This is a genomic window from Roseomonas sp. KE2513, assembly GCF_016107305.1.
Lineage (GTDB): Bacteria > Pseudomonadota > Alphaproteobacteria > Acetobacterales > Acetobacteraceae > Roseomonas.
Window position 1 is genome coordinate 1 of sequence record NZ_RCVR01000015.1, and the last position, 56,006, is coordinate 56,006.

General features: G+C 71.9%; 53 protein-coding genes and 2 riboswitches (1 of these 55 running past the window's edge). Of the genes, 25 read left to right on the top strand and 28 right to left on the bottom strand.

Annotation, left to right across the window (positions count from 1 at the left end):
- On the top strand, positions 1–184 hold a 184-nt coding region (locus D9599_RS31390), incomplete at its 5' end, for a hypothetical protein (protein ID WP_232480573.1).
- Between the two features lie 245 nt (positions 185–429).
- Here D9599_RS31390 and D9599_RS16045 read toward each other — a convergent pair.
- Complete coding sequence (locus D9599_RS16045) at positions 430–4,713, bottom strand: carbohydrate-binding domain-containing protein (protein WP_198382292.1); 4,284 nt, start codon at positions 4,711–4,713, stop codon at positions 430–432.
- 555 nt (positions 4,714–5,268) lie between these two features.
- Here D9599_RS16045 and D9599_RS16050 point away from each other — a divergent pair.
- On the top strand, positions 5,269–6,213 hold the full coding sequence (locus tag D9599_RS16050; protein WP_198382293.1) for a L,D-transpeptidase family protein: 945 nt from the start codon (positions 5,269–5,271) through the stop codon (positions 6,211–6,213).
- A 76-nt stretch (positions 6,214–6,289) separates the two neighbouring features.
- Here the strand turns inward: D9599_RS16050 and D9599_RS16055 are convergent, their stop codons facing one another.
- The 4 genes from D9599_RS16055 to D9599_RS16070 form a co-directional block, all read right to left on the bottom strand.
- Positions 6,290–6,586, bottom strand: a complete 297-nt coding sequence (locus tag D9599_RS16055) for a hypothetical protein (RefSeq protein WP_198382294.1) — start codon at positions 6,584–6,586, stop codon at positions 6,290–6,292.
- A gap of 417 nt (positions 6,587–7,003) precedes the next feature.
- Positions 7,004–7,561, bottom strand: a complete 558-nt coding sequence (gene rsmD / locus D9599_RS16060) for a 16S rRNA (guanine(966)-N(2))-methyltransferase RsmD (RefSeq protein WP_198382295.1) — start codon at positions 7,559–7,561, stop codon at positions 7,004–7,006.
- Between the two features lie 42 nt (positions 7,562–7,603).
- Complete coding sequence (locus tag D9599_RS16065) at positions 7,604–8,494, bottom strand: pseudouridine synthase (RefSeq protein WP_198382296.1); 891 nt, start codon at positions 8,492–8,494, stop codon at positions 7,604–7,606.
- The gene (locus tag D9599_RS16070; RefSeq protein ID WP_198382297.1) at positions 8,491–9,231 is read right to left on the bottom strand and encodes a gamma-glutamyl-gamma-aminobutyrate hydrolase family protein; all 741 of its coding nucleotides are present in this window, start codon (positions 9,229–9,231) and stop codon (positions 8,491–8,493) included. Before D9599_RS16070 ends, D9599_RS16065 begins: the two co-directional genes overlap by 4 nt.
- 65 nt (positions 9,232–9,296) lie before the next feature.
- On the opposite strand from D9599_RS16070, the gene D9599_RS16075 reads away from it, so the two are divergent.
- The 8 genes from D9599_RS16075 to D9599_RS16110 all read left to right on the top strand — a co-directional run bounded on the left by D9599_RS16075 (position 9,297) and on the right by D9599_RS16110 (position 15,947).
- Positions 9,297–9,749, top strand: a complete 453-nt coding sequence (locus D9599_RS16075; protein WP_232480574.1) for a nucleoside deaminase — start codon at positions 9,297–9,299, stop codon at positions 9,747–9,749.
- Positions 9,750–9,857: 108 nt separating this feature from the next.
- The gene (locus D9599_RS16080) at positions 9,858–10,862 is read left to right on the top strand and encodes a sulfate ABC transporter substrate-binding protein (RefSeq protein WP_198382298.1); all 1,005 of its coding nucleotides are present in this window, start codon (positions 9,858–9,860) and stop codon (positions 10,860–10,862) included.
- Positions 10,859–11,707, top strand: coding sequence for a sulfate ABC transporter permease subunit CysT (cysT, locus tag D9599_RS16085; RefSeq protein ID WP_309228645.1), 849 nt, complete (start codon positions 10,859–10,861; stop codon positions 11,705–11,707). The genes D9599_RS16080 and cysT overlap by 4 nt, the downstream gene beginning before the upstream one ends.
- Complete coding sequence (gene cysW / locus D9599_RS16090; RefSeq protein ID WP_198382300.1) at positions 11,704–12,561, top strand: sulfate ABC transporter permease subunit CysW; 858 nt, start codon at positions 11,704–11,706, stop codon at positions 12,559–12,561. Before cysT ends, cysW begins: the two co-directional genes overlap by 4 nt.
- Positions 12,558–13,601: a sulfate/molybdate ABC transporter ATP-binding protein gene (locus D9599_RS16095; RefSeq protein WP_198382301.1), complete on the top strand. Its 1,044-nt coding sequence runs from the start codon at positions 12,558–12,560 to the stop codon at positions 13,599–13,601. Before cysW ends, D9599_RS16095 begins: the two co-directional genes overlap by 4 nt.
- 57 nt (positions 13,602–13,658) lie before the next feature.
- Positions 13,659–13,823 carry a hypothetical protein gene (locus D9599_RS16100; protein ID WP_198382302.1) on the top strand — a complete coding sequence of 55 codons (165 nt, stop codon included), beginning with the start codon at positions 13,659–13,661 and terminating at the stop codon, positions 13,821–13,823.
- Positions 13,824–13,890: 67 nt separating this feature from the next.
- Positions 13,891–14,877, top strand: coding sequence for a tripartite tricarboxylate transporter substrate binding protein (locus tag D9599_RS16105; protein ID WP_232480575.1), 987 nt, complete (start codon positions 13,891–13,893; stop codon positions 14,875–14,877).
- 62 nt (positions 14,878–14,939) lie between these two features.
- Complete coding sequence (locus D9599_RS16110) at positions 14,940–15,947, top strand: alpha/beta fold hydrolase (protein ID WP_198382304.1); 1,008 nt, start codon at positions 14,940–14,942, stop codon at positions 15,945–15,947.
- Position 15,948: 1 nt separating this feature from the next.
- On the opposite strand, the gene D9599_RS16115 is transcribed toward D9599_RS16110, so the two are convergent.
- From D9599_RS16115 to D9599_RS16130, 4 genes are read right to left on the bottom strand one after another with little or no spacing between them, the layout of a single operon-like run.
- Positions 15,949–16,650, bottom strand: coding sequence for an ABC transporter ATP-binding protein (locus D9599_RS16115; RefSeq protein WP_198382305.1), 702 nt, complete (start codon positions 16,648–16,650; stop codon positions 15,949–15,951).
- The gene (locus D9599_RS16120) at positions 16,650–17,402 is read right to left on the bottom strand and encodes an ABC transporter ATP-binding protein (protein WP_198382306.1); all 753 of its coding nucleotides are present in this window, start codon (positions 17,400–17,402) and stop codon (positions 16,650–16,652) included. The genes D9599_RS16115 and D9599_RS16120 overlap by 1 nt, the downstream gene beginning before the upstream one ends.
- A complete protein-coding gene (locus D9599_RS16125; RefSeq protein WP_198382307.1) occupies positions 17,399–19,240 on the bottom strand; it encodes an ABC transporter permease in 1,842 nt (613 codons plus the stop codon). The genes D9599_RS16120 and D9599_RS16125 overlap by 4 nt, the downstream gene beginning before the upstream one ends.
- A 16-nt stretch (positions 19,241–19,256) precedes the next feature.
- The gene (locus D9599_RS16130; RefSeq protein WP_198382308.1) at positions 19,257–20,468 is read right to left on the bottom strand and encodes an ABC transporter substrate-binding protein; all 1,212 of its coding nucleotides are present in this window, start codon (positions 20,466–20,468) and stop codon (positions 19,257–19,259) included.
- A gap of 233 nt (positions 20,469–20,701) precedes the next feature.
- Between D9599_RS16130 and D9599_RS16135 the strand changes: the two genes are divergently transcribed.
- Positions 20,702–21,325, top strand: coding sequence for a flavin reductase family protein (locus tag D9599_RS16135; protein WP_198382309.1), 624 nt, complete (start codon positions 20,702–20,704; stop codon positions 21,323–21,325).
- Here the strand turns inward: D9599_RS16135 and D9599_RS16140 are convergent.
- Both D9599_RS16140 and upp read right to left on the bottom strand, forming a co-directional pair.
- Positions 21,322–22,329, bottom strand: a complete 1,008-nt coding sequence (locus D9599_RS16140; RefSeq protein WP_198382310.1) for a YeiH family protein — start codon at positions 22,327–22,329, stop codon at positions 21,322–21,324. The genes D9599_RS16135 and D9599_RS16140 overlap by 4 nt on opposite strands.
- Positions 22,330–22,338: 9 nt before the next feature.
- On the bottom strand, positions 22,339–22,989 hold the full coding sequence (gene upp / locus D9599_RS16145; protein WP_156963783.1) for a uracil phosphoribosyltransferase: 651 nt from the start codon (positions 22,987–22,989) through the stop codon (positions 22,339–22,341).
- A gap of 263 nt (positions 22,990–23,252) precedes the next feature.
- On the opposite strand from upp, the gene D9599_RS16150 reads away from it, so the two are divergent.
- Entirely contained in the window at positions 23,253–24,239 is a 987-nt protein-coding gene (locus D9599_RS16150) for an SIS domain-containing protein (RefSeq protein WP_198382311.1), read from the top strand.
- 278 nt (positions 24,240–24,517) lie between these two features.
- Here D9599_RS16150 and D9599_RS16155 read toward each other — a convergent pair whose 3' ends face one another.
- Genes D9599_RS16155 through D9599_RS16165 form a run of 3 tightly spaced genes read right to left on the bottom strand, consistent with a single transcriptional unit; the run spans position 24,518 to position 29,863 of the window.
- A complete protein-coding gene (locus tag D9599_RS16155) occupies positions 24,518–28,657 on the bottom strand; it encodes a chromosome segregation SMC family protein (protein WP_198382312.1) in 4,140 nt (1,379 codons plus the stop codon).
- A complete protein-coding gene (locus tag D9599_RS16160) occupies positions 28,657–29,268 on the bottom strand; it encodes a thioredoxin domain-containing protein (protein ID WP_198382403.1) in 612 nt (203 codons plus the stop codon). The genes D9599_RS16155 and D9599_RS16160 overlap by 1 nt, the downstream gene beginning before the upstream one ends.
- 58 nt (positions 29,269–29,326) lie before the next feature.
- Positions 29,327–29,863 (bottom strand): DUF721 domain-containing protein, encoded by a 537-nt coding sequence (locus tag D9599_RS16165; protein ID WP_198382313.1) that lies wholly within the window; start codon positions 29,861–29,863, stop codon positions 29,327–29,329.
- Between D9599_RS16165 and D9599_RS16170 the strand changes: the two genes are divergently transcribed.
- The gene (locus D9599_RS16170; protein WP_232480576.1) at positions 29,850–31,010 is read left to right on the top strand and encodes an A/G-specific adenine glycosylase; all 1,161 of its coding nucleotides are present in this window, start codon (positions 29,850–29,852) and stop codon (positions 31,008–31,010) included. The genes D9599_RS16165 and D9599_RS16170 overlap by 14 nt on opposite strands.
- Positions 31,007–31,528, top strand: a complete 522-nt coding sequence (locus D9599_RS16175) for a biotin transporter BioY (protein WP_198382314.1) — start codon at positions 31,007–31,009, stop codon at positions 31,526–31,528. The genes D9599_RS16170 and D9599_RS16175 overlap by 4 nt, the downstream gene beginning before the upstream one ends.
- A 346-nt stretch (positions 31,529–31,874) precedes the next feature.
- Here D9599_RS16175 and D9599_RS16180 read toward each other — a convergent pair whose 3' ends face one another.
- From D9599_RS16180 to D9599_RS16230, 11 genes are all read right to left on the bottom strand, one after another.
- A complete protein-coding gene (locus D9599_RS16180) occupies positions 31,875–32,849 on the bottom strand; it encodes a tripartite tricarboxylate transporter substrate binding protein (protein WP_198382315.1) in 975 nt (324 codons plus the stop codon).
- A 116-nt stretch (positions 32,850–32,965) separates the two neighbouring features.
- A complete protein-coding gene (locus D9599_RS16185) occupies positions 32,966–34,051 on the bottom strand; it encodes a site-specific DNA-methyltransferase (RefSeq protein WP_043836692.1) in 1,086 nt (361 codons plus the stop codon).
- A 116-nt stretch (positions 34,052–34,167) separates the two neighbouring features.
- On the bottom strand, positions 34,168–34,812 hold the full coding sequence (locus D9599_RS16190) for a ribonuclease HII (RefSeq protein WP_198382316.1): 645 nt from the start codon (positions 34,810–34,812) through the stop codon (positions 34,168–34,170).
- The gene (locus D9599_RS16195) at positions 34,813–35,571 is read right to left on the bottom strand and encodes an SDR family NAD(P)-dependent oxidoreductase (RefSeq protein ID WP_198382317.1); all 759 of its coding nucleotides are present in this window, start codon (positions 35,569–35,571) and stop codon (positions 34,813–34,815) included.
- Between the two features lie 106 nt (positions 35,572–35,677).
- Positions 35,678–36,646: an acetylhydrolase gene (locus tag D9599_RS16200; RefSeq protein ID WP_198382318.1), complete on the bottom strand. Its 969-nt coding sequence runs from the start codon at positions 36,644–36,646 to the stop codon at positions 35,678–35,680.
- On the bottom strand, positions 36,619–37,083 hold the full coding sequence (locus D9599_RS16205; RefSeq protein WP_198382319.1) for a GNAT family N-acetyltransferase: 465 nt from the start codon (positions 37,081–37,083) through the stop codon (positions 36,619–36,621). The genes D9599_RS16200 and D9599_RS16205 overlap by 28 nt, the downstream gene beginning before the upstream one ends.
- Positions 37,080–37,661: an NUDIX hydrolase gene (locus D9599_RS16210; protein WP_198382320.1), complete on the bottom strand. Its 582-nt coding sequence runs from the start codon at positions 37,659–37,661 to the stop codon at positions 37,080–37,082. Before D9599_RS16210 ends, D9599_RS16205 begins: the two co-directional genes overlap by 4 nt.
- A complete protein-coding gene (gene gcvP / locus D9599_RS16215) occupies positions 37,658–40,561 on the bottom strand; it encodes an aminomethyl-transferring glycine dehydrogenase (protein ID WP_198382321.1) in 2,904 nt (967 codons plus the stop codon). Before gcvP ends, D9599_RS16210 begins: the two co-directional genes overlap by 4 nt.
- Positions 40,558–40,935: a glycine cleavage system protein GcvH gene (gene gcvH / locus D9599_RS16220; RefSeq protein WP_198382322.1), complete on the bottom strand. Its 378-nt coding sequence runs from the start codon at positions 40,933–40,935 to the stop codon at positions 40,558–40,560. Before gcvH ends, gcvP begins: the two co-directional genes overlap by 4 nt.
- Complete coding sequence (gcvT, locus tag D9599_RS16225) at positions 40,932–42,041, bottom strand: glycine cleavage system aminomethyltransferase GcvT (RefSeq protein ID WP_232480578.1); 1,110 nt, start codon at positions 42,039–42,041, stop codon at positions 40,932–40,934. Before gcvT ends, gcvH begins: the two co-directional genes overlap by 4 nt.
- A gap of 63 nt (positions 42,042–42,104) precedes the next feature.
- Positions 42,105–42,197, bottom strand: a riboswitch (glycine riboswitch).
- A gap of 3 nt (positions 42,198–42,200) precedes the next feature.
- Positions 42,201–42,299: riboswitch (glycine riboswitch) on the bottom strand.
- Between the two features lie 60 nt (positions 42,300–42,359).
- Positions 42,360–42,911 (bottom strand): hypothetical protein, encoded by a 552-nt coding sequence (locus D9599_RS16230; protein WP_198382324.1) that lies wholly within the window; start codon positions 42,909–42,911, stop codon positions 42,360–42,362.
- Between the two features lie 184 nt (positions 42,912–43,095).
- Here D9599_RS16230 and ispH point away from each other — a divergent pair, with 184 nt between their 5' ends.
- The 4 genes from ispH to D9599_RS16250 all read left to right on the top strand — a co-directional run bounded on the left by ispH (position 43,096) and on the right by D9599_RS16250 (position 47,604).
- Positions 43,096–44,103, top strand: a complete 1,008-nt coding sequence (gene ispH, locus D9599_RS16235; RefSeq protein WP_198382325.1) for a 4-hydroxy-3-methylbut-2-enyl diphosphate reductase — start codon at positions 43,096–43,098, stop codon at positions 44,101–44,103.
- Between the two features lie 71 nt (positions 44,104–44,174).
- The gene (locus D9599_RS16240; protein ID WP_198382326.1) at positions 44,175–45,149 is read left to right on the top strand and encodes a homoserine kinase; all 975 of its coding nucleotides are present in this window, start codon (positions 44,175–44,177) and stop codon (positions 45,147–45,149) included.
- A complete protein-coding gene (rnhA, locus tag D9599_RS16245; RefSeq protein WP_043836625.1) occupies positions 45,139–45,603 on the top strand; it encodes a ribonuclease HI in 465 nt (154 codons plus the stop codon). Before D9599_RS16240 ends, rnhA begins: the two co-directional genes overlap by 11 nt.
- Before the next feature lie 78 nt (positions 45,604–45,681).
- Positions 45,682–47,604, top strand: a complete 1,923-nt coding sequence (locus D9599_RS16250; protein ID WP_198382327.1) for a potassium transporter Kup — start codon at positions 45,682–45,684, stop codon at positions 47,602–47,604.
- 285 nt (positions 47,605–47,889) lie between these two features.
- On the opposite strand, the gene D9599_RS16255 is transcribed toward D9599_RS16250, so the two are convergent.
- Positions 47,890–49,254 (bottom strand): PAS domain-containing protein, encoded by a 1,365-nt coding sequence (locus tag D9599_RS16255; protein WP_255531592.1) that lies wholly within the window; start codon positions 49,252–49,254, stop codon positions 47,890–47,892.
- Positions 49,254–50,369, bottom strand: coding sequence for a hypothetical protein (locus D9599_RS31395; protein WP_232480579.1), 1,116 nt, complete (start codon positions 50,367–50,369; stop codon positions 49,254–49,256). Before D9599_RS31395 ends, D9599_RS16255 begins: the two co-directional genes overlap by 1 nt.
- A 118-nt stretch (positions 50,370–50,487) precedes the next feature.
- Between D9599_RS31395 and D9599_RS16260 the strand changes: the two genes are divergently transcribed.
- The 6 genes from D9599_RS16260 to D9599_RS16285 all read left to right on the top strand — a co-directional run bounded on the left by D9599_RS16260 (position 50,488) and on the right by D9599_RS16285 (position 54,600).
- On the top strand, positions 50,488–51,012 hold the full coding sequence (locus D9599_RS16260; RefSeq protein ID WP_198382329.1) for a hypothetical protein: 525 nt from the start codon (positions 50,488–50,490) through the stop codon (positions 51,010–51,012).
- 69 nt (positions 51,013–51,081) lie between these two features.
- Positions 51,082–52,245: an aminotransferase gene (locus tag D9599_RS16265; protein WP_198382330.1), complete on the top strand. Its 1,164-nt coding sequence runs from the start codon at positions 51,082–51,084 to the stop codon at positions 52,243–52,245.
- Between the two features lie 716 nt (positions 52,246–52,961).
- On the top strand, positions 52,962–53,207 hold the full coding sequence (locus D9599_RS32455; RefSeq protein WP_375373055.1) for a hypothetical protein: 246 nt from the start codon (positions 52,962–52,964) through the stop codon (positions 53,205–53,207).
- Between the two features lie 104 nt (positions 53,208–53,311).
- The gene (locus D9599_RS32460; protein ID WP_198382332.1) at positions 53,312–53,632 is read left to right on the top strand and encodes an SH3-like domain-containing protein; all 321 of its coding nucleotides are present in this window, start codon (positions 53,312–53,314) and stop codon (positions 53,630–53,632) included.
- On the top strand, positions 53,629–53,997 hold the full coding sequence (locus tag D9599_RS32465; RefSeq protein WP_375373056.1) for an SH3-like domain-containing protein: 369 nt from the start codon (positions 53,629–53,631) through the stop codon (positions 53,995–53,997). The genes D9599_RS32460 and D9599_RS32465 overlap by 4 nt, the downstream gene beginning before the upstream one ends.
- A complete protein-coding gene (locus tag D9599_RS16285; RefSeq protein WP_198382333.1) occupies positions 53,998–54,600 on the top strand; it encodes a nitrile hydratase subunit alpha in 603 nt (200 codons plus the stop codon). It begins immediately after the preceding gene.
- Between the two features lie 147 nt (positions 54,601–54,747).
- Here the strand turns inward: D9599_RS16285 and D9599_RS16290 are convergent, their stop codons facing one another.
- On the bottom strand, positions 54,748–55,650 hold the full coding sequence (locus tag D9599_RS16290) for a LysR family transcriptional regulator (RefSeq protein ID WP_198382334.1): 903 nt from the start codon (positions 55,648–55,650) through the stop codon (positions 54,748–54,750).
- 104 nt (positions 55,651–55,754) lie between these two features.
- Here D9599_RS16290 and D9599_RS16295 point away from each other — a divergent pair, with 104 nt between their 5' ends.
- Positions 55,755–56,006 carry the start of an SDR family oxidoreductase gene (locus D9599_RS16295; protein WP_198382335.1) on the top strand. Its footprint extends 498 nt past the window's final position, so the window shows 252 of its 750 coding nt (coding positions 1–252); its start codon is at positions 55,755–55,757; its stop codon lies beyond the right edge, outside the window.

The window sequence follows — 56,006 nt, forward strand, 5'->3', positions numbered from 1 at the left end:
GGCGCGACGGAAGCGTGCCAAACCCCTTCATGACCAGGGCTTGCCTATGCAGGCGCCTGACCCACGCCATCGCGCGGCCAGCCGGCTGACCGCCTGGGGCAGCACCGTGACCAGGAGAGGCCATGTTCCCGGCCAGGCGACCTCGTCCGAGGGCGCCGCGAGCGAGGTGCCGGGCAAAGCGTGAGGCACGGCGCCCAGGCCTGCGAAGCAGGCCTGTGCCACCACTTTTCCCGCCGCTGCGCCTCGCAGCGCGCCCATGCCTGTCTCCTGCACCGCCCTGCCCCAGGGCTCGCTGGGGCTTTACGGGGCCGCTGAGCAAGCGGCGGGCCGCGCAAAGGAATAATTTTCAGATCAAAGGGTTAAGAAGAAGGGAGGATGGCAACTTCCATCCCCCTGTAAGGTTTCGAAGACCCGGTGAAATCCTTTCTCTTACCCGATGAGGTGGATGTCGCTCGCGTGCAGCACCGTGCCGGCGGTGAAGCTCGCGATCGTCACGGGGGCGGTGCCGCCCGCGCCATCCACGTCCCAGAGCAGCTTGGCCACGTCGGTCTCGTAGATGAACTGGCCGGTGCCGGGCGGCGCGGTCGAGACCCCCGTCGTGTTGCTGACGAAGCGGCTCGCCACCGAGGTGGACAGGGCCAGGCCGCCCTTGAACCCCGCCACCGAGATCTCGATCACGTCCGTCCCGGGCAGGAAGTCGGTGATCGTGTCGCCACCCTCCGCCGCGGAGCCGTAGCGGAAGGTATCGGCACCCGCGCCACCCTCCAGCGTGTCCGCGCCGAGGCCGCCGATTAGCGTGTCGTTACCGCCGCCGCCATAGAGCTTGTCGTTGCCGGCCAGGCCGCTGAGGGTGTTGTTCAGCGCGTTCCCGTAGATCGCGTTGTCGAGGGCGTTGCCGCTGCCCGTCAGCGCGCTGCCGCCGAGATCCAGCCGCTCGACATTGGCGGCGAGCATGTAGCCGGACACGCTGGCGACCACACGGTCATAGCCGCCAGCCGCCGCCTCGGACACCACGTCGCCGAGATTATCGACGAGGAAGGTGTCGTCCCCGGCGCCGCCGATCATGATGTCCGCGCCGTCGCCGCCGTCGAGCCAGTCGTCCCCGTCGCCGCCGTAGAGCGTATCCGTGCCCGTGCCGCCCTCCAGCGTGTCCTTGCCGGCATTGCCGTAGATCTGGTCATCGCCGCCCATGCCGCGGAGAAGGTTGTCCAGGCTATTGCCGACAAGGATGTTGTCGAGGGCGTTGCCGCTGCCCGTCAGCGCGCTGCCGCCGAGGTCCAGCCGCTCGACATTGGCGGCGAGCACGTAACCGGACACGCTGGCCACCACGCGGTCGGACCCGCCGCCGGCCGCCTCGATCACCACGTCGCCGAGGCTGTCCACCTTGTATACGTCGTCGCCAACACCGCCAGTCATCGTGTCGGCGCCAGCGCCGCCGTCGAGCACGTCGTTGCCGTCGCCGCCATTGAGCACGTCGTTTCCGTCACCGCCGTTGAGCGTGTCGTTGCCACCCATGCCGTTGAGGACGTTGTCCAGCGCGTTACCGACGAGGAGGTTGTCGCCGCTGTTGCCGCTGCCTGTCAGCGCGCTGCCCTTCAAGTCCAGCCGCTCGACATTGGCGGCGAGCACGTAGCCGGAGATGCTCGCCAGGACGCGGTCGGACCCGGCGCCGACCGCCTCGATCACCACGTCGCCGAGATTGTCCACGGTGTAGAGGTCGTCGCCGGTGCCGCCAGCCATCGTGTCCGCGCCGGCGCCGCCGTCGAGCACGTCGTTGCCGTCACCGCCGTTGAGCACGTCGTTGCCGTCACCCCCGTAAAGGCTGTCGTTGCCGTCGCCGCCGTAAAGCGAGTCGTTGCCGGCCAGTCCCTTCATCACGTCCGCGCCGGTTGTCCCGACGAGATAGTTGCTGCCGGCATCGCCGATCAGCCCGGTCGCCGGCGTGGTGAAGGTCACGGGGCCCGGGCGCTCAAGGGAAGCCGTGCCGGAGGCGAGCGCCTGTCCGCCATAGGTGATGCCATCGACATAGAGGTTGCGGTCGAGGTCGGCGCTGCCGCCCCAGGCGTCGTTGAGGAAGTTCACCTCGACATTGTGGGGGCCAGCACCCCAGTTGCCCTTCAGCGTCACCGTGTCCGACTGGCCGAGGGCGTGGCTGGCCGAGGCCGTCAGCGTGCCGCCGACCTGCACGCCGTTGACCTTGACCGTGTACTGGGCGTCGCCCTGGTAGGCGTCCTGGCTAATCTTCAGCACCAGCGTGTCCGTGCCGGTGCCGATCGTCGTGTTCACCGCGGTGGCGGCGGCCGGCGTGGTGAAGGTCACGGGGCCGTTGCGCTCAAGGGAAGCCGTACCGGAGGCGAGGGCCTTGCCGGCATAGGTGACGCCGTCGACGTAGAGGTTGCGGTCAAGGTCCGAGCTGCCGCCCCAGGCGTCGTTGAGGAAGTTCACCTCGACATTGTGGGGACCAGCACCCCAGTTGCCCTTCAGCGTCACCGTGTCCGACTGGCCGAGGGCGTGGCTAGCCGAGGCCGTCAGCGTGCCGCCGACCTGCACGCCGTCCACCTTGACCGTGTACAGCGCGTTGCCGTTGTAAGCGTCCTGGCTGATCTTCAGCACCAGCGTGTCCGTGCCGGTGCCGATCGTCGTGCTCGTCGGCACCGGGGCCTCGACCGGCAGGGTTCCGGCACTCGGCGACGCCGTCGGGGTCGGGGTTGGGGCGGCGCCGGGCGCGGCGAGGTTGAAGGTCGGGTCGCCGGCGAAGGTGCGGGAGTCGACGAAGGGCGCGCCGGCTGCGACGAGGGCGTAATAGGCGTTCAGCGCCTCCTGGCTGCCCGTCAGGTCATAGATAGCCGAGAGGCTGGCAAGGGCGGTCTGCGCGTAGTTGCCGTCCACCTTGGACCAGCCGTCCCCGTTGGACCAGCCGCGCGCGACGGTCGCGGCCCCGATCTCCGCCCAGGTCTTGTAGATCGCGCCCGTGTTCGGATCGCTGATCGCGATGAGATAGGCGGCGCCGTCGTGCATGTTGAAGCCGCTGCCGTCATGCGTGAAGCGGCCAACGAGGAAGTTCATCTCCCACTTGAGGAAGGTGAGCGCGTCGGCATTCCCGGCGCGGGCGGCGGCTGCGGCGCTGGAGGCGAAGTAGTCCTGCTGCCACCCCGGCAGGGCGCCGGGGACGCCGTAGCCGCCGGGCACCCAGCCATGGGCCTCGCCCTGCTGAGCGGTCCACTCCGGGATCTTGGAAACGAGCCACTTCCAGTTGCCGTCGGAGGCCGCCTGGAAGAAGGCCTTCTCCGCGCTGCCGTCCGGCGCGGCCCAGGCGGCCTCGTCGATCTGGCGCAGGTTCCAGGCGGCGGAGCGCACCTGGGCCCCGTTGGCCACGATGTCGGCGGCAAACATCCGCTGGTCCGCCCACTCGCCCATGATCGCGGCGGAGGCCTGGGCGTGGATGTTGTCGAGGATCCAGCGCTCGCCCGTCATCAGGTAGGGCACGTAGGAGAGGTCCGGCTGGTGCGCGGTGTCGTAGGCCCAGCCGGTGTCGTCGACGATCTGCTGCGTCAGGCCGGTCGAGTTCGAGGCACCCGGGGTGCCCGTGCCGCCGCGGTAGTCGGTCCAGACCTTCGCGTAGTTGTCGGTGTTCAGCCAGGTGTTGTGCGCCGCGTCCCAGAAGTGAATGGGAACCGCGTTCGCGGCATCGGCCTGGCCGAGCGCATAGGCCGCCGCGCGGGCGTCCTGCGTCATGAGCCAGGTGGTGTTGACCTGCGTGGTCGGCCCGATGTCGCTGCGCGCGCCGGTGGCCGGCATGTACTGCGTGACCCCGTTGGCCGAGAGGGGATCCCCCCAGCTGGAGGAGGTCATCCAGGAGGCCATGTCGTTCAGCATGGAGTCGTTGACGCCGGTGCTGAGATTATAGTGCGCGACGGCGCCCGCCGCCTGGAGATAGGCGGTGTCGTGCTGGATGTTGAGCCAGCCGGCGGATGGGCTGCCGAGGCCCTGCCCGCCGCTGGTGCCGGTCGTGAAGCTCTCGTGCCAGTTCTGGTACTGGCCCTGGCTGATGGTCTCGTTCGCGACGACCTGGCCGTCGAGCTGGGCCTTGAGGGTGTAGTTCACCCGCCCGCCCGTCGCCTGCATGGCGTCGTCGTTGTTGAACTGCGCATCCACCGACAGGCCGCCGCCCTTGTAGGCCGTGACGTCGAAGACCATCCGCTGCGAGCCCGGCAGGTCGATGGTGACCCGCGCCTCGGCGGCCAGGTCGCCCTTCTGCCAGAAGGAGGCGGTGCCGTTGGCAAGCGCCGTCTTGAGCGCGGCGAGGACGTCGATGGTCGTGGTCGCGCCGCCGTCGGGCGTCATGTCCACCTTGAAGGAATGGGCGCTGATCGCCTGGGCGAGGTCGATGGCCGGCGCGGCCGGGACGGCGCCGTGGGTGAGCACCACGTCGAGGGAGGTGCCGGCGGCGATGTCGGGCCGCTCGAGGGAGAGCACGACCATCTTGGCCGAGCCGTCGGCATAGGTGCTCTTGACGTCCATCTGGACGGCGACGGTCTTGCCGCCGATCTCCGCGACAAGGCCCGTTCCCTTGGGCACGTCACCTTGCTCGAAAACCTGTCCGAAGGTGGTCACCCCACCCTTCAGGGTGGCGACGCCCGCGTTCTGCAGCTTGAGGGCGACGACATCATCCGCGCCGAGCGTCGCGAAGGTGGGAAGAACAACCTGGGACATGCTTCTGCCTTCTCTCGACCGTTGGGAGGCCAGTTGCCGCCTCTTGGGCCGGCGGGCTCACATAATCGTGTGAACACCGAAACGTGAAGGCATTTATCAACCGCTTCGTCACGCAATCGTGATTGAACGGCGAAGTGTGTCTTTCGTGCCGATATCAGGACAGTTGCGGTACTGCAAAAACTTGTAGGCTGTATGAGGTGCCTTCCGCGGCATCTCAGCCCGGCCGAACCGCACTTTCTGTAGAATAATCCTCAAGTAGTATATTTTTTTGCGTCGAGTTGATGTGCACTGACATCCATTGAGATCTCCGCCTCTTGCTTATTTCGAAACGGTCAAGTGCTTAGCAGCGAGGCTTAACCTCCAGTCAGACTTGAGTTGTGGGTTCGCCAGCCCAGAAAGGGCTAGCGGTCATCAGCCCGTGGCTAAGAACCCATTCTTATATTTTGAGCGATTTTCGCAACGAAAGTGCTGCAGCAGGAACCCTCTCCAGCCCACCATCTCTGCGCTGGACGCGCCAATTTCTGCTACCGTCATGCCGCACAAGCCCGGCCCTCCATGCATCAGACCCGTCGCTCCCTAGCGTCCCGCCTTCTCGGCACCCTCGCGGCCTTGCCCGCCCTTGTCTCCGTGCGGGGCGCGGCAGGCCAGGTCGTTCCGCCATTGGCGCCAGGGCTGGCGAGCGATGTGCGCGCCCTGCTTCAGCGCGCGCGCGGAACCATGCCGACAGGCAATGCCCGCGGCCGCGCGGCGCTGGACCGCACGCTGGGGCGGCTGGACGATCTTGGCCTCGGCGATCTCGAACTCGGCGCGGGCGCGGGGGCGGGGCGTCTTGTGCTCGTCAACATCGCGGCGGCGGAACTCGTGGCCTATGACGCCGGGCGGGAGGCCCTGCGCTCGCGAATCGTCGTCGGCGCAGCGCGCACGCGGACACCGCAGCTGGCCACCTTCGTCACCACTGTCCGCAGCAACCCGCCCTGGTACGTGCCCGCCAGCATTGAGCCGGAGATCCGCGCGGCAGGGGCGGTGGGGTTCCGCGTCGTCAACGGGCGCCTGATCCAGCCGCCAGGGCCCGCCAATCCACTCGGCCCGCTCCGAATCGGCCTTCTCGATTCGGATGGCATCTTCCTGCACGGGACGAGCAGCCCCGGCCTTTTTGGCCGGCAGGATCGCGCCCTGTCCCATGGCTGCGTGCGCGTGGAGCGCATCCGGGATCTTGCCGCCTGGATGCTGGGCACAACCCCGGCCACCATCGCCGCAACCCTGGCCAGCGGACGAACAATCGATCTCGTCCCGCCAACGGAGGTCGCGGTGGCCATCGCCTATCTCACCGCCTGGCCGGATGCGGCGGGGCGGGTGGTGATCCATGGCGATCCCTACGGGCTGGACGCGCCGGGAAGCCGCCGCGCCACCTACCGCCGCGTTCCCAGGCCCCTCGCCCAGACGCCTGCCGAAGCGGATGCCCCGGCACGTGCCGCGGCCCCCGAGGACAACCCGCTTTGAGGGTTCCTTCCAGATGTCGGCCGGGACTGGCACATCGGGCGGCAGGGCTCCACCGCCCCGCGTCCCATCCGGCTTCTCAGTGCCTGCCGAGCGGTCGTCCCGTCCGCCGCGAGATCGCGATTCGGTCGAGCATCGCGGTGGCACAACGCTCGGCGGCATCGAGATAGGGCGTCTCGGCGGCGGGTCCTTCGACCGCCCTCGCGGCGTCGGAACTCTTCGCCACGAAGACGAGCATGGACACCACCTCCTCAAAATCGGGTTGGGGCAACCGGGCCGCCACGGCGGCGATCGTCATCTCCAACACGAGTAGGCGCGTGTTCATATCCGCCGGAAGGGACGTGCCAAGAGGAATCTCGGTCTCGTCGGATCTCATGCGTTCATCCTGGAACCCCGATGGCACCTGTCCAAGCCTTCTGCCTGCAGCAATACAACCTAACGGTTCAGAACGATCCGCGTACATAACGTCATAGAGAGCAGCCGCTGGGAGATCATTTACTTCACGGTCCCCAAGGGCGGGGTTCCAGCGCCGGAACCCCTGGCTACGCCCATCGAGGCTGCGGGCAGCGGCAGGCTGATGCAGGCATGCCACCGGCGCCACATGATCCCACAGGGAAGATTTGCTGCGACGCACAAAAACCGCTTGCGCCCTTGGCGGGATGGACGCATGATCCTCCCGCAGCAACCCGGCACGGCCGGGCTGCTGTTTTCTTGGACGTTTCCTCCCTAAACTCGGCGGTACCTTCGGGTACCGCCTCTTTTTTTGCCGGGTACGCGGACCGGCAGGATGGGGTCAGGATGCGCGCAAGGCAAGCATCTTGGCGGCACCATGCTCCCGCTCAGCCAGGATCTCCCAGTCCTCGCCCAAGGCCAGCGCCTCGTTGCGTCCCACCTCCAGACAGATAAGAGCCGCCGGGGCGATCCAGCCGCTGCTCCGCAACGCCGCCAGCGCCTGCGGCCCCATCTCCTTGCCATAGGGCGGGTCCAGGAACACGAGGCCGCAGGGGAATTCGGGGCGGGGCGGGCGCAGCACGTCACAGGCAATCACGCGCGCGGTCCCGGTCGCCCCCAACACATCGATATTGGTGCGCAGCGCCGCCAGGGCGGCGCGATCCCGTTCCATGAAGACCGCGCGCGCCGCCCCGCGGGAGAGCGCCTCGAGGCCCAGGGCCCCGGTGCCGGCGAAGGCGTCCAGCACCTGGGCGCCCTCCACCGCCGCCCGTCCGGCCCAGGGCGCGTGCCACAATGAATCGAACAGCGCCTGGCGCACGCGGTCCGCGGTCGGGCGCGTGCCCTCCCCGGCCGGGGCCTGGAGGGCGCGGCCTCGCCAGCGGCCGGCGACGATCCTCAATTCCCGCGCCTCATGCCGCCGACACCACGCGGCGCCCGCCCATCAACCCTCCGTATGGGGCTTGCCGCCCCAGGGCGTGCGGTGGGGATCGCCGGCCCGGCGGGCGCGGGGCGGGCGGGTCCGGCGCGGGGCAGCATCGTCCGGAGGCAATTCGGTGCGCTCCACGCCGCGCTGGATGCGGGGCGGCGCGCCGACGCCGAGCTGCTCGCGCATGGTGCGGGCGTTGACCTCCTCCACGGCGCCGACCGGCAGGGTGCCGAGCTGGAAAGGGCCGTAGGCAACGCGGATCAGCCGGGTCACATGCAGCTCGAGGTGCTGCATCACGCGACGGATCTCGCGGTTCTTGCCCTCCTGCAAGGAGACGGTCAGCCAAGCATTCGTGCCCTGGCGGCTGTCGAGCCCCGCCTGGATGGGGCCGTACTTCACCCCCTCGACCGTCACCCCGCGGGCAAGCCAGGCGAGCGCGGCCTCGTTCACGCGGCCATGGACCCGCACGCGGTAGCGGCGCAGCCAGCCATTGGAGGGCAGTTCCAGCCGCCGCGCGAGGGCGCCGTCATTCGTCAGCAGCAGCAGCCCCTCGCTCGTCAGGTCGAGGCGGCCGATGGAGACGAGGCGCGGCAGGCCCGCGGGCAGCTTCTCGAAGACGGTCGGGCGACCCTGGGGGTCCTTGTGCGTCGTCACCAGCCCGTCCGGCTTATGGTAGCGGAACAGGCGCGTGGGCTCGAGCGCGCCCACGGGGCGGCCGTTCACCGTCACGGCGTCGCCGGGTGCGACGAAGGTGGCGGGGGTCTCCACCACGGCACCGTTGAGGGTGACGGCGCCCTGCCCGATCAGCACCTCCGCGTCCCGCCGGCTGGCGATGCCGGCGCGGGCGAGGAACTTGGCGATTCGCTCGCCCCGGCCGGCACCCTCGTCAGAGTTCGCCGCGCTCATGCCGCGGCCCGATGCGAGCCCGTTCCGCGGGCGGCTTCGACGAAGGCGTCGAGGATTGCCTGGTCGCGCGCGTCCACAGCGTATTCGGGATGCCACTGCACGCCGAGGCAGAAGCGGTAGCCCGGGTGCTCAAGCCCCTCGACCACACCATCCGGCGCGCGGGCATTGACGATCGCCCCCTCCCCCGGCCGGTCCACCGCCTGGTGGTGGGCGGAGTTCACGGCCATCGATGGCGCGCCGACGATGCGGGACAGCAGCGTGCCAGGGGTGAGCGCCACCTCGTGCCCGGGCTCCGTGCGTGGGTTGGGCTGCTCATGCGCCAGGGCGTCCGGCACCGCATCCGGGATGTGCTGGATGAGGGTGCCGCCGAGCGCCACCGCCAGCAACTGCTCCCCGCCGCAGATCCCGAGCACGGGGATGTTCCGCCGTAGAGCGCCGCGCAGCACCGCGATCTCGAAGTTCGTGCGGCCCTCCTTCAGCACGACCGTGTCGTGGCGCGGCCCGCCGCCATACATGGCGGGGTCCACGTCGAAGGCGCCGCCGGTGACGAGCAACCCGTCCAGGCGGTCCAGGTAGTCGTCGGCCAGGGCGGGGTGGTGCGGCAGGGCGATGGGCAGCCCGCCGGCCTCGGCCACGGCGCCGAAGTAGTTCCGCCGCAGGGCGTACCAGGGCAGCTTGGAATAGCCGCCCGGCTCTTCCGCATCGAGGGTAAGGCCGATCAGGGGTCGTGCGGTCATGAGGGGGTTGGTAGAGCCTCGACGGGCGCCTCCACAAGCGTCCGTAACGCGGTGCGGAGGTCTGGATGGCGGATGGCACGCCAATGGCGCTGGCGCTGGAGGAGGCGCGGGCCGCCGCCGCGCGCGGCGAGGTGCCGGTGGGCGCCGTGGTGACGGATTCCGCAGGCACGCCCCTCTCCCGCGCGGGGAACGAGGTGGAGGCCCGGCGCGACCCCTCCGCCCATGCGGAAATCCTGGTCATGCGCGCGGCCACGGCGCTGCGCGGGGCGAAATGGCTCTCCGACTGCACTCTCTGGGTGACGCTCGAGCCCTGCCCCATGTGCGCCCAGGCGGCCTCCTTCTTCCGGATGCGGCGGGTGGTCTTCGGGGCCTATGATCCCAAGGGCGGCGGGGTGGATCACGGGGCGCGGGTGTTTGCCGCGCCATCCTGCCACCATGTACCGGAGGTTGTGGGAGGGGTGCGGGAGACGGAGGCCGGGGCGCTGCTGCGAGGCTTCTTCGCCGAGCGGCGAAATTAGCTCCGCTTTAGCGTGAATCTTTCTTTCCTCGCGTATCGTTCGGTGAATTACCCTGCGCGCTGGACGGGATCCGCCCGTCCGCCAATGCTTGGCAAGGAGGACAGGACGATGCTCACCCGACGAAGCCTTCTGACTGCGGCGACCCTGCCCCTGGCGGCACCCGCCCTTGCCCAGGCGACGCCTACCCTCCTCAATGTCTCATACGACCCGACGCGGGAGTTCTACCGCGACTACAATGCCCAGTTCGCCGCCCAGTGGCGGGCGCGCAGCGGCCAAGCGGTGCGGGTGAACACCTCCCACGGCGGATCCGGCCGCCAGGCGCGCTCCGTCATCGACGGGCTGCAGGCGGACGTGCTGACCCTCGCCCTCTCCTACGACATCGACGAGGTGGCGGAGCGCGGGCTGCTCTCAAAGGACTGGATGGGCCGACTGCCCCACAACAGCGCGCCCTATACGAGCACGATCGTCTTCCTCGTCCGGAAGGGGAATCCGAAGGGGCTGAAGGACTGGGGGGACCTGCTGCGGCCCGGCGTCGCGGTCATCACGCCCAACCCCAAGACCTCCGGCGGGGCGCGCTGGAACTACCTTGCGGCCTGGGCCTGGGCGCTGCGCCAGCCCGGCGGGAACGACGGCTCGGCCGAGGAGGCCATGGCGCGGCTCTTCCGCAACGTGCCCGTGCTGGACACCGGCGCCCGGGGAGCCACCACCACCTTCGCCCAGCGCGGCCTCGGAGACGTGCTGCTGGCCTGGGAGAACGAGGCCTACCTGGCCACCCAGGAATTCGGCGCGGACAAGTTCGACACGGTCTTCCCCTCCGTTACCATCCTCGCGGAGCCCTCCGTCGCGGTGGTGGACCGCATCGTGGATCGGCGGGGCACGCGCGAGGTTGCGGAGGCTTACCTCCAGGGCCTCTACACGCCCGAGGGGCAGGCGCTGGCCGCGAAGCACTTCTACCGCCCTCGCGACCCGGCGGTGCTGGCCACCAATGCCGCGCGCTTCCCGGCGATGGAGTTGGTAACGGTGGACGACCGCTTCGGTGGATGGGCGAAGGCGCAGGCGGCCCATTTCGCCGATGGCGGCAGCTTCGACCGCGTGATGCGGACGGCGCGGTGAGCGCATCGCTTCTCGCGGGCCGCGGCGCGCGGGCCCGGGCCATCCCGGGCTTCCGCACGACCCTCGCGGTCACGCTTCTCTGGCTCGGCGTCATCGTGCTCATTCCCCTGGCGGCACTGGCGCTGCGGCCGCTGGAGCTCGGGCCGGCCGGGCTGATCGCCTCGCTGAGCGAGGAACGGGTGGTCGCGGCGCTGGGGCTCTCCTTCGGTGCGGCGCTGCTGGCGGCGCTGCTGAACCTTCCGCTGGGGCTGCTGCTCGCCTGGGCGGTGGTGCGGCTGCGCTTTCCGGGGCGGGGAATCCTGGACGCGGCGCTCGACCTGCCCTTCGCTCTGCCCACCGCCGTCGCCGGCATCGCGCTCACGGCGATCGCGGCGCCGAACGGCTGGGTCGGCGCGCCGCTAGCGGACCTCTTCGGCTGGAAGATCGCCTTCACCCGCGCGGGCGTCGTGCTCGCGCTGATGTTCGTCAGCCTGCCCTTCATTGTCCGCACCGTGGAGCCTGTGCTGCGCGACATGGCGGCCGAGGCGGAGGAGGCGGCGGCAACGCTGGGGGCCACGCGGGCGCAGACCGTTCTGCGCGTGGTGCTGCCGGGGCTGCTGCCCGCGCTGCTCACGGGCTTCTCCCTCGCCTTCGCGCGCTCGGTCGGGGAATATGGCAGCGTCATCTTCATCGCGGGCAACCTGCCGATGCTGACGGAGATCGCCCCGCTGCTGATCGTCATCCGGCTGGAACAGTACGACTACGCGGGCGCCGCGGCGGTGGGGCTCGCGATGCTCGTGCTCTCCTTCCTTCTGCTGCTCGCGATCGAGCTGGTGCAGCGCCGGCTTCGGCGGGGCCGCCGATGAGGGAGACCTTCCGCCCGGCAACGCAGGATTCGCCCCTCGCACGCCGGCTCGTCGCAGGGGCCGCAATCCTCGTCGCGCTACTCCTCCTCGCCCTGCCGCTCGCCGCCGTCTTCGTCGAGGCGCTGCGACGCGGCCTGCCGGTGGCGCTGGAGGCGCTGTCCGAGCCCGACACGCTGGCGGCCATCCGGCTGACGCTGATCGTGGCCGCCATCACCGTGCCGGTGAACCTCGTCGGCGGGCTCGCCGCGGCCTGGTGCGTCGCCAAGTTCGACTTCCCGGGCAAGCGGCTGCTGACAGCGCTGATCGACCTGCCCTTCTCCGTCTCCCCGGTGATCGCCGGGCTGTCCTTCGTGCTGATGTTCGGCGCGCGCGGCTGGTTCGGCCCCTGGCTCGATGCACGGGACATCCAGATCATCTTCGCCCTGCCTGGCCTCGTGCTGGCGACGCTCTTCGTCACCTTTCCCTTCGTCGCCCGCACGGTGATGCCGCTGATGGCCGAGCAGGGACGCGACGAGGAGGAGGCGGCCGCGACGCTCGGCGCGGGCGGGCTTCAGACCTTCCTTATGGTGACGCTGCCCGGGGTGCGCTGGGCGCTGCTGGCGGGCGTGCTGCTGTGCAACGCCCGCGCGATGGGGGAGTTCGGCGCAGTGTCGGTCGTGTCCGGCCATATCCGGGGGGAGACCAACACGGTGCCGCTGCATGTCGAGATCCTCTACAACGAGTACCAATTCGCCGGCGCCTTCGCCGTCGCCGCCCTGCTGGCGCTGCTCGGGCTGGTGACGCTGGCGGCGAAGGCGCTCCTCGAGCGCGCGGCAGGGCGCCGGGCCGGGCTGCACGCGGGGGATGCCGCTTGACCGTCGAGGTACGTGGCGTGACGCGCCGCTTCGGGAACCTCGCCGCGCTCGACGACGTCTCGCTCTCGGTCGCGGAAGGGGAGTTCGTCGCGCTGCTCGGCCCTTCCGGCTCGGGCAAGACGACGCTGCTGCGCGTGCTGGCGGGGCTGGAGGGCACCGATGCCGGCACGCTCCGCATCGCGGGCCGCGACATGGCGGGCGTGCCGGCGCGCGAGCGGGGGGTCGGCGTCGTCTTCCAGCACTACGCTCTGTTTCGGCATATGACCGTCTTCGACAACGTTGCCTTCGGGCTGCGCGTGCGGCGTCAGCGGCCGCCCGCCGCCGAGATTGCGCAGCGCGTGCGGCGGCTGCTGGAGCTGGTGCAGGTGCCGGAGCTGGAGCGGCGCTACCCCGATCAGATCTCGGGCGGGCAGCGGCAGCGCGTGGCCCTGGCCCGGGCGCTCGCGATCGAGCCGCGCCTGCTGCTGCTGGACGAGCCCTTCGGCGCGCTCGACGCCCTCGTGCGCAAGGAGGTGCGGCGCTGGCTGCGCGGGCTGCATGACGGACTCGGCATCACCAGCGTGCTCGTCACCCACGACCAGGAGGAGGCGATGGAGATGGCCGACCGCGTGGCCGTGATGGAGCGCGGGCGCGTGGTGCAGGTCGATACCGCGGCGGCGCTGCTCCGCGAGCCGGCCACGGCCTTCGTCGCGGGCTTCGTTGGCGACGCCGCGCGCCTGCCCTGCGCGGTGAGGGACGGCGTGGTGCGCTTCGACCCCCTGCCCATCGCGCCCATCGCTGCCGCGCTGCCGGACGGCCTGGCCACCGCCTTCGCGCGGCCGGGCGAGATGGTGGCCCGCCGAGGCGCCGGCGAGGCGCAGGTGCGCCTGGTGCGGGATGAGGTGGAAGGCCCCGCGCGGCTGGTGGTGGGAGCCGGCGCCGCCGTGCTGGACGCCGTCGCCGCGCCGGGCGAGCACTTCGCCCGCGGGGATTCCTGCCTTCTCTCGCTCAGCGGCGCGCATGTCTTCTCGGTGGACGGCACCCGGGCGCGGGCGGGCTGAAACGGCGGCAACGGCCCCTGCCGGGCGGCGTTCAGCCCGCAGTTCCAGGAGGATCCCATGTCCGACCAGCCCCCCCGCCCCGGCGACGAGACGGGTGACGACGCCTCCCAGACCGCCCCGAACACCTGCCCGGCTTGCGGCGGCACCGGCAGCATCGACGGGAAGCCCTGCGCCACTTGCGAAGGCACGGGCGAGGTGACGGTGACCGTCGGCGACGCGTGACGGCGCCGGCCGCGCCGGGCAGAGTGGCGCCCGACCGGCCCTGAGAGGCCGGAGCGGAGAAATGCCCATGATCACCCGACGCCACTTCGGCGCGCAGGCCGCCACGTTTGCGGCCCTTCTGTCCGCCCACCCTGCCCTGGCCGCCTTCCCGGACCGCCCTATCACCATCGTCGTTCCCTTCGCCCCCGGCGGCGCGAACGACCTCGCGGGGCGGCTGCTGGCGGACCGGCTGGGGCCGCTGCTCTCCCCGGAGGGCCGGGCGCTGGTGGAGAACCGTCCCGGTGCCGGCAGCGCGCTGGGCGCCGAATACGTGCGCCGCGCACGGCCGGACGGATACACGCTGCTGGTGGGGTCGGCCTCCACCCTCGCCGTCGCGCCCGCCTCCGGCGCGGCTTCGGCCCGCTATCACCCGACGGGTGACTTCACCCCCATCACCATCGTCGGCACCAGCCCGCTCGGCGTCGTCGTGCCGACGCATTCGGGCATCACGACGATCAACCAGCTCGTGGACCGGCTGCGCGCGGAACCGGGGCGAATCGGCTACGCGAGCTCGGGCGTCGGCGGGGTGTCGCATCTCGGCGCGGACTACCTGGCCAATCTCGCGGGGACGAGCGCCCAGCACGTGCCCTATCGCGGCGGCTCCCAGACCGCCGAATCGCTCATCAAGGGCGAGACGCTCTACGCAGTGGATCAGCTCGGCTCCGTCGTCGGGCAGGTGCGGGACGGGGCGCTGCGGCTGCTCGCCGTCACCACGCGCACGCGCGACGCGAACTTCCCCTCGGTGCCGACGGTGGCCGAGGCCGTGCTGCCGGATTACGAGCTGACGACCTGGACGGTGATGGTCGGCCCGAAGGACCTGCCCGACGAGGTCGCGCAGTCCCTGAGCAAGGCCGCCAACACCGCCCTGGCCGAGCCGCGCGTGCGCGAGCGGCTGGAGAGCACGGGCACGACCCCCGTACTGGACAGCAGCCCGGCGTCCACCCGCGCCTTCCTCGACCGGGAATTCGGCCTCTACACCAAGATCGTGCAACGGATTGGGTTGAAGCTGGACTAACCCGGCGGCTTGCGGCGCTGCGCGGCTTCGGTTGAACCTCGCCGCGCAGCCGGAGACGATGCATGACCGAATGGCCGAAGAGCAGCGGGCGCCACGCCCTCGGTGACCTGCCTGTGCTGAAGGGCGGCACCATCGCGGGCGCGACGCTGGCCTGGCGCACGCACGGCACGCTCTCCCCCGCGAGGGACAATGCCGTGCTCTACCCCACGAGCTACGGCGCGACGACGGCGGAGCTGGATTGGCTGATCGGACCCTCCGGCGTGCTGGACCCGTCGCGCTGGTTCGTCGTGCAGGTGGATATGTTCGGCAACGGCGTGTCCTCCTCCCCCGCGGAGACGCCGGACTATCCCGCGCTCGTCACCGCCTATGACAACGTCCATGCCCAGCGCCGCCTGCTGCGCGAGGTCTTCGGCATCGAGCGGCTGCGGGCGGTCTATGGTTGGTCCATGGGCGCGCAGCAGGCCTACCACTGGGCTTCGCTGTTCCCTGAGGCGGTGGAGGCTGCCTTCATCGTCTGCGGCAGCGCGCGCACGGCGGTGCACAACCAGGTCTTCCTGCGCGCGCAGATGGCGATCCTGGAAGCAGCACCGGAATACCGGGGCGACGGCAGCTTCCTCGCCCAACCGGTGGCGGCGCTGCGCGCCTTCGGTCGCAACTACGCGGCTTGGGCGATGAGCCAGGACTTCTACCGCGCCGGACTGCACCTGAGCGCGGCCACCCCGGACCTCGAATCCTACCTTCAGACCTGGGAACAGCGCTACGACGCGAAGCGGGCGGCCAACCTGCTCGCGCAGATGCGCTGCTGGAACGCGGGCGACATCAGCGACAACCCGGTTTTTGGCGGCGACTTGGCAGCGGCGCTCGGCGCCATCACCGCACGCGTCATGCTCATCCCCGGCGCGACGGATCTCTATTTCCGCGTGGCCGACAACGAGGCGGAACTGCCGCATCTCCGCAGCGCCGCGCTGCGCCCCATCCCCAGCATCTGGGGTCACCGCGCCGGCAACCCCGCCGATAACCCAGAGGATACCGCCTTCCTCCGCCGCTGCGTGGAGGAATGGCTGGGCTAGGTCAAAGCGCCAGGTACTGCGCGCGCACGGCATCATTCGCCCGCAGCGCCGCCATAGTGCCGGACCAGACGGCGCGGCCCTTCTCCACCACCGTCGCGCGGTCGGCGATGCCCTCGGCGAAGTGGGAGTTCTGCTCGGCCAGCAGGATGGTCAGCCCCTCCGCCTTGAGGGCGAGGATCGCCTCGGCCATCGCCTGCACGATCACCGGGGCCAGCCCCTCGCTCGGCTCGTCCAGCAGCACGAGGCGCGGGTTGCCCATCAGGGTGCGGGCGATGGTCAGCATCTGCTGCTCGCCGCCGCTCATCCGCCCGCCCGGACGGTCCCGCATCCGCCCAAGATTTGGAAAGAGCTCGAAGAGGCGGGCCGGCGTCCAGGGGTGCAGGCCTTCGCGCGCCGGCTGGCGGCCGACTTCGAGGTTCTCCATCACCGTCAGGTCCGCGAAGACGCGCCGGTCCTCCGGCACGTAGCCAAGCCCCGAGCGCGCGATGCGATGCGGCGCCTCCCCCGCGATGTCGCGCCCGCCGAAGAGGATGCGCCCGCTGGTTGGGCGGACAAGGCCGATGATCGACTTCATCGCCGTGCTCTTGCCCGCGCCGTTGCGGCCGAGCAGGACCATCGCCTCGCCCGCGCTAACCTCGAACGCCATGTCCTGCAGGATGTGCGCGCGGCCGTAATGCGTGTTCAGCCCCCCGACCGCGAGCATCAGTGGCTCCCCGCGTCGGTGCCGAGATAGACCGCGCGCACGGCGGGGTTGGCGCGGATGGCGGGCCCGTCGCCCTCGGCGATCAGAGCGCCACGGTCGAGCACGAGGATGCGGTCAGCCACGTCGAAGACCACGTCCATGTCGTGCTCGGTGAAGAGCACGGCGATGCCGCGCTCCGTCGCCAGGCGGCGGGTGAGCTGCATGAGGGCGACGCGCTCGGCGGGCGCCATGCCGGCGGTGGGCTCGTCCATCAGCAGCAGGCGCGGCGCATTGCCGAGCGCCACCGCCAGTTCTAGCCGCTTGAGGTCGCCATAGGCGAGAACGCCCGTCGCCCGCTCCGCCTGCGCCTCCAGCCCCACCTGGGCGAGCAGCGCGTCGGCCTCCGCCCCGAAGCGCTCTGCGACGGAGCGCCAGAAGCACCAGATCTCCCGGCGGTGCGAGAGAAGCGCCATCTGCACGTTCTCGCGCACAGTCATCGAGCCGAAGGTGGCGGTGATCTGGAAGGTGCGCCCCACCCCCTGCCGCGCGACGGCACGCGGGCCGAGCCCGCTGATCGTGGCGCCCCCAAGCGTGACAGAACCCGCATCGGGCTGAAGTTGCCCCCCCACCATGTTGAAAAGGGTGGACTTGCCCGCGCCGTTCGGCCCGATCAGCGCCAGCATCTCGCCGGGCGCGACGGAGAAGGACACGCCCGACACCGCCTGTACGCCACCGAAGGACTTGCCTAATCCCTGGACGGAGAGAACGCTCACGCCTCGCGGCCCCGCAGCCAGAGCCGGCGCACGGCGCCCGCGATGCCCTCGGGGAAGGCAACCACCAGCACCACGATCACCGCGCCGAGCACCAGCCGCCAGAGATCCGTGGAGCGCACGAGGATATCAGCGAGCCCCGTATAGACCAGCGCGCCCACGATTGGCCCAGCGACCGTCTGCAAACCGCCGAGCAGCACCATCAGCAGCGCCTCCACCGAGTGCGGGATGGAGATGTAGGTCGGGAAGACGCCGCCCTTGCCATAGGCGAAGATCGCGCCGCCCAGCCCGCATGCGGCGCCCGCGATGACCAGCGCCACCATCCGCAACCCTTCGACGTCCAGACCGATGGCGCGGGCGCGCGGCGTCGAATCCCGCGCCGCCCGCAGCGCGTAGCCGTAGGGCGCGTAGAGCGCGCGGCGTAGCAGCAACGCGACGCCGACCGAGAGCGCGAGCGCCATCCAGTAGTAGAGGCGCGGGTCGCGTGCCCAGTCCGGCGGCCAGACGCCGAGCAGCCCGTTGTCGCCCCCCGTCACCTCCACCCATTGGAAAGAGACGGCCCAGGCGATCTGCGCGAAGGCGAGCGTCAGCATCGCGAGATAGACGCCCGAGAGCCGCACGACGAACAGGCCGAACAGCCCCGACACGAGTCCCGCCGCGACCGGCGCGGCCAACAGGCCGAGCGGCATCGGAGCCCCCGCCCAGTGCAGCAGCAGCCCCGCGGCATAGGCGCCGATGCCGAACCAGGCGGCGTGGCCGAAGCTCGCCATGCCGCCCGGTCCCATCATGAAGTGCAGGCTGGTCGCGAAGAGGATGGCGACGCAGGCATCCGTCAGCACGGTTAGATAGTAGCCGCCGACGATGAAGGGCGCCGCCACCGCGAGCGCGAGAGTCACCGCGCCGAGCAGCCGCAGCGCGGGCGGCGCCGGCCGCACGACAGGGGCGGCCACGGTCGCCTCCCGCGCCTCGGTCTGCGGACGACCGAGCAAGCCGTTGGGGCGGAACACCAGCACGACAGCCATGACGAGGAAGACGAGCACGAGCGTGATCTTCGGCACGAGCACGATGCCGAAGGCCTGGAGAACGCCGATCAGCACGCTCGCCAGGAAAGCGCCGGGCAGGCTGCCGAGGCCGCCCACCACCACCACCACGAAGGCGTCCGCGATGACGGACAGATCGATGCCGAGATTGGCCGAGGCATTCGGCAGCGACAGCGCGCCCCCGAGCCCCGCCAGACCCGCGCCGAGCGCGAAGACAGAGGTGAAAAGCCGCCGCTGGTCCACCCCGAGCGCCGCCACCATCTCGCGGTCGAGCGTCGCCGCGCGCACCAGCGTGCCCCAGCGCGTGCGGTTGAGCGCGAGCCAGAGCAGCCCGAGCACGAGAGGACCGATGGCAATGAGCACGAGGTCGTAAAGCGGGAAGCGGCTCCCCGCCACCTCCACGAAGCCGCGCAGCCAGCGAGGGCGCGGCAGCGGCAGCTCCGTGGGGCCCCAGAGCAGGAGCGTCACGTCCTGGATGATCAGCACCACGCCGAAAGTGGCCAGCAGCTGGAACAGCTCGGGCGAGCGATAGACGCGGCGCAGCACCGCCATCTCCAGCACCACGCCGATGATGGCGGTGGCGAGCGCCGTCGCGAGCACGCCGAGCGCGAACCATTCGGGCTCGCGCGGCAGCCGCGTCAGGATGCTCCAGCCGATATAGGCGCCGAGCATCATCAGGCTGCCGTGGGAGAAGTTCACGATCCGGCTGACGCCGAAGATGATGGTCAGACCGGCGGAGATGAGAAAGAGCGACGAGGCGGTGGCGAGCCCGGTCAGCAGTTGCGGCAGGATGCTGCTCACGGGCCCGCCTTGCCCCCTAGTTCGCGCCTGCCGGGCGCAGGCCGCGCACCACCTCGTCCGAGGGAAGGAGGTCCTTGCCGTCGATGTAGCGCCAGTCGGTCATCACCCCGGCGTTCCCCCGCAGCGCCGTCTTGCCGACATAGACGCCGAGCGTGCCCTGCTGGTCGATGGCGCGGTACTCGGCCGAACCTGCGGGCGTGTCGAAGCGCGCGCCGCGGAAGCCCTCCACCATTTTCTCGACCTCGACCGAGCCGGCCTTCGCAATGCCGGCGGCGATGGAGTTGATGAGGGAGTAACCCACCAGCGAGCCGCACATCGGCTTCGCATTGAACTTCGCGCGGTAGGCGCCCGCGAAGGCCTTGTGCGCGGGGGTGTCGATCGCCTCGCCGGGATAGCCGGTAACGATCCAGCCCTCCGGCGCCTCGTCGCCGAGGGGGTCCAGGTATTCGGGTTCGCCGGTCAGCAGCGAGACCACGGTGCGGCGCTCGAACAGCCCGCGCGTGTTGCCCTGGCGCACGAAATTCGTCAGGTCCGTGCCGAAGAGCACGTTCAGGATGCCGTCCGGCCGCATCCCCTCCAGCGCCTGCACGGTGGCCCCGGCATCGACGCGGCCCAGCGCCGGCCACTGCTCGCCCACGAACTGCACGTCCGGGCGCCGGGCGCTCAGCAATTGCCGGAACCACTTCACCGCGGACTGGCCGAACTCGTAATTGGGGGAGACGGTCACCCAGCGCTTCGCGGGCAGCTTCGACGCCTCCTCCGCGAGGATGGAGGCCTGCATGTAGGTGCTGGGACGCAGGCGGAAGGTGTAGCGGTTGCCCCGTTCCCAGACCATCGCGTCCGTCAGCGGCTCCCCCGCAATGTAGAGGCGCTTGTTCTGCGTCGCGTACTCGCCGAGGGCGAGGCCGACATTCGAGAGATAGGCGCCGGCCAGCACGTCCACCTTCAGGTCGTTCACCAGCTCCCCCGCCAGGCGCACGGCGTCCTGCGGGCGGCCGGCGTCGTCGCGGGTGATCAGCTCCAGCGCGCGCCCCAGCACGCCGCCTCGCGCGTTGGTCTCCTCCACCGCCAGCTGCATGGCATTGCGATAGGGAAGGGTGAAGGCCGGCTGGGCGGTGTAGCTGTTGATCTCCCCGATCCGGATCGGGGCGGTTCCCTGGGCACGGAGCAGCCCGGGCATCGCGAGCGCGCCGGACGCGCCGAGGACAAGCCGCCGTGTCACTTCCATGGTGCTACTCCCGTCTCCTGGTCACGCCCTAAGTGGTGTCGCCCAGCCCTCGGCGCGAGCACCGGCGGCAGGAGCGCCGTTCCGCCCCGCGGTCGGGCGGCCCCAGCCTTTCCCGCCGGAACCAAGGGGCGTTAGGGTTACGGGAAGGACGGATGGGGAGCAATCTCCGTGCCCGCCTCCGACGGCCCCGCGCGGAGAGCCGCGCCCCGCACCATGCAGCACCCGAGAGGCCGATGAGCACCCATTTCTACGAGACACGCCTTGGCCACGGCCTGCCGCACGATCCCTTCAAGGCGATCGTCGCCCCGCGCCCTATAGGCTGGATCAGCACCGTGGACGCCGAGGGCCGCGTCAACCTCGCGCCCTACAGCTTCTACAACGCCTTCAACTCGAACCCGCCCATCGTCGGCTTCGCGAGCGAGGGCCGCAAGGACAGCCTGCAAAACATCGAGGCCACCGGCGAGTTCGTCTGCAATCTCGCCACCCGACCCCTGGCGGAGGTAATGAACCGCTGCAGCGCGCCGCTGCCGCACGGCGTGTCCGAGATGGAGCACGCGGGCATCGAAGCCGCCCCGTCCAGCCTCGTGCGGCCACCGCGGGTGGCGAACACGCCGGCCGCGCTCGAATGCCGCCTCCTGCAGATCGTGCCGCTCCGCGACCTCGAGGGGCAGGAGGTGGACACGCATCTCGTGCTCGGCCAGGTCGTCGGCGTGCATATCGACCGCGCCTATCTCGTGGACGGCATCTTCGACCTTCGCGCCGCCCGCCCGATCGGCCGCTGCGGCTATCGCGGCGACTACGCGGAGATGGGCGAGATGTTCGAGATGTTCCGCCCCCGGGGCCCGAGGCCGCGCTAGGACACGCCCAGCAGCCGGATCAGCCCGAGGCTGATCGCCCCCAGCACGAGCAGCGAGGCGACCGCCGCCCCCACCACCCGCCCGCCGGACCGCGCGACACTGCGAAGATCGACGCCAAGGCCGAGCGCCGCCATGGAGATCGTCGTCAGCACCGTCGCCGCGAGGGCAGCCGGTGCCAGCAGCGCCTCGGGCAGCATGCCGAGCGAGCGCAGCCCCGCGAGGCCGAGGAAGCCGAGGATGAACCAGGGCACCAGCCGGTGCAGCGGCGGGCGCCTGCCGCCCGTCGCGTCACCGCGCAGCCGCGGCGCGAGGAACGAGAGCACCACCACCACCGGTCCGAGCATCAGCACGCGCACGAGCTTCACCAGCGTACCGACCTGCACGCTCAAGGCCCCCATCGGCGCCGTCGCCGCCAGCACCTGGGGCACCGCATAGACCGTCAGCCCCGCCAGCACCCCGTACTGCCCGAGGCTCAGCCCCAGTGCCGGCACCAGCAGGGGCAGCAGCAGCACGACGATCACGCCCAGCACGGCGGTGAAGGCGATGGAGGCCGCCACCTCCTTCCCGTCCGCGCCGACCACGGGGGCCACCGCCGCGATGGCCGAGTTGCCGCAGATCGAGTTCCCGCAGGCCACCAGCACCGCCATCCGCATGGGCAGGCCGAAGAGGCGGCAGAGGCCGTAACTCACCGCGATCGCCACCGCGACGACCACCGCGATGCCGAGCAGCAGCGCCGGCCCCACCGCGAGCACCGTCGCCGCGCTCAGCGAGGCGCCGAGCAGCACCACCGCCACCTCCAGCAGGATCTTTGCGGAAAAGTCGATGCCTGGTTTCCATCGCGGCCCCGGCGACCAGGACGTGCGAATGGCGGCACCGAGCAGAATGGCCAGCACCAGCGCCTCCAGCCAGGCATGGCCAAAGAGGGCGGCCTCGATCCGGGCGAGGACCACCGCCGCGAGCGTCACCCCGACGCAGAGAAGGACGCCGGGCGCGAGACGGGTCATGCGAGGCGCCTATTTCGTGCCGAACAGGCGGTCGCCGGCATCGCCGAGGCCGGGGCGGATATAGGCGTGCTCGTCCAGCGCGCGGTCCACCGCGCAGGTGAAGACCTCCACGTCCGGATGCGCTTCCCCCAGCACTTTCAGCCCCTCGGGCGCGGCCAGCAGGCAGGCGAAGCGCATGTTCGTGCAGCCGGCGCGCCGCAGCCTGTCGAGGGCGGCCGCGGCCGAGTGGCCGGTGGCCAGCATCGGGTCCACCACGATGACCAGCCGCTCCGCCACGTCCTCGGGCAGCTTGAGGTAGTATTCCACCGGCCGGTGGGTCACGGGGTCGCGGTAGAGGCCGACATGGCCGACCCGCGCCGAGGGCACGAGGTCGAGCATCCCCGCCGCGATCCCGTCCCCGGCGCGCAGGATGGAGACGATGCAGAGCTTCTTGCCGGCGATGGCAGGCGCCATCATCGGCTCCAGCGGTGTGTCGATGGGCACGTTCTGGATCGGCAGGTCGCGCGTCAGCTCATAGGCCATCAGCAGGCTGACCTCGCGCGCCAGTGCCCGGAACTCCCCGGTGGAGGTCTCCCGCCGGCGCATGATCGTCAGCTTGTGCTGCACCAGGGGATGGGTGAGGACCGTCAGCCGGGGGTGCATCGCCCCATCCCTGTCCATGGCCATGTCGCGCCGCCTCGCCTCCGCCAGCGGGCCCATCATGAGGGCGGGCCCGGGGCTTGATAGCGCGGGATCGGGCCGCGGCGAAGGGCACCCCCGCTCGCGACGCGCCACGGGCCATAACGGGCGCCGTGCCGGAGACGACCTCGGACGACGCCAGGGGTCGCCCATCGTCCCCCGCCCGGCTATACGCCGCCCCCGACACCGGGTGTCGGACCGGGCCTCGCGCGGCCGGCGCCCTCAGCCACGCGAGGAACACGGCTATGGACCAGCACCCCCCTTCCCCGCCTTCGGCCCTCGACGATGCGCGCCGCACCCTCCTGCTGGAAGCCGAGGGGCTGAAGGCGCTGCGCACGGCCATGGACGGCCCGCTCGGCGCCGCCTTCGAGCGTGCGGTCGCGGCCATCGGCGGCACCGGCGGGCGGGTGATGGTGACGGGCATGGGCAAGTCCGGCCATGTCGGCCGCAAGATCGCGGCCACCCTCGCCTCCACCGGCACCCCCGCCTATTTTGTGCACCCGGCCGAGGCCAGCCACGGCGACCTCGGCATGATCGCCGACGACGACGTGGTCCTCGCCCTCTCCTGGTCGGGCGAGGCGCCGGAGCTGGCGGACATCATCGCCTATACGCGGCGCTGGAGCATCACGCTCGTCGCCATCACGGCACGATCGGGAAGCGCGCTGGGCGCCGGGGCCGACATCCCCCTCGTCCTGCCGGTGATGCCGGAGGCCTGCCCGAACGGCCTCGCCCCCACCACCTCCACCACGATGCAGCTCGCGATCGGCGACGCGCTCGCGGTCGCGCTCCTCTCCCGCCGCGGCTTCTCGGCGCAGGACTTCCGGCGCTTCCACCCCGGCGGCAAGCTCGGCTCGCAGCTCCGCCGCGTGCGGGACGTGATGCACGCCGGCGACGCCGTGCCGACCGTGCCGGAGGACGCCTCCCTCTCCCGCGCCATCATGGAGATGACGGGCAAGCGCTTCGGCACCACGGCCGTGGTGGACCGGGAAGGCCACCTGGTCGGCGTCGTCACCGACGGCGACCTCCGCCGCGCCTTCCAGGCCGGCTTCGTGGACGGGCCGGTGCGGGACGCCATGTCCCGCAACCCCCGCACCATCGGCCCCGACGCCCTGTCGGAGGAGGCGCTGCACCTGATGAACGAGCGGCGCATCACCAGCCTCTTCGTGCTGGAGGCCGGAAGGCCAGCGGGGATCCTGCACCTGCACGACCTGCTGCGGATCGGGGTGGCCTGAACCGGCTGTTCGGCGCCTGTGGCCCTGGCGGAGAGAAGGGATTCTCTCCCCCCAGACCCCCGCTCATCTTTTTCTTCGAGGCTCTGCGGAATGTCCTGCGGGCAAGCGCGCGTCCTCCAAGCCTGAACCGCCGCTGGTCCCGCCTCGGGTCATGGACCCGAGGCGCACCGGCCGCCGAACCTTCCGCGAAGCCGCGAAGAGAAAGATGAGGGCGAGGGGTTCGGGGAGAGGGAGAATTCCTTCTCCCTCTCCCGGGTGCCGCCCGCGCCGCCCCACGATCAGGCCTCCACCATCTCCACTGCCCGCCCGAGATCGACCGAGAGCAGCCTCGACACCCCCCGTTCCTGCATCGTCACGCCGTAGAGCCGGTGCATGCGGGCCATGGTCAGCGGGTGGTGCGTCACGACGAGGAAGCGCGTGCCGCCTTCGGCCATGGCTTCCAGCAGGCCGCAGAGGCGCTCGACGTTTGCGTCGTCCAGTGGCGCGTCCACCTCGTCCAGCACGCAGACCGGCGCCGGCTGGCAGCGGAACACCGCGAAGATGAGCGAGAGGGCGGTCAACGCCTGCTCCCCGCCCGAGAGAAGGGAGAGCGCCGAGAGCTTCTTGCCCGGCGGCTCGGCATAGATCTCGAGTCCCGCTTCCAGCACGTCGTCGGAGCCGACGAGCGCCAGATGCGCCCGGCCGCCGCCGAAGAGGCGGGTGAAGAGGGCGCGGAACTCGGTGTCCACGCGGTCGAACACGGCCCGAAGCCGCTCCCGCCCTTCACGGTTGAGGTGGCCGATCGAGCCGCGGAGCTTGGCGATGGCGTGGCCGATCTCCTCCCGCTCGCGCTCGAGGTTCGCCAGCCGCTCCTCCACCTCCGCCATCTCCACCTCGGCGCGGAGGTTGACGGGGCCCATCTCCTCGCGCTCGCGCGCCAGGCGCTCGGCCTTGCGGCGGGCGCGCTCCTCGGCGGCGTCGGAAAGGTCCTCGGACGGGTCGGGCAGCTCGATGTCGGGGCCCAGGCGCTCCATGATGCGGGTGGCGACGGCGCGGCCCTCGTCCTCGGCGCGGGCGGCGGCGCCGTCGGCGCGGGCCTGGGCCTCGCGGGCGGCGGCGAAGGCGGCATCGGCCAGGCGGCGCGCCTCGGCGGCGTCACGCGCCTCGGTCTCGGCGGCGGCGAGGGCGGCGGCGGCCGTGGCGTGCGCGGCCTCGACCTCGGCCAGCATCCGCGCGGCGCCGGCGAGCAAGGCGGCGGCCTGCTCCGGCTCGTCCGCCACGGCGGCGGCCTCGGTCGCCGCTGCCTCCCGCCGGGCCGCAAGGGCGATCAGCCGCGCGCTGGCGTCCGCACGGCGGGTGCCCCAGGAGGCCTCCTCCCCCTCCAGCGCGGCGCGGCGGGCGGCAAGGCGTTCCGCCTCGGCCTCCAGGGCGCGGCGCTCGGCCCGGGCGTCCGCCTCGCGGCGGCGGGCCTCGGCAAGCGCGGTGCGGGCGGCCAGCGCGGCGGCGCGGGCGGCCTCCGGGTCGGTCAGGTCGGCGCCGGATGCCTCCACGGCCGCGCGCGTGGCCTCAGCTTCGGCGCGCTGCCCGGCCAGCCGCGCGATCTGTGGCTCCAGCGCCGCCAGCCGCCCCTCGGCGGCCGCGGCACGGGCGGCGAGGGCGGCCTGGCCCCGGCGGGCGGCGTCCAGCCGGCCCTCGGCGTTGCGGCGGGCAGTGCGGGCGGCCTCCTCGGCAGCGGCGAGGCCGCGCAGGGCTGTGGCGGCGGCGTCGCGCGCCGCGCGGGCCGCGGCCGTGTCGGGCAGGGCGGCCTGGGCGGCACGGGCGGATTCCAGGGCGGCCTCGGCCTCGGCGCGCTCGGCGGCGGCGCGTTCCAGGGCGGGGGTGAGGGCGGCGAGGCGGCTGTCGGCCAGCGCGGCCCCGGCCGCGAGCCGCGCCGCCTCCTGCCGCGCCCGCGCCAGCCGCGCCTCGGCCTCGCGGCGGGCCGCGCGCGCGGCACCATCGGCCGCGGCGGCCGCGGCATCCGAGGCACGGGCGGCCTCCGCCTCGGCGCGGGCCTTCACGAGGGCGGCGTCGGCGGCGTCCCGCGCCGCTTCCCGGGCGCGGAGGCGGTTGCGCTGGCGAAGCCGCTCCGCCCCGGCGCTGGGCGCACCAGGATTCGCGCCCAACCCGTCCCAGCGCCAAAAGCCGCCGCTGCGGGCGACGAGGGCCTGGCCCGGCGCCAGCCCGGCCTGCATGGCGGGCCCGCGCGCCTCGTCCTCCACCAGCCCGATCTGCGAAAGGGCGCGCGCCAGTTCTGGCGGGGCCTGGACGATCTCGGCCAGTGGCGTCGCGCCCTCCGGCAGGGAGGGCAGGTCGGCCAGCGGCGGCAGGTTGCGCCAGTGGCGCGGCGCCTTGATGTCGGCCGGGCAGTCCAGCGCCTCACCGAGGGCGGCGCCCAGCGCAGCCTCCAGACCAGGCGGCACCGAGACCGAATCGAGGATTGGCGCCGCGCTGCCGCCCTCCCCCGCGCGCAGCAGCGCCGCCAGGCCCTGGGCCTCGGCGGCGGCACGGGCGCGGGCGGCGCCGGCTTCCGATTCGGTGGTGCGGGCGCGGGAGAGGGCCGCAGCGGCAGCGGCGCGCGCGCCTTCGGCATCGGAGAGCGCCTCGGCGGCCGCCTCGGCAGCGCGGGCGGCCTCCCTCTCCTCCCGGCGGGCGGCCTCCTGCCGCTCGGCGGGAATGCAGGCGGCCAGAGCCTGCGCGTGCTCGCGCACGAGGCGGTCGTGGCCCTCGATCGCGCGGCGGGCGCGCTCGGCGGCGGCGCGGGCGGCGTCGCGCGCGGTGGCCTCGTCGGCTTCGGCGGCCGTGGCGGCGCGGCGGGCCTCGGCCTCGGCCAGCGCGGCCTCGGCGCGCGCGGCCTCCGCACGCTCCAACGCCGAGCGGGCGGCGGCCAGGGCGGCGTCGGCCGCCTCCACCTCGGCCGCGGCGCTCGACAGGGCCTCGGGCGAGACATTGGCGGCGGCGGCCTTCGCCCGCTCCTCCTCCAGCCGCGCGGCCTCGGCGGTCAGGCGGCGAAGCTCGGCGTCAGCGCCGCGCCGCGCGTCCTGCAGCCGCTCGAAGGCGAGCGCGGCCTCGGCGGCGGCCTCGGCGGCGCGCTCGGCCGCCCCTTCCGCAGCGCGGGCCTCGTCCTCGGCCAGGGCGAGCGCCTCCGCGGCCGCCTCCACCCGTGCGGGCAGGGCGGCGAGGGCGGCGGCCAGGGCCCCGGCCTCCTCGGTCAGGCGGGCCTGGGCGACCTCTGCGTCGTGCACGACGGTCGCGGCATGGGCGTGGTCGGCCTCGATCTGGGCGAGGCGCTCGGCGGCGGCGTCGCGCGCGGCGCGGGCGCGGGCCTCGGCGGCGGCCAGGCCCTCGCCCTCCACGCGGCGGCGCTCCAGCGCGGTGCGAGCGGCGGCCTCGGCGGCGCGGGGGCCGGGCAGGGCCATGTCGGCCGCGTGGGCGCGGCGGGTCGCGGCCTCGGCCGCTGCCTCGGCGGCGCGGGTCGCGGCGCGCGCCGCATCGAGCGCGTGACGGGCGGAGAGGAGCTGCCCCTCCGCGCGTGCGGCCAGCAGCGCCATCCACTCCGCCTCCGCCGCGCGAGTGAGGCCGGAGAGGTTGCGATAGCGTGCCGCCTGCCGCGCCTGCTTGCGGAGCGACTCGCGCTGCGTCTCGAGCTGCGTGCGCAGGTCGTCGGCGCGGGTGAGGTTCGTCTCGGCCTGGCGCAGCTTCAGCTCGGCCTCGTGGCGGCGGGCGCGCAGGCCGGCGGTGCCGGCGGCCTCCTCCAGCACGCCGCGCCGCTCCTCGGGCTTGGCGCCGATGAGGGCGGAGACGCGGCCCTGGCTGACCATGCCCGAGGCCCGCGCGCCCGAGCCGATATCCGCGAACAGGGTCGCGACGTCGCGCCCGCGCGCCTCCTTGCCGTTGATGCGATAGCCGGTGCCCGCGCCGCGCTCGATCCGGCGGGTGATCTCGAGATCCGCCATCTCGGAATTGGGCGGCGGCGCGAGGCCAGCTGCCTCCTCCAGGCTCAGCGTCACCTCGGCCTGGTTGCGGCCGGCGCGGGTGGAGGTGCCGGCGAAGATGACGTCGTCCATCTCGCCGCCGCGCATGGCCCGGGCGTTGGTCTCGCCCATGGCCCAGCGAAGGGCTTCCACCACGTTGGACTTGCCGCAGCCATTGGGGCCGACGATGCCCGTCAGCCCTGGCAGGACCTCCACCGTCGTCGCCTCGGCGAAGGACTTGAAACCGGCGATCCGGAGCCGCGCGAGGGTGGCCGTGCGGGGCTCGCGGAAGCCGTCCGGCGCCGCGTCCTCGGCGTCGTTCGGCGTAGGGTCGCCGGAGGCCGCCCCCGCGAAGGCCCCGGCCTCCTCCGCCGGGCTTTCCAGTGCCCCAGACAGGCCGGGGCCGGGCGGCGCGGCGGGGTTGTCCATCAGGAGGCGGAGACGCCCGCCAGCTCCGCGAAGCGCTCGAAGCTCAGCGCGCCGGGGCTGGGGCGGTTGTTGAACACGAAGGTCGGGGTGGAGCTGACGTTGAACTCCTGCTGCGCCTTCATCCGGCTCTCGAGGATGCCGCGCTGCAGGCCCTGGTCGGCAATGGCGGCGTCCACCTGCGCGCGGCTCATGCCCGCCAGCGCCGCGATCTTCGCGATCTCGGCGATGTTGTCGGCGCCGCGGGCAAAGGCCCAGCGATCCTGCGAGGCAAAGAGGGCGCTGACGAAGCCCTCGTAGCGCTCCGGCGGCAAGGCGCGCGCGACCATGGCCGCGGCCAGCGCCACCTGGTCCAGCGGGAAGTCGCGCCAGATCATCCGCACCTTGCCCGAATCCACCAGCCGCGACTTCACCTGCGGCCAGGTGCGGTTGTGGAAGTCCGCGCAGTGCGAGCAGGTGAGGGAGAAGTACTCGATCACGGCCGTCGCCTCGGGCTTGCCGGCCGAGCGCTCGCCGAGGCGCGGATCGGCCACCGGTGCCTGGGCGAGCGCCAGGGACGGCACCAGCGCGGCGGAGGGGGCGGCGAGGAGAAGGCTGCGGCGGGCGATGCGCATCGTCACGGAGTTCCCATGCTGGCGGGCCGTATCGGCCGATCACGAGGTTCGGAGCGTCTCAGCGGGCTCGATAAACCCCGCGGGCCAATCTTGCCAGGGCATCCCGCAGCGGAGCGTTGCCGACCGTGTCCAGTGCGCCACGAACGGTTTCGGGCAGGGGCGCCGAAGGCTTGGCGGGCGCCTTGCGCGGTGCGGTGGGCGCCTGCTGGACGAAGCGCAGCGCCTCCACCGTGACGGCGCCGAGCGCCGCGTTGATCCGCCCGATGAGCTGCGGCCCGAGATGCTGCAACTCCATCGCGATGGGGCCCGAGCAGCCGATGGTGAGGGTGCTGCCCGTGAGCCGCCGCGGCACCGTCACGGCCGCGATGGCGGGGCCGACGATCTCCGTCCACTCGGCCATCAGCAGCGCGCCCGCCGGGCTGCGCCGCTTGAAGGCGGGGCGGGTGAGGCGCGGCACGAGAGCGCCGAGCGGGCGCAGGCCGAGTTCCGGCCGCGGCTCCTCATAGGGAAGCGGTCCGCGCGCCGCGTTCCGGCGCAGGGGGCTTGCCTTTGGGCGCGTCGCCCCCTCCCCTGGTCCTGCCTTGTCCGACGTCATTCCCGATCCCCCCTCCGCCGTCCCGCTGCTGGCCTGGTACGACCGCCACCGCCGTAGCCTGCCCTGGCGCGTCGCCGCCCCGCCGCCGGGCGAGGCCCGCGCCGAGGCCGATCCATACCGCATCTGGCTCTCGGAGGTGATGCTCCAGCAGACGACCGTCGCGACCGTCGGGCCGCGCTACGCCCGCTTCCTCGAGCGCTTCCCCGACGTGGCCGCCCTGGCCGCGGCGCCCTGGGAGGAGGTGGCGGCGGAATGGGCGGGGCTCGGCTACTACGCCCGTGCCCGCAACCTGCACGCGGCCGCCCGCGCCGTGGTGGAACGGGGCGCCTTCCCGGACACCGAGGTGGGGCTGCGCGCCCTGCCGGGGATCGGCGCCTATACCGCTGCCGCGGTGGCCGCCATCGCCTTCGACCGCCCGACCGTGCCGGTGGACGGCAATGTGGAGCGGGTGGTCGCGCGCCTTCTCGCCATCCGCGAGCCCCTGCCCGGCGCCCGCCGCTGGATCGGCCCGGCCAGCGCGCGCTTCATGGAGCAGGAGGCGGCGCGCGCCCGGCCGAGCGACTTCGTGCAGGCGCTCTTCGACCTTGGCGCCACCATCTGCACACCGCGCCGCCCAGCCTGCGCGCTCTGCCCTTGGCGTGGCGATTGCCGGGCACAGCGGGAGGGAATCCAGGAGAGCCTGCCGGCGAAAAGCCCGAAAGCGGCGCGCGGCCAGCGCTACGGCCTGCACTTCCTGGCACGCGACCCCGAGGGCCGCCTGCTGCTGGGCCGCCGCCCGCCGGAGGGGCTGCTCGGCGGCATGCTTGAAATTCCCGGCGCGCCCTGGCGTGAGGCACCCTGGGAATTGGGCGAGGCCCTGCCGCACGCGCCGCTGTCCGGCCTGTCCTGGCACCTGCGGCCTGGAGTGGCGCATCACGGCTTCACGCATATGGACCTCGAGATGCGCCTGGCAGAGGCCAAGGCTCCCGAGGGGCCCGCCCCTGAGGGGATGGCCTGGATGGAGCCCGAGGCCGCACGCGCCGCCCTGCCCACGGCGATGCGGCGCCTTTTCACTCTCGCGGAGGGCCCGCTTGCCGAGGGCGCGGGCGGCGTGGCAAGCGGGGGTTCCGGGGCGCGGGGCGCCCGCAAGAAGGGGGTTTCCCGATGACGGCCATCCAGGGTCTCGCAGCGCGGCCGGCGCTTCGCTTCCTCGCCTCCGCGCTGCTGGGCTCCGCGGTGCTCGCGGCCTCCGCGCAGGTGAGCCTGCCGATGTGGCCGGTGCCCGCCACCCTGCAGACCCTCGCGGTGCTGCTGCTCGGCGCGCTCGGCGGGTCGCGGCTCGGGGCCGCCTCCGTGATCCTCTACCTCGCGGAGGGCGCGATGGGCCTGCCGGTCTTTGCCGCGGGCACCGCCGGCCCCGCCGTGCTGATGGGCCCGACCGCCGGCTTCCTCCTTGGCTTCGTCGCCTCCGCCGTCATCGCGGGTCGTGCGGGCGAGGGCGCGCTGCGCCAGGCGCTGGTGCTGACCGCGGCCCACCTCGCGGTCTTCGTGCCGGGCGTGCTGTGGCTCTCGGGCTATGTGGGAATCGAGCGCGCGCTGATGACGGGCTTCGTGCTCTTCGTGCCGGGCACGGCGGTGAAGACCGCGCTGGCCTTCGCGACGTTGCGGGCGCTTCGCCGGGGCTGATCCCGCGTAGCTATTCGCGTTCCCGGCACTTGTATTGCCGAGTGCCTGTGCTGGCTTGGCGTCGCTGGTGACCCCGGGGAGAGGAAGAAGGAATTCTTCCTCTCCCCAGCCCCCTCACCATCATCTTCTTCTATCCGTTTGATATACCCTGCAGTCGGTGCGCCTCGGGTCGTGGACCCGAGGCGATGGCACGTTCAGGAAACGGAACCGGCCCTCAGGCACCGCATCCGCGAAAGCCAGACGGGGATCCAAGGGCCTCAGGCCCTTGGCGGGTGAGGTCTGGAGAGGGCGGAGCCCTCTCCAGCGCCACAAGCACCGCATGGCTCAGGACTTCTACAGACCGGTATCAATCCAGCCGCACGTTGTTCGCGCGGATCAACGCCGTGTAGGTCTCCGTCTCCTGATCCAGCCAGCGGCGGAAGGGATCCGGCCCCTCCGTGCGCGGCTCGCCGCCGAGGTCCTTCAGGCGCGCGGCGACGGCGGGCTGCGCCAGGGCCGCGGCCAGTTCCGCGTGCAGGCGCTCCAACAGGGGGCGCGGCGTGGCGCCCTGGGCCATGACGCCCTGCCAGGTTCCGGCGTCGACGGCGGGCCAGCCCACCTCGCGGAAGGTCGGCACATCCGGCAGCGCGGCCAGGCGGTGGGCGCCGGTCACAGCCACGGCGCGCAGCTGGTTGCTGGTGGCATAAGCCTGGGCCTGGGTGGCACCCGCGATGGTCAGGTCCGCCTCGCCCGAGACGACGGCGGTGAGCGCGGGGGCGCCGCCGCGATAGGGCACATGCGTCATCTCCCGCCCCCAGGCATCGGCGAGCTGGATGAGCGTAAGATGCGAGGAGGTGCCGACGCCCGAATTGCCCGCGTTCAGCGGCCGGGGCGACGATTTGACGAAGGCGGCCAGCCCCGCCGCGTCGCGCACCGGCAGCTTGTTGGCGACCCCGAGGATATAGGGCGCGTAGATGAGCATCGTGACCGGCGCGAGGTCCTTCGTGTTGTCGAAGGGCAGCCGGGGGAAGAGCGCCGGGTTGGTCGCGATGGTCGTCACGTCCATCAGAAGCAGCGTGTGACCATCGGGCGGGCTCTTCGCGACCACGTCCGCGCCGATGTTGCCGCCCGCACCGGCGCGGTTCTCGACCACGACGTTCTGGCCGAGCGTGCGCGTCAGCTCGGGCGCGACCAGCCGGGCGAGGATGTCGCTCGTGCCACCCGGCGGGTTCGGGACGATGAGGCGGATCGTATGGTCGAAACCCTGGGCGCGGAGGGCGGGCGCGGCGAGGGGCGTCAGCGCGATGGCGACACCCCCTCGCACGAGCTGGCGGCGGTTCATCCTGGGCGTTCCCTTCATCTCTCTTCTCGGCACCTTCGCCATGCGGCGCGGCGCGCGGGAAGCTTGAAGGGGGATCAAGGGCGACGCAAACGGAAGGCGCGTCTGGAGGGGCCGGCTCAGCCGCCCGGCGCGAGCTCCGCGCGCAACTCGTCGATCACGCGCAGCGTCCCATCGCGGCGCTCGATATGCCAGAAGGTCCAGCCGTTGCAGGAGGGCGCCTCCTGCACCGCGGCCCCCACCTGATGGATGCTGCCCGCCACGCGACCGCAGCGGAGCGTGGCGTCCACGCCCACCTCCGCCTGCCAGCGGCGGTGACGGTCCCACAGCTTCGTGCCGGGCGGCACCAGCCCGCGCTCGACCAGCGCGCCGAAGGGGATGCGCGGCTGCTCGCGCTTGGCCGGAAGCGCAAGCGCCACGCTCTCGGAGAGCGGCTCAATCGTTGCCAGCCGCGCCTCGGCCGCGTCCGCGTAGCCGGGGTCGCGCTCCAGCCCGATGTAGCGCCGGCCGAGACGCTTCGCGACCGCGGCCGTCGTGCCGGTGCCGAGGAAGGGGTCGAGCACCACCTCGCCCGGCGCTGTGCAGGAGAGGATCACGCGGTGCAGCAGCGCCTCGGGCTTCTGCGTCGGGTGCAGCTTCGCGCCGTCGGCGCCGCGCAGCCGCTCGTTGCCGGTGCAGAGTGGGATGAGCCAGTCGCTCCGCATCTGCTTGTCGTCGTTCATCGACTTCATGGCGGCATAGTTGAAGCGATAGCGGCTCTCCTCCCCGCGTGCGGCCCAGATGAGGGTCTCGTGCGCGTTGGTGAAGCGGCGGCCGCGGAAGTTCGGCATGGGGTTGGATTTCCGCCACACCACGTCGTTCAGGATCCAGAAGCCGAGATCCTGCAGCGCGACGCCGAGGCGAAAGACGTTGTGGTAGGACCCCATCACCCAGATCGTGCCGTCCCGCCGCAGCACGCGGCGGCACTCGGTCAGCCACTCGCGCGTGAACCGGTCGTAGGTGGCGAGATCGTCGAAGCGGTCCCAGGCATCGTCCACGCCGTCCACCAGGCTGTCGTCGGGGCGGCGCAGCTCGGTCTTGAGCTGGAGGTTGTAGGGAGGGTCGGCGAAGATCGCGTGGACCGAGGCGGGCGGCAGGCGGCGCAGGCTCTCGATGCAGTCGCCGCGGATCACGCTGTCCAGCGGCAGGTCAAGCCCCGTTCCCACGCGCGCCAAGTCCCCCGCTTCATGAACCGGGGCCCCATCCGCCGGCGCGGCGCGGCGCCCCCGCGTCGCGTCGGGCCCAGCCCCGGGCCCACCATGCCCATGCGGGAGTCGCCGCGTCAAGAAAGTGCCAGAACGGCTTGATCGACGGGGCTGAATCCGCGCCGGTGGTGCGGGCTCGGGCCGAGCCGCGCCAAGGCCTCCCGATGGGCCGCCGTGGGGTAGCCCGCGTGGCGCGCGAAGCCGTAGCCGGGCCAGCGGGCGTCGAGCCGCGTCATCGCCCGGTCCCGCACCACCTTCGCCATGATCGAGGCCGCGGCGATGGAGAGCGAAAGCCCGTCGCCGCCGACCACGCAGCGCACGGCGCAGGGTAGCGGAGGCGGCGCGTTGCCATCCACAAGGGCCAGCGCCGGCCGGACCGCGAGGCGGCGGATCGCGCGCGCCATGGCGAGGTGGGTGGCGCGCAGGATATTCAGCCGGCCGATCTCGGCGGCGCTGGCGGCGCCGAGGCCGATCAGCGCTACGCCCTCGGCCGCCGCCTCCATCAACGCGGCGTGGGCGGCCTCGCGTCGGCGGGCGTCCAGCCGCTTGCTGTCGTCCAGCAGGGTGGCGAGGGCGGCGGGCGGCGCCACGGGGAAGAGGACCGCGGCGGCCAGGACCGGGCCGGCCAAGGGGCCGCGTCCGGCCTCGTCCACGCCCGCGACCGTGCCGCCATGGGCTGCTTCCAGGGAGAAATCCGGCCCGGCCACCGTTCGACGCGCCATCTAGAGGAGCAGGCCCCCGTCCACCGTCAGCGTCTGCCCCGTGACCATGGCGCCGGCGCAGCCGAGGAAGAGAATTGCCTCCGCGATGTCCTCGGGCGTGCAACGGCGGCCCATCGGTGCCGCGGCGATGGACTGCGCGCGCTGCTCTTCGGTCCACTCGATCTGCCAGGGGCTATCCACGGCACCGGGGGCCACGGCGTTCACGCGGATTTCCGGACCGAGCCCGCGGGCGAGATGCTTCGTCAGCGCGATCACCCCGGCCTTGCTCGCGGCATAGGCCATGGATGAGCCGCGCCCCGAGAGGCCGGCGACGGAGGCAAGGTTCACCACCGCCCCGCGGGACGCCCGCAGCGCCGGCACGGCGGCGCGCGTCACGCGGAACAGGCCAACGAGGTTCGTGTCCAGCACCGCATCCCACAGGCTGTCGGTGATGTCGTCCAGCGCGTGGCCGGGGATGGTGCGGGTGACGCCCGGCGTGCCCGCGTTGTTGACGAGCAGGTCCAGACGGCCGAGGGCGGCGACGGCAGCCTCCACCATCCCCGCCTCCTCCCCGCCGCCGATGGCGCCGGGAGCCTCGACCACCGTGGCGCCGGTCTCCCGGATCGCCCGCGCTACCTCGGGCCCGCGTGGATCGCCGGGCAGGAAGTTGAGCGCGACCGCGCAGCCATTGGCCGCCAGTTCCCGCGCGGTGGCGAGGCCGATACCGGAGGCAGCGCCGGTCACCAGGGCGGCACGGCCGGTGAGGTCGTAACGGGGCATGGGGGCTCCTGTCAGCGCCGACAGATTCGCGCGGGACGGCGGCGGAGGGAAGGGCGAAGCTTCAAGAGGCGGAAGAGCCCGGCCCCGCCGTTACCCCTCACCCCGGTCAGAGCCCGCGCGTGAGAAGCTCGTCGCCCGGCCCGAGGATCGCGCCGGCCCCGCCGCGAAGCGTAGCCGCGGCCGCCGCGTCCCCGCGCAGCACCGCGTCGAGGAAGGTGACGGAGAGCGCGGCGGCGCGGGCGTGATAGGTGGCGTCGGCGTAGCGGCCTCCGGCTTCCTGCTCGTCCGCGAAACTGGCATGGGCGGCGCCGCGCAGCACGGCCAGGGCACCGGGATTGGTGGAGCCCTCAAAGGGCGCCCGGCGGGCGGGGGCGCGGATGCCCTCGATAAAGCCGTGATCCTCGGTGCCGGTCACGTGCAGCAGCGGGGCGGCGATACCCGCATAGGCCAGGCGCGGCGGCAGGCCGATAGCGGGGATGGGCGAGAGCGCGATCCCGGCCTTCAGGCGCGAATCGGGCAGGCCGAGGCCGCGGTCCCCGCCCGGCAGCCGCTCGCCCAGCATGTGCTGCACGGTCCAGGCACCGTAGGAGTGACCGGCGATGGCCAGCCGCGAGGGATCGGCGCGTTCGGGAGGGTTTGAGAGGGCGTATTTCACGTCCAGCAGCCGGTTCAGCGCGGCCTGCACGTCGAGCGCCCCAGCGACGAGGCCCGGCGCATTGGCGCCGCGCCAAAGGCTGTCGTCCGAGCCGATGTGCTGGAGGTGGATGGCGAGGTAGCCCGCCTCGGCCAGGGCGCGGCCGAGATAGCCGAGGCCCTCCCGCGAGCCGCCGAGCCCGTGGGAGAGGATGACTGCCGGCGCCGGGCCAGTGCCGGCGGGCGCGCGGATCAGCACGGGGATGTCGCGCGCGCGGGCGGCGTCGCGCCAGATGGTGCGGGTTTCGGTGATGCGGGCCTCCGCCGGCTTTTGGTTCGCCGAGGGGATGGCCGCGCAGCCCGGCGCGGCAAGGAAGGGCAGCAGGGCGGGCGCCGCGAGTAGCGCCCGGCGTCTCAGAGCGGGATGTCGTAGGTCCGCCACGGCGTCAGCTTCGCGACCCGGTCGTAGACGGCGCGGGCGCGGGCATTGCTCTCGGCGGTGATCCAACGAATGACGCTCCAGCCGCGCCTGCGGCCTTCCTCGGCGATGGCTTCGATCAGCGCGTCGGCCACGCGCCGTCCATCCATCTGGGGGCCCCGCATCTGGGGATCGACGAAGAGATCGTCCAGGTAGCCGCCCGTGCTGGCCGAGAGCGGACGGGCGAAGGGGCGGAAATGGGCGAGGCCGACGGCGCGGCCCGCCTCGTCCTCCGCCACCAAGCCGCAGGACTCATGGTCGGGGTCGTGCAGCCAGGACCAGACGCGGTCGCGCATCTCGGGCGTCTGCGTCACGCCGTAGAACTCGGCATAGCCGGCATAGAGCCGGTCCCAGTCGGCGCGGTGCCGCGCCTCCACGGGGACGATGCGGAATCCGGTCACGGGGCGTCCTTCAGGCTGAAGTCGAGGCGCCCCGCGGCGTGCAGGGCCAGGAGCAGCGAGGCAGTGTGCATGGACTGGGCGATCAGCCCCTCCCCCAGGCCCGCCAGCACGCGCGACAGCGGCCAGAGCTCCACCGTGATGTCCTCCCCCACCTCGTGCGCGGTCGGGTGGGTTGCGGTGGCGCCGAGGGCGAGCACGGAATGGGCGCGGTTGCGATGCGTGGCCGTGTTCGGGCTCAGCCCGCCGAGATGGCGGTAGGTGGGCGCGGTGTAGCCGGTTTCCTCCCGAAGCTCCCGCGCGGCGGCGGCGGCGGGGTCCGCATCGGCCCCGTCGATGGCGCCGGCCGGCAGCTCCAGCGTCCAGGCGCGGGCGCCGTGCCGGTACTGGCGCACCAGCACCAGCTCATCCGCCGGCGTGATGGCGACGACGTGCACCCAGTCCGGGTAGGAGAGGGTGTAGAAGGGATCGAGCACGTTGCCGCGCGCATCCCGCACCGCGTCCGCGGTTACGTCGATCCAGCGGTCGCGCAGCGCCGTGCGGGAGGAGAGGACCTCCCAGGGCTTGGGATCGGCCGTCACTCCGCCGCGACCTTCGGGCTCTCCGCATAGGCTTCGAGCGGCGCGCAGGTGCAGGCGAGATTGCGGTCACCATAGACGTTGTCCACGCGCTTGACGGGCGGCCAGTACTTGTTCGCGGCCACCCAGGGCAGCGGGAAGGCGGCCCCTTCGCGCGTGTAGGGGTGGGGCCAGCTCTCGGCCATGACCTCGGCGGCGGTGTGCGGCGCGTTCTTCAGCGGGTTGTCGGCGCGGTCCGCGCGGCCCGTCTCCACCGCACGGATCTCCTCACGGATGGCGATCATGGCGTCGCAGAAGCGGTCCAGCTCCTCCTGCGGCTCGCTCTCAGTGGGCTCCACCATCAGCGTGCCGGCGACGGGCCAGGACATGGTGGGGGCGTGGAAGCCGTAGTCCTGCAACCGCTTGGCGATATCCTCCACCATCACGCCGCCGCCCTGCTGGAAGCCGCGGCAGTCGAGGATGCACTCGTGCGCCACCATGCCCTGGCTGCCGCGGTAGAGCACGGGATAGTGCCCCTCCAGTCGCCGCGCCACGTAGTTGGCGGACAGGATCGCGACCTCGGTGGCGCGCGTCAGCCCGGCGGCGCCCATCATCCGGATATAGGCGTAGGAGATCGGCAGGATGCTCGCGCTGCCGAAGGGCGCGGCGGAGACGGGGCCGAAGCCCGCCGCCGGGCCCGCCTCGGCCAGCATCGGGTGGTTGGGCAGGTAGGGCGCGAGATGCGCCGCGACGCCGATCGGGCCGACGCCCGGCCCGCCACCGCCATGCGGGATGCAGAAGGTCTTGTGCAGGTTGAGGTGGCACACGTCCGCGCCGATGGCGGCCGGGCTGGTGAGGCCGAGCTGCGCGTTCATGTTCGCGCCGTCCATGTAGACCTGCCCGCCCGCGGCGTGGACGGCCTCGCAAATGTCGCGGATGCCCTCCTCGAAGACGCCGTGGGTGCTGGGATAGGTGACCATCAGCGCGGCCAGCTTCGCGGCGTGCTGGTCGATTTTCGCGCGGAGGTCGCCGAGATCGACATTGCCCTCGCGATCGCAGCCCACCACCACTACGCGCATCCCGGCCATGGCGGCGGAGGCCGGGTTGGTGCCGTGCGCAGAGGAGGGGATGAGGCAGATGTCGCGATGCGCATCCCCGCGCGCGGCGTGGAAGGCGCGGATGGTCAGCAGGCCTGCGTACTCGCCCTGGCTGCCCGCGTTCGGCTGAAGCGAGACGGCGGCGAAGCCGGTGCAGGCGCAGAGCCAGGCCTCCAGCCGCCGGATCATCTCGATGTAGCCGCGCGCCTGGTCCGCCGGCGCGAAGGGGTGGATGTCGGAGAAGCCGGGAAAGGTGACGGGGATCATCTCCGCCGTCGCGTTCAGCTTCATCGTGCAGGAACCCAGCGGAATCATGCTGCGGTTCAGCGCGACGTCCTTGTCCTCGAGGCGCTTGAGGTAGCGCAGCATCGCGTGCTCGGAGCGGTGCGTGTTGAAGACGGTGGCGGCGAGAAAGGGCGAGCGGCGCGCGAGGCCGGCCGGCAGGCGCTCGGGCGCGGAGAGCTCGCCCAGCCCGGCGCGCTCATGGCCGCCCACCTCGCACAGCACGGCGCAGAGGGCGACGAGATCCTGCCGCGTCACCGTTTCGTCGAACGCCAGCGCGACGCAGCCGGCATTCACGCGACGCAGGTTGAAGCCCGCCTTCAGCGCCGCCTCCACCAGCGCATCGGCCTTGTCGCCCGCCTCGATCGCGACGGTGTCGAAGAAGGCTTCATGGCGCAGCGCGAAGCCGGCGCGCAGGGCGGCATCGGCCAGCAGGCTCGCCAGGAGATGCGTCCGGCGGGCAATGCGGACCAGCCCCTCCGGCCCGTGCCACACGGCGTACATGCCGGCCATGACCGCGAGCAGCACCTGAGCTGTGCAGATGTTGCTCGTCGCCTTCTCGCGGCGGATGTGCTGCTCGCGGGTCTGCAGCGCGAGGCGCATGGCGGGCCGCCCGGCGGCATCGACGGAGACGCCCACCAGACGGCCCGGCATCAGCCGCTTCAGCGCGTCCTTCACCGCGATATAGGCGGCATGCGGGCCGCCATAACCCATCGGCACGCCGAAGCGCTGCGTGCTGCCGACCACCACGTCCGCCCCCATCTCGCCGGGCGGCGTGAGGATCGTCAGCGCCAGGATGTCGGCCGCCACGATCGCCAGCGCGCCCGCGGACTGGGCAGCGGCGATGGCGGGGGCGAGGTCGCGCACCTCGCCGGTGGTGCCGGGATAGGAGAGCACCACGGCGAAGGGCTTCAGCGCGGCATAGGCCCCCGCGTCATCGGTCACCTCCACCGTGAGGCCGAGCGGCGCCGCGCGCGTGCGCAGCACGGCGATCGTCTGCGGGTGCAGGTCAGGCGCGACGACGAGGGTAGAGGACTTCCCCTTGTGCGCGGCATGCGCCAGCGCCATCGCCTCGGCCGCCGCCGTCGCCTCGTCCAGCAGCGAGGCATTGGCGACCGGCAGGCCCGTCAGGTCGCAGACCATCGTCTGGAAATTCAGCAGCGCTTCCAGCCGCCCCTGGGCGAGTTCCGCCTGATAGGGGGTGTAGGCCGTGTACCAGCCGGGGTTCTCGAGCACGTTGCGCAGGATGACCGGCGGCGTGTGGGTGCCGTGATAGCCGCAGCCGATGAGGGACCTCACGCGCGTGTTCCGCTCGGACAGCGCGCGCAGCTCGGCGATAGCCTCCGCCTCTCCCACTGGGGGCGGCAGCGCGTCCAGGTGGCTGTCACGGATGCCCTCGGGCACGGTGCGGACGGCCAGCGCCTCGAGGCTCTCCGCCCCCACGACGCGCAGCATGGCCGCGATCTGCTTCTCGGAAGGGCCGATGTGCCGGGTGGCGAAGGCGCCAGGGTCCTCCAGCGCCGCGAGTTGGTCGAGCGCGCTCAATTCCCGGCCTCCGCGTGCTTCGCGTAGGCGTCGGCGTCCATCAGCTTGTCCGCGTCCGCCGCGTCGCGCGGGGTGATGGTGAAGAACCAGCCCTCCCCCATCGGGTCGCGGTTCACCAGGGCGGGGTCGTCCACCAGGGCGGCGTTCACCGCGGCGATCGTGCCGGCGACGGGCGCGTAGATGTCGGAGGCGGCCTTCACGCTCTCCACCACCGCCACGGCCTCCCCGGCCTCCACTTCCCGGCCCGGCTCGGGCAGGTCCACGAAGACGACGTCGCCCAGCGCGTCCTGCGCGTGGGTGGAGATGCCCACCACGGCCAGGCCGTCATCCAGGCGCACCCATTCGTGGCTCTCGGCGAAGCGGGTCTGGCTCACGGGGCAACTCCTTGAAGGATGGGGGTGCGCTTGTAGCGGTGGGGAACGAAGGGGGTGGGCGCGACGCGGGCGGGGATGGCCCGGCCGCGCACCATCAGTTCAAGCGCCGTGCCATCCTCGGCCGCGGCGCGGGCGACGTAGCCCATGGCGACGGGCACCCCGAGCGAGGGGCCGAAGCCGCCGCTGGTCACCTCGCCGACGGTAATGCCACCCTGGGCGATTGGCGTATGGGCGCGGGCGGGCTGGCGGCCGTCCGGCACGATGCCGACGCGAAGGCGCTTCGGCCCGCTGTCCAGTTCCTCGCGCACGCGCTCGGCGCCCGGAAAGTCCCAGGCGAGGCGCCGGCGCTTGCCGATGCTGAAGGTGAGCGCAGCCTCCACCGGGGAGGTCGTTTCGTCGATGTCCTGGCCGTAGAGGGGCAGCCCGGCCTCCAGCCGCAGGCTGTCCCGCGCGCCGAGCCCGGCCGGCGCGGCGCCCGCGGCCAGCAGGGCGCGCGCCACCGTCTCCGCGCCCTCGGCGGGGATGCCGATCTCGAAGCCGTCCTCTCCGGTGTAGCCGGAACGGGTGACCAGGGCGGGGATGCCGGCGACGGAGGTTTCCAGCACCCCCATAAAGGGCATGGCGGCCACCCCTTCGGCCAGCCCCGCAAGGATCGACTCCGCCCCCGGCCCCTGGAGGGCCAGCAGCGCGCGGTCTGGCCGCGGCACCAGCGCGACGCCCGCCGGCAGGGCCGCGCCGATGGCCTCGAGGTCCACGGCCTTGCGGGAGGCGTTCAGCACAAGGAACAGCCGGTCGCCGAGATTGGCGACCATGAAGTCGTCCACGATCCCACCGAACCTGTTCATCAGCAGGGCGTAGCGCTGGCGGCCGGGACGGAGCGCCGCGACCTCGGCGGGCGTCACGCGCTCCAGCGCGGCCGCGGCGCCCTCGCCCCGCAGTTCCGCCTGACCCATGTGGGAGACGTCGAACAGCGCGGCCGAGGAACGGCAGGCAAGGTGTTCCGCCATGATGCCGGCCGCGTACTGCACGGGCATGGCATATCCCGCGAAGCCGACCATGCGCCCGCCCAATTCGCGGTGCAGGCCGGCCAGCGGCGTTTCGAGCAAGCTTTCCGTCTCGGCCACAAATCCCCCAGAGCCGCGGATGCGGCCGGTTCAGATCGTGGCCCCCCTCTGTCCCGAGACCTGAGAGATTCGGGCGGGGGTGAACCCGGCCCTTACTCCGTCGGTGCCGCGGCCTTTCGGCCACGGGCTTTCCAGAGGCCCCTTCCCCGCGCGGTCCTTCTGCCTGAGCGTTTCCGGGGGCCGGTTGCGCCTTCGGCGGGGGGCGGGCTGGGCCGGCCCCCTCTCTCCCGCGCGGAATCAGCGGGTGGAGGACTCGTGCCCGAATGCGGCGCCCGGCGCAACCTCCGCCGGCAGGCGCCCTTACCGGACGCCGCGGCGCCGGTTGGCCGCCAGCTGCTCCGGGGTGAGCTGGAAGCCGATCAGCACAACCTTCTCCGCCGCCCGGCGGACATCGCCGGGGATGCGGACCAGCATCTCCTCGCCGCGGGCGAGGGTCCGGCGCTCGCTGCCGTTGAAGGAGACGCGGAGGGTGTCGGTGCCGCTGTTCAGCACCCGGCCCTCGCTCTCGTCCGTCACGCCGACGACATAGGGCAGGTCGAAGGTGGTACCCGTGGCGGCGGGGCCGCGCTCGGCGGTCAGCTCGACCTGCACGGTCACGTCCAGCCCGGCGTCGCGCGGGGCGTAGTCGCAGCGCGCCCCGAAGCCGGTCATGCGCGCATCCACTTCCATCGCCGCGAGGTCGGGCCGCGCCCCCTGGCGGTAGCGGGTCAGGTCCACGGCCTCGGCGATGAGGGCCACGCGCGGGCAGGGCGCCTGGGGCCGCTGGGTGAGCACGCTGCCCCTGCCGCCGCAGCCGGCGAGGAGAGGCAGGGCCAGAAGGGCCAGCGCGGCGGGGCGGGCGAATCGGGTCACGCGGGAGGCACTCCTGGCCCAGAGGGCAACGGCAGGACGACGCCCCAGGGCATCGCCTGGGAGAATTGCGGCGGCCGCGCGGCTCGCGCCCTGGGCGGCGGGCCCCTGGGCGGCTAGCATAGAACGCGCCCACGGTCCGGCCGGGGGCTGTTCGCGCCGGCGCCGAAGGACCAAGTCGCACGCCATGGATCAGACCGCAAACCCCCGCCCGACGGGCCTCCAGACCCCGACGAAGCCCCCCCTGACGGTGCTGCTCGCCGGCCCGCGCGGCTTCTGCGCCGGGGTGGACCGCGCCATCAAGATCGTGGAGCTGGCGATCGAGCGCTACGGCACCCCCGTCTATGTCCGCCACGAGATCGTCCACAACCGCTTCGTGGTGGAGGGCCTGCAGGCCAAGGGCGCCGTCTTCGTAGAGGAGCTGGACGAGATCCCGGACGACGGGCAGCCCGTCATCTTCTCCGCCCACGGCGTGCCGCGCTCCGTGCCCGCCGCGGCCGATGCGCGGAGGATGCTCTACCTCGATGCCACCTGCCCGCTGGTGAGCAAGGTCCACCGCGAGGCCGAGCGCCACTTCGCGGGCGGCAGCCACATCCTCCTCATCGGCCATGCCGGCCACCCGGAGGTGGTCGGCACCATGGGGCAGCTTCCGCCTGGCGCCGTGACGCTGGTGGAGGACGCCGAGCAGGCCGCGACCGTGCAGCCGCCGCCCGGTCCGCTGGCCTATGCGACCCAGACCACGCTCTCGGTCGACGACACGGCCGAGGTGCTGGACGTGCTGCGCCGCCGCTTCCCGGACCTCTCGGCGCCCGTCAAGGAGGACATCTGCTACGCCACCACCAACCGTCAGGCGGCGGTGAAGGCGATCGCGGAGCGTTGCGAGCTGATCGTCGTGGTGGGCGCCGCCAATTCCTCCAACTCCGTGCGCCTGCGCGAGGTGGCGGAGCGCGCCGGCTGCCCGCGCGCCGTGCTGGTGCCGCGCGGCCGGGACTTCGACCCGGCGCTGGCCGACGGCCTCCGCACCATCGGGATCTCGGCGGGCGCCAGCGCGCCGGAGGTGCTCGTGGAGGAGGTGGTGGCCCGCCTGCGCGAGCGCTTCGACGTGACGATTGAGGATGTGACGGTCGCGGAGGAGAAGATCATCTTCAACCTTCCCCGCCCCCTCCGTACCCCGCGCACCGCCACGGTGGAGTAGCGGGCGGCTCTTGCCGCTCTGCCCGGGCTGATGCATGGACCCCCGCGCAGAGGGGGTGCCCGGGAGATCTGATGGCCGTCTATACCGAGGTGTCCGACGAGGCGCTGCGCGCCTTTCTCTCCGGCTACGACCTGGGCGATCTCGTAGCCTTCCGCGGCATCGCGGAGGGCGTCGAGAACAGCAACTACGGTCTCAAGACCACCGGCGGCGACTTCATCCTTACCCTCTACGAGCGGCGCGTGGACCCGGCGGAGCTTCCCTGGTTCCTCGGGCTGATGCGCCACCTCGCCGCGCGTGGCTTGGCCTGTCCGCAGCCCGTCGCCGGCACCGACGGCGAGGCGCTGCGCGAGCTGGCGGGGCGCCCGGCGGCCATCTGCACCTTTCTGCCCGGCGTCTGGCCGCGCCGCCCCTCGGTTGCCCATTGCGGCCCGCTGGGAGAGGCGCTGGCCGCCCTGCACGCGGCAGGCGAGGGCTTCGCGGCCGAGCGGGCGAACTCCCTCGGCCCTCATGGTTGGGCGCCGTTGCTGGAGCGCTGCCGCCCCAATGGCGACACGGTGCAGCCAGGCCTTTGCGCCGAGTTGGACGGGCAGCTGGCCGCCATCCTTCAGGATTGGCCCCAGAACCTGCCACGCGGGCACATCCACGCGGACCTCTTCCCCGACAACGTCTTCTTCCTCGATGGCCCGGACCGGCGGCCACGGGTCTCGGGGCTGATCGACTTCTACTTCGCCTGCACGGACATCCTCGCCTACGACGTGGCGATCTGCCTCAATGCCTGGTGCTTCGAGCCAGACCTCGCCTTCAACGTGACGAAGGCGCGGGCCCTGCTGGCCGGCTACAACCGCGTCCGGCCTCTTTCGGCGAAGGAAATGGCCGCTCTGCCCGTGCTCCTCCGCGGTGCCGCTATGCGCTTCCTGCTCACCCGGCTCTATGACTGGGCCAACACACCCGCGGGCGCGATGGTCACCCGCAAGGACCCGATTGAATACCTGCGCCGCCTGCGCTTCTTCGCCGCGGCCAAGGAGGTCTCCGCCTATGGCATCTGACACCGTGGAGAGCGGAACCCTGGCGGTGGAGATCTGGACGGATGGCGGCTGCAAGCCGAACCCTGGCCCGGGCGGCTGGTCAGCGATCCTGCGCTTCGGGACGATCGAGAAGGAGCTCTCGGGCTACGATCCCGCCACAACGAACAACCGCATGGAGCTGACCGCCGCCGCCTCGGCGCTCGAGGCGCTGAAGAAGCCCTGCCGCGTGGTCCTGCACACGGACAGCGAGTACGTCCGCAACGGCGTGACCCGCTGGGTCCATGGCTGGGTGCGCAACAACTGGCGCAACGCGGCGAAGGAGCCGGTGGCGAATTACGAGCTGTGGCAGCGCCTGCTGGCCGCCGCCAAGCCGCACCAGGTGGAGTGGCGCTGGGTGCGCGGCCACGCGGGGGACGTGATGAACGAGCGGGCGGACAAGCTCGCCACCGCGGCGCGGCTCAGCCTCGGGCGATAGACGCGCCACCACCGGCCGCCCGCCGCGTTCTCTCCCGGCAACGGCTTGCAGGGCCGTGCCGAAGAAGGGAGCACGGCCATGCCCGATAGCAACGCAAGCAGCCCTCCGACGGCCGCGGTCTCCACCCCGGCCGCGGCGGCCCATCCCGCCGGCGCGGCCCTGCTGCTCGGTGCGCTTGGGGTGGTCTTCGGCGATATCGGCACCAGCCCGATCTACGCGATGCGCGAGACGCTGCGCGCCGCGAGCGGGGAGGGTGCGGCGGCTCCCGCCGCCATCTACGGGGTGGTCTCCCTGATCTTCTGGGCAGTTACCCTCGTGGTCGCGACCAAATACGTCGTCCTCGTCATGCGAGCGGACAACCAGGGGGAGGGCGGGACCATGGCCCTTATCTCGCTGGCCATCCCCGTCGCGCCGGAACGGCTGCGCTTGGGCTTCCTCGTCGTCGGCCTCGCCGGCGCCTCGCTCTTCTTCGGGGATGCCATGATCACCCCGGCGATTTCCGTCCTCTCGGCCGTGGAGGGGCTGTCGGTCGCGACGCCGGTCTTCACGCCCTATGTTGTCCCGATCGCGGCCGCGGTCCTCGTCGGCCTCTTCGCCATCCAGAGCCGCGGCAGCGCCAAGATGGGGCGACTGTTCGGGCCGGTGATGGCCGCGTGGTTCGCCGTTCTGGCGCTGGCCGGCCTGCTGCACGTCATCGCACGGCCGGAGGTGCTGGCGGCGCTCGATCCTCGCCACGCGATCCGCTTTCTCACGGGTAACCCGGGCCAAGGGGCGCTGGCCGTGCTCGGCTCCGCCTTCCTCGCGTTGACGGGCGGCGAGGCCCTTTACGCGGATATGGGCCATTTCGGCCGGCACGCGATTCGGGTGGACTGGTTCGTCCTCGTCATGCCCGCGCTCGTCCTCAACTACCTCGGCCAGGCCGCGCTGGTGCTGGGCGACCCGGCGGCGGCGGAGAACCCCTTCTTCGGGCTCTTTCCCGGCCCCCTGCTCTACCTCGCCGTAGTGCTGGCCACCGCCGCGACGGTGATCGCGAGCCAGGCGGTGATCTCGGGCGCCTTCGCGCTCGTGCAGCAGGCGATCCAGCTCGGCGCCGTGCCGCGGCTCGAGGTGCGCCAGACCTCGGAGGAGACAGCGGGCCAGGTCTACCTGCCGCTCATCAACTGGCTGCTTGCCGCCGCGGTCCTCGCGCTCGTCTTCGGCTTCCGCAACTCCGAGAGCCTGGCCAACGCCTACGGTATCGCGGTCGCCGGTGACATGATGGTGACGACGATCCTTCTCTCCCTGGTCGCGCGCGGGCGCTGGAAGCTGCCCTGGCTGGCCGTGGCGCTCGTGGCCGTGCCCTTCCTCCTGCTCGATCTCGTCTTCGTCGCCGGCAACCTGCACAAGATCCCGGCGGGCGGCTGGTTCCCGCTGCTGGTCGGGGCCGTGTGCCTCGCGATGATGCTCATCTGGCGGCGCGGCCGCGCGGTCCTCCTCGCCCGGCGCGACGAGGGGGCGCAGACACTCGAGTTGTTCCTCGGCGGCCTCGATGCCGCCGACGCCCCGCTGCGCGTGCCCGGCACGGCCATATACCTCACCGGCCAGCGGGAGGTGGTTCCGGCGGCGATGGCCCTGAACATGCGCCACAACGGCGTGCTGCACGAACGCGTCGTGTTGATGCACGTGGTGGCCGAGCGCGTGCCGCGCATTCCGGAAGCCGAGCGCGTCTCGGTCCACCTCCTGCCGGGCGGCTTTCGCCACGTTACCCTGCGCTTCGGCTTTGCGGAGAAGCCGGACGTGCCCCAGGCCCTGCGCCTGCACCGGGAGACAATCGGCTTCTCGCCGGAGGAAGCCTCCTACTTCATCGGGAACGAGGTGCCCGTCCCCTCCATGCGCCCTGACCTGCCGATCTGGCAGGAACACATCTTCGCTTTTCTCACCCGGAATGCGGTCCGTGCGCCGGACTACTTCCTCATCCCGCCGCCCCGCGTGGTGGAACTCGGGACGCGGGTTGAGCTTTGATCCTGGCTGGTGCGGTGCCGGTGACTTCGGGGAGAGGAAGAAGGAGTTCTTCCTCTCCCCCAGGCCCCTCACCATCACCTTTTTCTTCGAGTTTGAAGGACTTCTGCGGTCGGTGCGCCTCGGATCGTGGACCCGAGGCGACTGCACAGTCAGGAAGGGCGCCGCCCCTCAATTATCGAGTCCGCAACAGTCAGACGCAGGTCCAGGAGCCTCAGGCTCCTGGCGGGTGAGGTCCGGAGAGGGCAGCGCCCTCTCCGGAGTCACCAGCACCGGCCAACCTCCCTGCTACACCTGAACCACACCCGGTGCGGCCTGCCGGAAGAGTTTTTCCACAACATCGGGGCCGCATGGAAAAGGGATGCCCATCTCGACGATCAGGCCTTCGGCGGCCCATTCCCACTGCACGAAGCCACCGAGCTGGTTGCCGAGGGTGTTGTCCACCACGCGCGATCCGAAGCCCTTCCGGGCGGGGGCGCTGACGGCGGGGCCGCCGGCCTCTTCCCAGCGTAGGCGCAGGGTATTGCCGTCCTGCTGCCAAGACACGCGCAGAACGCCGGATGCCGAGGAGAGGGCGCCGTATTTCGTGGCGTTCGTCGCCAGTTCATGGAGAGCCATGGTCAGCGCCTGCACCACCGATCCGGGAATGACGACCTCCGGCCCCTCCAGCACCGCGTGCGGCGCCGCTCCCTGGCCCAGGAAGGGCGCGAGCGTCGATTCGAGAACTGCCCGGAGTCTGGTGCCGGCCCAGTTCGTCTCCGCGAGCAGCGATTGCGCGCGGGCCAGGGCATCCACCCTTCCCTCGATGGCCGCACGATAGACGGGATCGTTGCCCGGGGTGAGGCGGAGCGCGGCCTTTACCACGGCGAGGGCGTTCTTGCCGCGGTGGTCCACCTCCCGCATCAGCAGGGCCTGCCGCTCCTCGGCCAGCCGGCGCGCGGTCATGTCGAGCATGACACCGAGGGCGCGGACGGCACGGTCGCTGACCGAATCGCGGAAGAAGCGGCCGCGGTCCCAGACCCAGGCCCAGCCCCCATCGGCGCGCCGGATACGGTACTCGGCGGAATAGCGGTCCCGCACCGGATCGGCGAGGCCCGCCTCTACCTCACGTTCGAAGCGTTCGCGGTCTTCCGGATGGATGCGGCCGATCCAGGCGGCCGCAGCCTCCGGGATCTCCTCCCCGAGCAGGGCCGTGACACCAGCGGTGCGTACCACGCGGCCGGTGACGAGATCGCGCTCATAGACGAACCCGTCGATGGCCCCGGCCGCCGCCTCGAAGCGCTCTCCGATCCGGCGGCGGTCGGTGATATCGACGTGGATGCCGACAAGGGCGGCCGGGGCGTCGTCGGCGGCGGGGAAGAGCCGGGCGCGGCAGAGGAACCAGCGCTCCTCTCGGCCATCGGGAATGCGGCGGAAGACGCGCAGCTCGAGGGTCATCGCCCCCTCGCGCAGCGCCCTGGCCACCCCTTCCCGCAGCAACTCCCTGTCTTCCGGGTGCACGGCGGCAAAGAAGGCGGCAGCGCTCTCGGTGCCCGCGTCCTGCAAGGGATCGAGCCCGAGCAGCACGTACATCTCCGCCGACCAGCGCACCTGGCCCGTGGCCGGCTCCCAGGACCATGACGCTGCATTGGCGGCCTGCTGCGCGAGTTGCATCAGGCGGGAGTTCTCCGCCAGCGCCCGCGTGCGCTCGGCCACGCGGCTCTCCAGCGCCTCGTTCGATCCCTCGAGCTCCCGCTGGCGGCCGAGCACCGCGCGCGCGAGCACGAAGAGAAGCGCGGAGGAGGCGAGCGCGAGAAGCGCCTGCGGCAGGACCTGCTGCCGCCAGTCCGCGAAGAGCACCGAGCGCGCCCGGCGGCGGAGACGTAGACCGGCCAGCTGCCGCCCACGCGCCGATAGGCGACGACCCGCTGCACGCCGTCGACGCTCGACACCTCGCGGGAGACAGAGCGCTCCTCGCCGAGCCGCATGGTTTCGAGCATCGCGCTGCCCTCCGCGATGCGCGGCTCCTCGTTGGGCAGGTTGCCGAGCTCGGAGGAGCGGGCGAGCAGCGCCCCGTCGGTCCGCACGAGCGAGACCACGTTATCGGGCGAGGCGGCCAGCGCCTGGAGCGAGCGGTTCACCTGGTCGAGATAGAGGGAGGCATTGATCACGCCGTCATAGGTGCCGGGCGCCAGGCCGTTCCCCGTCCGCACCCGGCGTGCGCTGAGGGCGAAGAACGGCCGCCCCGTGTAGCGACCGGTGTAGACAGGGCTGATGTGGAAGGAGGGCGCGTCGGCCGGGCGCAGCGCGCGGTTGAACTCGCGCGAGAGCATCGGGGCGTCCGTCCTCACTGGCAGCATGTTGCTCGCCACGAGTGCGTAGGCGTCCCGGTCGTAAACGAGGACGTAGAAGGTCTCCCGTTCCGGCGCGACGTTCTCGGTGGCCAGGCGCTGGAGCGCGGCGTGCCACTCGGCTTCCTGCGACCGGATCTCGGCGTCCGAGAGGCCGGCAAGGATGTCGTTCGCCCGCTGGAGCCGGAGGAACTGCCCCTCCAACAGGCGGCGGGCATATTCAGCCGCCGCGTCGGCCGTGCGCGCGACCTCGGCTTCCGCCCCGCGCGCCGTCGCATCCCAGGCGCGCCACGCGGAAAGGCCGGCCAGGAGAGGCGGCGCGAGGACGACGCCGCAGAGGATGAGGAGCAGGACCGCGCGCGACCGCGAACGCGCGCCCCGGCCCGTCGCCGCGGCACCCGGGCCGGGCCCGTCCCGAAGGGCGTAGGTCTCGTTCACGGCGCTCCCCCACACTGACCGAATGTTTACGATGCGGGGCGGGCCTTGTAACGCCCGCGGACGCGATCTCCGGGTGGCCGCGCCGTTACGAGGGGGCATTCCGCTGGAGGAACCGGCCATGGCGGCACCCGATGTCCCGATTCGCGTGAACCGCGCGCCTGTGCTGACGCTCTGGGCCGCGGTGGTGGCGGAGCGCCTGGGCCACCCGGCCGATACCGCCATGAGCCTGGCCAGCCATGTCGCGGGAACCGCGGCGCAGGCGAAGGCACGCCGCCTCGGCATCACCGAGGCGTCCAAGCACGAGGATCAGGCCGGGGGGCTGGTGCAGCACGAGTCCGTGCCTCTGCTGGGCCGGCAGGTGCCGGTGACGAGGGACGAGCACGGCCAGCTCCTTGCCGCTTCGGGCGAGGGGCCGACGCCTGCCGCGCCGGCAAGGGCCTATGTCGCCAAGGCCTTCGGCAAGCGGCTGGACGAGGCGCGCGCGACCATGGAGGCGCTGGCCGCCTCGTTCGACCCGAAGGAGCTGAACCGGGTCGGCTTCCGCCTCTACGAGCATTTCCGCCCGGAGGTGCCCGCGGATGCCCGCGGATGGGGCGCCAAGGGGGAGCTCCACCTGCCGCGGATCCGGGAAGCTGCCGGCTAGGCATCCGCCGGAAGGCACCAATCCGCGCCCGCTGCGTTCTCCCCTCTCCTTCTCCGTCCGGGATCCCCGATGCTGCCGCTGAATCCGCACCTGCTCGACACCGGCACCCCGCCGATCCCGGAGATCCAGGCCTGCGGCGCCCGCTACGACGGTTCGCGCGGGCCGCTGCTCAACCTCTGCCAGGCGGTTCCGGCCTATCCGCCGCCGCCCGAGATGCTCGCGCAGCTGTCCGAGGCGGCCGGCAGCCCGGCGGCCGCGGGCTACGGACCGATCAGCGGCGACGCCGCGCTGCGGGAGGCCTATGCCGAACATCTCCGCGGCATCTATGGCGGCGGCATCTCGGCGCAGGAGGTCGCCATCACGGCGGGCTGCAACCAGGCCTATTTCGTTGTGATGATGGCGATCGCGCAGCGGGGTGACGCGGTACTGCTGCCCACGCCGTGGTACTTCAACCACAGCATGACCCTCGACATGCTGGGCATCGAGGCGAGGCCCCTTCCCTGCCGGGCGCAATCTGGCTTCGTGCCCGATCCGGAGGACGCCGAGGCGCTGATCGACGATCGCGTGCGCGCCATCGTGCTCGTGACACCGAACAACCCCACCGGCGCGGTCTACCCGGCCGAGGTCATCCGCCGCTTCCACGAGCTCTGCCAGCGGCGCGGCCTCTGGCTCGTGCTCGACGAGACCTATCGCGACTTCCTCCCGGCGGGGCAGGACCGGCTGCACGACCTGCCGGCGGGCGGCTGGCCCGAGAACCTCGTGCAGCTCTACAGCTTCTCGAAATCCTTCGCGGTGCCGGGGCACCGGCTCGGCGCCGTGACCGCCCCCGCCGCCTTCCATGCCGAGCTGAGCAAGGTGATGGACTGCGTGCAGATCTGCGCCTCCAGAGCCGGGCAGGCCGCCGTGGCCTGGGGCCTGCCGGCGCTGACGGCCTGGCGCGAGGCGAACCGGGCGGAGATGAACGATCGGGCGGCAGCCCTCCGCGCGGCCTTCGCCCGGCTGCCCGGATGGCGGCTGGAGGCGCTGGGCGCCTATTTCGCCTATGTGCGCCATCCCTTCGGGGAGGCGTCGGCTTGGCAGGTCGCGCGGCAACTTGCCGAGGAGCACGGGCTGATGTGCCTCCCCGGACCGGCCTTTGCCGGGGAGGAAGGCCATCTGCGCATCGCCTTTGCCAATGTCGATGCTGCCGCGATCGGGGAGATGGTGGAGCGCCTGCGCGCGGCGACACCCTAGCGCGCTCCTTCCACGTCGCCTTCACCGTTTCCTTGCCGAACCGCGGCAAGACGATCACGCGGCAGGGCGGGACGGAACGGCGCACGCAGGATCAGGGCGATGGGGAACCCGCTGGGCGCCAGCGCCATCTCGAGGGCGCGCGCGGCCTCGCCTGCCTGCAAGTCACGCTGCTGCACAGCTTCGGCGCCACGCTGCTTTTCGAGATCCTGGTTCGACCCGAGGGATTGGCGCCACTGCTGGAGAGCAGGCCGGCCCAGTGGCTCGGCGGATATCCTTCCCGACCTATCTCGCCCGCTGGCCCATGCTGTTCGCGCCTGGAGCGACTGTTACTGCGGGCCTGGGGCGATCGCTTCCGGCCGGCGGGGCTGAGCTTGCCGGACTGGTAACCGGTCTGCTCGCGACCTTCCTCGTGGCCATGCCCGTCCGCCGGCTGGACCGGGCCGTACTGGATCGGTCGCGCCGACTTCGCCGCGCCCTTGTCCAACAGGCTGGTTCCAGCGCGCTCCGGCACCCAGCCGGGACTCCGCAGAGCCCCCGCGCTGAGGCTTAGGGTCTGGACCGATTGCTTCAGGGTAGCGGCTGAGTGGATTGGCCGACTCCATGGTGCCCGGAGGTGCTGCCATGGCTGACCTGTTTTGGCTGACGAGGGCGCAGATCGGGCGGATCGTGCCCTCCTTCCCACTCTCGCACGGGCTGCACCGGGCGACGATCACCGGGTGGTCAGGGGCATCACCCACGTGATCCACAATGGGCTGCGCTGGCGCGAGGCGCCTGCCAAGTACGGCCCCCTGCACAATCGCTTCGTGCGATGGAGCGGCTTGGACGTCTTCAACCGCATCTTGGCCGGGCTCGCGCGCCAAGCGGGCGAGCCGGAGCGCCTGATGATCGATACCACCCATCTCGAGGCACAGCGCACCACGGTCAGCCCTCTCCACACCACGGTCAGCCCTCTCCAAGAGTGACCCCTTCCCGCCGTATCGGCCGCACCAAGAGTCGCCTGAATTCCGAGCAATCTGTCAGAAACGGGCAAGTGGACGCACCCGGCCCTCCGTCCTAGCCTTCCACCATGAGCGACGCCGACATCAACGCCGGGTCCCTGCCCAAGGCCCCGATCCCCGCCACGCACGATATGGGTGGCGCCTCGCGCTTCCGCTGCACGGCCGTGGAGCGCGACGAGGCACCACCGGATGACTTCGGCAAGCGCGTGGATGCCCTGCGCCAGCTCCTCGCCCAGAAGGGGCTGATGACGGTGGACGAGTTGCGGCGCGGCATCGAGGCCATTCCGGAAGACGAGTACCTAGCACTCACCTATTACGAGCGCTGGCTGCGCTCCATGACCGCGCTGATGCTGGAGAAAGGCGTCGTCAGCGAGGAGGAACTGCGATGATGCCAGCCGAGGGCACCAGCGCCGCCGCCTCCGATCCGCCCAGCCAGCCTGCCCCTGTTGTGCCGCGCTTCCCTCCCGGCACCCGGGTTCAGGTTCGGGACGATTGGCCTGAGCGCCGCGGTCCCTGCCACATCCGCACCCCGCATTACCTGCGAGGGCGTACTGGCACGGTGCAACGCCTTCTTGGCTGCTTCGCGAACCCGGAAGTTCTGGCTTTCGGTCGCCCAGCACCGAGGCATGAACTCTACCACGTCTTGTTCGAGCAAAATCCGATCTGGAACGAGGGTCACCCTGGCGACGAAGTGCTCGTCGAAATCTTCGAGCACTGGCTTGAACCCGCCGAGGCCACGAAGGAGGCCGTCTGAATGAGCGCGCCCGCCCGCCCCGACTCACCTGCGCGGCTGGAGGCGCTGATCGGCGCCTTGAAGACGAAGGGTATCCTGACCGAGGAGGAGCTGACCGCCCGCCAGGCGCAGACCGATCGCGCGAGCTCCGAGATCGGCGCCCGCATGGTGGCCCGGGCCTGGCTCGACCCTGAATGGCGCCGCCTGCTGCTTTCCGACGGCTCCGCCGCCGCTGAGGCCATGGGCGTCTCCATGGCCGGTGCGCCGCCCCTCGGCGTGCTGGAGGACACGCCGCAGCGGCACCACCTGGTCGTCTGCACCCTCTGCAGCTGTTACCCGCGCGCGGTGCTTGGCTACCCGCCGCACTGGTACAAGAGCTTCGCCTATCGTGCGCGCGCCGTGCGCGACCCGCGCGGGGTGCTGGCCGAGTGGGGCACGGCACTGCCCGAGGGGATGGAGATCCGCGTGGTAGACAGCACAGCCGATTACCGCTGGATGGTGTTGCCGCTTCGTCCCCCGGGAACCGAGGGATGGGCCGAGGATCGTCTCACGTCCATCGTCACCCGTGACGCGCTCGTCGGCGTCGCGCTGCCGCAAGTTCCCTCCCCCACCATGGCTGCCTGACCGCGGCACCGCGCCGAGAAGCGGACATCTCAGCAGCCTCCGGTGGGAAGCCGCACTCTGACTCAGCTTGGTTCGGTATGGCAGTCTTTACGCCTGTTTCAGCCGAATGACCGGGCTCATCAGCTCTGCCGGAGCGGACGCTGTCCTTCAGCGGGCGGTTGGCCTGGATCGCGCAACAAAGCCCAGAAAGGTCCTGAAGGCCGAGGACATCTGGCGCCGGCTGGGATAGTACAGGAACCAGCTCGGCAGGATCGGGCACCATTCCTCCAGCACCGGCACGAGCCCGCCGGACGCGATGGCAGGCCGCGCATACTCCTCTGGCAGCCGGACCAAGCCCACGCCATCCAGCCCGGCGCGCATCGCCACGTGCGGATCGTTCACCGTCAGCGGCCCCTCCGGCGTGATGGTCACCGCCCGACCATCCCTTGCGAACTCCCAGGGGAAGATGCTGCCGCCGGGGAAGCGGTGCCGAATGCAGGCGTGGCGCAACAGGTCCTCTGGCTGTCCGGGCGTCCCGCACCGAAGCAGGTAGTCCGGCGCCCCGAGCACAAGGTAGCGCAGCGGCCCGCCCAGCGGGACGGCGACCATGTCGCGTGCCAGGTCCTCACCGAAGCGCACGCCGGCATCGAACCCGTGCTCCACGATGTCCACCCGTGCGGCGTCGCTGATCAGCTCCAGCGACACGTCCGGATTGGCCGCAAGGAACGGCTGCGCGAGAGGCGCCAGGCGGAACTCCAGCGCGGGGATCGGCGCGTTGATGCGGACTGTCCCGGTGGGACGGTCGCGGAAGTCGTTGACCATGTCCACTGCCGTGGCGATGTCGTCCAGCGCGGGCTGAAGACGCTCGAGCAGCCGCTGCCCCGCCTCAGTCGGGGAGACGCTGCGGGTCGTGCGGTGAAGCAGCCGCACGCCCATGCGCTCCTCGAGGTTCCGCATGGTGAGGCTGAGCGCCGAGACGGAGACGCCGCGTTGCTCTGCCGCCTTCCGGAAGCTCCGCGCCCGGGCAATGGCCGCGAAGGCCTCCAGCTCGGCCAAGTTTCGCGACTTCATTGTTGAGCTGCCCTTCACGCGTCGGGAAGAAAGATCCAGCTTATCGAACGGTCTGGCCCAGGACAAAACGCGGCCACTTCCACCTCGTCAAACCGGAGTCAGTCGTGGACATCACCGGCAACACCATCCTCATTACCGGCGGCGGCACGGGCATCGGCCGCGGCCTTGCCGAGGCCCTCCACGCCGCGGGCAACACCGTCATCATCACCGGGCGCCGCCGCACGCCGTTGGAGGCCGTCGCGACCGCACATCCCGGCATGCACCTCGCCACCCTCGACATCGACGACGCAGCCGGAATCCGCGATTTCGCCGCGCACGTCGTGGCCGAACACCCCGCCCTGAACGTCCTCATCAAC

Excerpts from the sequence above, each read along its gene's own strand:
- D9599_RS16150 (WP_198382311.1), top strand. The coding sequence starts at position 23,253 with ATGGACCAGCACCCCCCTTCCCCGCCTTCGGCCCTCGACGATGCGCGC.
- D9599_RS16100 (WP_198382302.1), top strand. The coding sequence starts at position 13,659 with ATGTCCGACCAGCCCCCCCGCCCCGGCGACGAGACGGGTGACGACGCC.
- D9599_RS16255 (WP_255531592.1), bottom strand. The coding sequence starts at position 49,254 with ATGCAACTCGCGCAGCAGGCCGCCAATGCAGCGTCATGGTCCTGGGAG.
- D9599_RS16080 (WP_198382298.1), top strand. The coding sequence starts at position 9,858 with ATGCTCACCCGACGAAGCCTTCTGACTGCGGCGACCCTGCCCCTGGCG.
- D9599_RS16290 (WP_198382334.1), bottom strand. The coding sequence starts at position 55,650 with ATGAAGTCGCGAAACTTGGCCGAGCTGGAGGCCTTCGCGGCCATTGCC.
- D9599_RS16250 (WP_198382327.1), top strand. The coding sequence starts at position 45,682 with ATGCCCGATAGCAACGCAAGCAGCCCTCCGACGGCCGCGGTCTCCACC.
- D9599_RS16165 (WP_198382313.1), bottom strand. The coding sequence starts at position 29,863 with ATGACGTCGGACAAGGCAGGACCAGGGGAGGGGGCGACGCGCCCAAAG.
- D9599_RS16155 (WP_198382312.1), bottom strand. The coding sequence starts at position 28,657 with ATGGACAACCCCGCCGCGCCGCCCGGCCCCGGCCTGTCTGGGGCACTG.
- D9599_RS16180 (WP_198382315.1), bottom strand. The coding sequence starts at position 32,849 with ATGAACCGCCGCCAGCTCGTGCGAGGGGGTGTCGCCATCGCGCTGACG.
- D9599_RS16045 (WP_198382292.1), bottom strand. The coding sequence starts at position 4,713 with ATGTCCCAGGTTGTTCTTCCCACCTTCGCGACGCTCGGCGCGGATGAT.
- D9599_RS16240 (WP_198382326.1), top strand. The coding sequence starts at position 44,175 with ATGGCCGTCTATACCGAGGTGTCCGACGAGGCGCTGCGCGCCTTTCTC.
- D9599_RS16265 (WP_198382330.1), top strand. The coding sequence starts at position 51,082 with ATGCTGCCGCTGAATCCGCACCTGCTCGACACCGGCACCCCGCCGATC.
- D9599_RS16075 (WP_232480574.1), top strand. The coding sequence starts at position 9,297 with ATGGCGGATGGCACGCCAATGGCGCTGGCGCTGGAGGAGGCGCGGGCC.
- D9599_RS16130 (WP_198382308.1), bottom strand. The coding sequence starts at position 20,468 with ATGGAAGTGACACGGCGGCTTGTCCTCGGCGCGTCCGGCGCGCTCGCG.
- D9599_RS16135 (WP_198382309.1), top strand. The coding sequence starts at position 20,702 with ATGAGCACCCATTTCTACGAGACACGCCTTGGCCACGGCCTGCCGCAC.
- D9599_RS16175 (WP_198382314.1), top strand. The coding sequence starts at position 31,007 with ATGACGGCCATCCAGGGTCTCGCAGCGCGGCCGGCGCTTCGCTTCCTC.
- upp (WP_156963783.1), bottom strand. The coding sequence starts at position 22,989 with ATGGACAGGGATGGGGCGATGCACCCCCGGCTGACGGTCCTCACCCAT.
- D9599_RS16105 (WP_232480575.1), top strand. The coding sequence starts at position 13,891 with ATGATCACCCGACGCCACTTCGGCGCGCAGGCCGCCACGTTTGCGGCC.
- D9599_RS16115 (WP_198382305.1), bottom strand. The coding sequence starts at position 16,650 with ATGCTCGCGGTCGGGGGGCTGAACACGCATTACGGCCGCGCGCACATC.
- D9599_RS16070 (WP_198382297.1), bottom strand. The coding sequence starts at position 9,231 with ATGACCGCACGACCCCTGATCGGCCTTACCCTCGATGCGGAAGAGCCG.
- D9599_RS16110 (WP_198382304.1), top strand. The coding sequence starts at position 14,940 with ATGACCGAATGGCCGAAGAGCAGCGGGCGCCACGCCCTCGGTGACCTG.
- D9599_RS16160 (WP_198382403.1), bottom strand. The coding sequence starts at position 29,268 with ATGCGCATCGCCCGCCGCAGCCTTCTCCTCGCCGCCCCCTCCGCCGCG.
- D9599_RS32465 (WP_375373056.1), top strand. The coding sequence starts at position 53,629 with ATGATGCCAGCCGAGGGCACCAGCGCCGCCGCCTCCGATCCGCCCAGC.
- ispH (WP_198382325.1), top strand. The coding sequence starts at position 43,096 with ATGGATCAGACCGCAAACCCCCGCCCGACGGGCCTCCAGACCCCGACG.
- D9599_RS16285 (WP_198382333.1), top strand. The coding sequence starts at position 53,998 with ATGAGCGCGCCCGCCCGCCCCGACTCACCTGCGCGGCTGGAGGCGCTG.
- cysW (WP_198382300.1), top strand. The coding sequence starts at position 11,704 with ATGAGGGAGACCTTCCGCCCGGCAACGCAGGATTCGCCCCTCGCACGC.
- D9599_RS16055 (WP_198382294.1), bottom strand. The coding sequence starts at position 6,586 with ATGAGATCCGACGAGACCGAGATTCCTCTTGGCACGTCCCTTCCGGCG.
- D9599_RS16065 (WP_198382296.1), bottom strand. The coding sequence starts at position 8,494 with ATGAGCGCGGCGAACTCTGACGAGGGTGCCGGCCGGGGCGAGCGAATC.
- D9599_RS16260 (WP_198382329.1), top strand. The coding sequence starts at position 50,488 with ATGGCGGCACCCGATGTCCCGATTCGCGTGAACCGCGCGCCTGTGCTG.
- rnhA (WP_043836625.1), top strand. The coding sequence starts at position 45,139 with ATGGCATCTGACACCGTGGAGAGCGGAACCCTGGCGGTGGAGATCTGG.
- D9599_RS16195 (WP_198382317.1), bottom strand. The coding sequence starts at position 35,571 with ATGCCCCGTTACGACCTCACCGGCCGTGCCGCCCTGGTGACCGGCGCT.
- D9599_RS16140 (WP_198382310.1), bottom strand. The coding sequence starts at position 22,329 with ATGACCCGTCTCGCGCCCGGCGTCCTTCTCTGCGTCGGGGTGACGCTC.
- D9599_RS16050 (WP_198382293.1), top strand. The coding sequence starts at position 5,269 with ATGCATCAGACCCGTCGCTCCCTAGCGTCCCGCCTTCTCGGCACCCTC.
- D9599_RS32460 (WP_198382332.1), top strand. The coding sequence starts at position 53,312 with ATGAGCGACGCCGACATCAACGCCGGGTCCCTGCCCAAGGCCCCGATC.
- D9599_RS16190 (WP_198382316.1), bottom strand. The coding sequence starts at position 34,812 with ATGGCGCGTCGAACGGTGGCCGGGCCGGATTTCTCCCTGGAAGCAGCC.